Below are 51252 nucleotides of genomic sequence, written 5' to 3' on the forward strand. Positions count from 1 at the left end.
CGTCTCAATTAAAAAAAGCTCTTAAAGAAAATAGATTAGAAACAAGATTAAAACATTTTTCGAAATACAAAGTATTAATAATAGACGAAATAGGATATTTGCCAATTGATACAGATGCTTCAAACTTATTTTTTCAATTAATATCAAAAAGATATGAAAAGCACAGTACAATAATAACAACAAATATGTCATTTTCAAGTTGGGGTGAAATATTTGGTTCTCCAGTTTTAGCTCAAGCTATATTAGACAGATTATTACATCATTCTCATGTTATTTCAATTAAAGGTGAATCTTACAGACTAAAAGAAAAAATGGATTTTTTTGCTAATTCTGTTTCTAATTCTTAATCCCTTTTTTGTACATTTTTATTTTCCCTTTTTTTAACATTCTTGTAGTTGTTTTTACACTTTGAGAAGGGTATTGAGAAAGGTATTGAAAAAGGAAATTTTGAAGGCGAAAAAACAATCGCAAAAAGTCTTTTATTCAAAAAATTTGGAGATAATATTGTTCCATACTTAAATAACCTTGATTATTTGGATATAAAAACAATTGAAGATTTAACTAACAATATCTTTGATATTACTCTTGAAGAGGCTATTAACCTTCTTAAAAATTCATCTAATTAAATTAATAGATATTTTCAATTAAATAGACAACGCCAGGAATAACTCCTGGCGTTGTTGTATATGCTTGGATATCGTAATAAAAATAAAAAAAACATGGGAGCTACTATAAATTATAAATGTTTTCTATATCTTTTGGGCTAAATAAATATAAATTACTGCCTTTTAATTTGAGAAGTTCATTTGAAAATCCACTTTTTGAAAAAATAGCATATATTATATTTTTGTTTTTTACATTCAAAAATTCACTTCTTAATCTTAATTTATCATATACATCGATATCTACTTTTTTATTTGTCCATTTACATTCAGTAAAAACAATATTATTTTTATCATACGCGACTATATCTATATCATATGATTCATTTTTCTTGTATGGAACTCTTCCCCAAATTTTTCCAATCTTCTCTGGTGTAAACCCAAATAAATCGGGATTTTCCATAATGAATCTTTTACTAATTTCTTCAAATTGAAACCCCATAAATGTATTAAAAGTATCTTTAATTTTTTCAATTGCTTTTTGAGGTGCAAACTCCATTAATGAATAATTTTTATATATGTGATAAAAATAAAAATTGTAAAAACTATCTTTTATAACATATCTAAAGTTTTTGCTATTTTTCCCAAATAATGATTTTTCTTTTACAATTATCTCGTATATATCACTTAATTCATTAAGAAATTTTGGCAAATTTGTTTGTGGAATGCCTGAAATATCTGAAATTTCAGAACTTGTTCGCATTCCACCTGATAGAGATTCTAATATGGAAAAATAGGATCTATGTTCTGAACCAAATTCAGTAATTAATATATTTTTTGCTTCTTCCTTTAAAGGGGCAAAATCATCAACAAATAATTCATAGACCAAATCTTTTAAATTTTTTTTGTTTTGAAACAACCATAAATATTTAGGTATTCCACCTGTTATTCCATATATTTCTAATGATTCTATAATATTATAACCAAAGTCCTTTAACATAATTAAAGAATCCATTAAAGAAAAATCTTTGATTTTTAAAATATAATCATTTCTTCCAAACATAGGCATTTTCTCATCTGTAAATATTTTCTTTATCATTCCTACATATGATCCTAGAACAATTAATTTATTATTATTTCTATTTTCATCCCAAGCATGTTGAAGTGCATATAAAATTTCTTTGTTCACTTTAAAGAAATTTTGAAATTCATCAAAGATAATATATTTAAACTTTTTAAATAGATCAGAAAACAGGTCATACCAATTTGTATATATTCCCTTTGAAAATAATAGACTAATTTCTTTTAATAAAGTTTCTTCTTTTTTTGCTTCAACAAAAAAATAAAATGTATTTTTTTTGTTTTTATAAACCTCTTTAATGAGAGTAGTTTTTCCAATTCTTCTACGACCGTATAAAACAATAAAAACCTTTCTATTTAATTCATTTATTTTATTGAAGAAATCAATTTCCTTTTTTCTGTTATAGAATTTCATAATCTCATCCCCATTATTCTAATAATAATTATACTAATCAGAATTATTCTAAACAGTATAATTATAATACTATTAATAATGAATGTCAACTATTAATTCAATAAAAATAAATCTTTGTGCAATGACTTTTTATTAGTAAAAAAAGATAAAACAAAAAATTAACTATATTAATATATCAGGTGATATATTAATTGAGTAATTATTATTAATTTTAGAAATATAAAATTAACAGCAAATTTACCACGTTTTTGTTTACTTTTTTTTTTTTTTTTGATAAAATAATAAGTGAATAAATTAATATTTTCTGCTGGTGCCAGTTTTATTAATCAAAAAGTATTGGAGGGATGGTAGTGAAAAAGTGGTATGTTTTTATTATATCGATGATGTTATTTGTGACAAGTTTAAATGCAGCTACGATTATAGGTAGTGAAGAAAATAGAAGCTTAAATAATGTCAGCTCTAAAATCGATAAGACATTAGAAATTCAAATTGACAATAAAGTTATAAAATTTATTCCAGAAAATAATATTCCAAAAAATATAAAAGTTTTTTGGGTAAAAGATATTGCAGAATTAAAGAAAATTATTAATGAAATATATTCATTAAAATTAGTACATAGTAAGAAAAATTTTTTAGATAATAAGATTTCGAATACATTAAACATAACTAATCGTACGCATTTTAATTATCTTTTTGATACTTCGGAATATAAAAACAGATGGAACCAAACTGTATTAAAAGTAGTGTTAATTGGAAAGTACTTTTATAATAATAAAAAAGTTACAAGTATAAATGTTAATTTGGAATCTTATACATATAGACCAGGATGGGAGATTGTATCAATGAATAAAAATTATGGTGGAATAGGTTATGATTATGCCTGGGCTTCTGGAGAAGTTGTTTTTAGATTTTATTTAGGAATACACCCCATAGGTGTAACTATTATAACGAAAACATTACATGTTTATGATCAGGCTTTTATTAAATAAAGGGGTGATTAGATGAATTTAATAAATAAAATAATAAAAATAAATTTAGCTATTATATTATCAATAATATCTGTTGTGTTAATTTTTCAGGTAATTTCAATTTTCAGTATTGCAGGCGGTGAAGAAATTTCATTATCAGAAAATAAAATTATAAAAGATATAGTAGATAATTATATGAAAATCGAATTTTATATAGAAAAAGCAAAAAAAGGTGAAATTATTGATATAGAAAAAATAAATAATTTATTGAATGAAATAGAAAATTATAAAATAAGATTAAAAAGAGATATTCAAAAATATTTTCAGGAAGATATGTCATCTGCTGAATAAAAATAAGAAAAACTCATTCTTTCACAGAAATAACCATATAAAATAAAAAAAGGTAAAAAAAGAAAATAAAAAACAAAAGTCATTTTTGACTTCGTCAAAAAAATTATTATTAAAAAGATAAAAAACGAAATCAGGAGTAAGATACTTTAAAGACCTTTTGCAACTTTTCTTCGAAAAGCTGTTTAATGAAAAATAATTATTAAAATAAAAACCGAATAATTTTTGACTTTGCCAAAAAGTTAGGTAATGTTAGCTTTGAATTGAGGACCATTATCAGTTCTAATAATTAAATTTTGAGGGGTAGCATTTCTAAATTTAATAGCCTGTTAATAAATAAAATTTTTAATTTTATTTATTACGGATTTGAGAAAAAAAGTTAAGAAAAAGATGGTTAAAAAAGAGGTGCTTTAAGCACCTCTTTTTTAATAATGTTTAATATAATGAAATATTTCTACGAATTTTTCTATAGAGATATTTTCTGGTCGTATTTTTGGATCTATACCACATTTTTCTAATATATTATCAGTTTTATCATTAAATAATATTTTTAAATTATTTTTTATAGTTTTTCTTCTTTGTGAGAATGCAATATGAACAAACTTAAAAAATCTTTTTTTATTTATATCTGGAATATTTTTTTTAGGAGTTAATTTAACAACAGTTGAATCTATTTTCGGATTTGGTATAAAAGCGTGTGGAGGAATATCGAATAATTTTTCTACATTGCAAAAAAATTGAACAAATATACTTAAAGGGCTGTAATTTTTGCCGGATTTTGCCAGCATTCTTTGGCTATATTCTTTTTGTACCATGAGTATTGCAGACTGAAAATTTGGAGTTTCAAGAAATATTTTTTCCAGAATTGGTGATGTTATATAATATGGAATATTTGCTACATATTTTGGAGAAGATACTTTCGATAAATCAGCTTTTAAGAAATCCATAAATTCTATTTTTATATTATTAAAACTTTTAAATCGCTCTTCTAATAGTGGTTTTAAGCGCTCATCAATTTCAAAAGCTAGTATGGTTGCACCGCTATTAATAAGTTCTTCTGTTAATGTACCTGCCCCAGCTCCTATTTCTATAACAATATCGCCTTTTTTTATTTCTGCTTTTTCTACAATTTTTTTAGCGTATTCCTGTGTTGATAAGAAATTTTGCCCGAGGCTTTTTTTGAGGTATATGTTATATTTTTTTAGCCAATCACTTGTTTTCATAAAAAACTCCCTTCACTTGACAAATTAAAAAAAATGTTGTATAATATCGAAAAAACAAAATAATAACGATTAAATAGAAATATAAACGAATATCAACCAAAAACAACTTTTTAATTCCCCCTGTTTAACCCTTGGCAGCCAAAAAGGCTGCTTTTTTTATATTTTTTTCAAATAATTTATTATATAAATTTTCCAGATGTTCCTGAATACTATAAGCAAAGGTATTGTAATTAATACACCAACTACACCATACATTTGCCCAAAAATTAATAATGAAACTAAAATGAGAAACCAGTTTAAATTGACCTTTCCTCCAGATATCCTTGGGGATAATATCCACATTTCTAGTTGATTGGCCAGGGTAATAATTATAATCCCTTTTACAATACCCATTAATCCAAAGTTCGTAAAACCAAGGAGTAAAATAGGAATTGCAGTAATGAATATTCCGAGATAAGGGATAAAATCTGTGATTCCTGCTAATAATCCCAGAAATAAAGGGTATGGAAATCCAAATATTAATGATGTAAACCATGTTATAACGCCAACAAAAAGCGCAGTGATAATTTGTCCGGAAACAAATTTTTTTAAATCTCTAATGGTAATAATTAAAAATCTCTTTGTTTTTTTTATATCGGAATTTGGGAAAAACTTATCTATAATTTTCCATAAACGTTTATTGGCAATGGCCATGTATGCTGAAGCTACAATTAAAAGCAATCCAACTGTTATAAAATTGGAGATATTTGATGCGAGGTAACTGGCAAATTGTATGATTATATTTTTTAAATATGTTCCTGTAGTATCAAGTAATGTGTTTATTACTTCACCTGTTGTTCCCGGTATATTATTAAAGTCTATATTTTTTATAACATCAAAAGCCTTTTTTCCTTCTTCAACGGTTATTGGAATTAAACTATAAAAGGAATACACTATGGCACCGTAAAAAATGAGTGAAGCCATTGGAACTGTAACTTTTCTTGAAATTTTTAATTTTTCAAGATATGATGCTATTACATCTATTAATATTGTAAAAAACAAAGCTACAACAAGACTTCCGACTATTGTCGGAAATAATTTTAACAATATCAGGAAAAATATTAAATAAGCAACTAAAAACCAGAAAGATTTGGGCATAAAATCACCTTAAAAAAATAATTTTTTTATACTTTATTTGTATGTCAAATTCAGTAAAAATAACATCGTATTCATTTTTTAAATCTTCGAACAAAGTAGTTGAAGTTTTATTTCTTTTATAATACCACCAAAAAACATATGGATCTTTTGCGAGAATATCAGAATTGTTATATATATTGCTATTTTTAATAATAACATCATTAATTAGGATATTTGTTGAATCTAACTCTTCAATTTTATAAGGATTTTTAATATTTAAATTTATACCAATATTTGGGTTATCAAGAAACATTTGTAATATAAATAGGGCACTGTTTTGATCTTTAGCTTTTTTAGCTTTCTTAGAGTTTAAAAAATTCTTTGTTAATGAATAACTTTGTCGTGTGGTTAAACGTTCATCCATTAAAACAACATCTGTATTAAAATTATTCTTTAATTTTAAACAAAAGTCTATTGTTTCGAATGTTTGTTTTGAATATCTTCCAGACATGGATATTGGAAGTCCAACTACAAATATATCCTTATCCTTATAAATTTTATTTAATTCCTTAAATAAAAATTTTGTTTCAAATGTTCCTTTTATTGTTGCTATTTTTAAAACTGCGTCTCCTGTGGCTATACCTGTTTTGCTTAGTCCATAGTCAAGTCCAATATACTTCAAAACTTTAACATCTCCTCAATAATATCTGTTTTTGTTTTCTTTATCTCGTATTTAATATCCATATTTTTTAGAATCTGTTCAACTATTTCCTCATCTTCATTCGATATTGCAATAATAGGGAATCCCCCCAGAGGGAAGAATTTAGAAAAAATCTTATTTTTTCTCAATTTGTCTAAAACCTTTACAAGATATTTTTGTTCTACTTTTATATACATATTTAAATCTTTTGTGGTCTTTTTCATATTATTTTACCTCCGCAATTTGATTGTTTAATAATGAAATTAGGCTTCTTGATTTGAAATTTAAAAAAAATCTAATTGAGTTTTTAAGAATCCACTTATCTAAAATACTTTCTTTCGATTTGACATTTTTATGTATTAAATCAAGTCTGAAATTTTCCATAGTTTTAAGTCCGTTTGATGTATTTATTACTATACCGGAATTAATTAATTCATCTATGATGTTTTTTACCAGCTCAATATCATCATTAAAATATTGTTTTGAAATAGTGTTTATATTTATACTATCATTTTCTTTTATTATTTCATAAACCTTTTTCATAATTTCCGTAGAAGGATATGTTCTTGAATAATCATACATAAATTTTGTAGAAAAGTCTGTATTATATGCCATAACAAATATAATATTATCTTTTTTATTATGAGGCCAGGATGAAATTAGATCAAGCAGTTCTATACGCGTTTTTGGAACGTCATATAACATAATTATCGAATTCCTGTCTTTTTGTTCAAGAGACAATCCATCGTTGGCAAATTCTGAAATTAATATTCTTGAAGGTCCTTTTTTATTTAATTCTCTGATATTTATTTTTTCAAAAAATGTGTGTGTGTGTGAATAATATATAATATAATCCTCTGAATATTCATAAGTGGTTGATATATATGATTTTAAATTTATATAGGGTTTTACATTATTGACTATAATATTTAAGTTTTTTGAGTTATATAAATAATCCTTTATCAATTTAAATTTATTTGAATTTATTTCCTTTACTACCTCAAAAGATGGAACATTGGTATTTACGTTTGCTACTCTGTAACCGCTTAATTTAAAAAATTCTTTTATACTTTCATCATAAAATGTTCCTAATATATTGATATCGTAAAATCGTGTTCTTATAATTTTTCTGAATTGTATGTATTCGGGAATATTAGCTATTATTGGATGAGAAAATGAATATATTGGTTCATCTATTAATAATTTTCTGGAAAAATCATTTAATCGCTGAATATTTTGAATATATGCCGGAACAGTGATCAAAATTACTTTTTTGCTTTTCAATATAGAATTTTCAACCTTTGATTTTTTATTATAGTAAATATTTTCAGAAGATATATATTGAGTGATTATCTTATAGGTATAATCGAGTAATAAATGAGATGAACCTATAATTATTAATTTTTCACCACTTGATATCGTATTCTTAATTTTTTCGATTAATAGTGTATTTTTAATTTTTATAGGAGCAAAGATAGCATTTCTTGCTTGATTTATCATATCGAGCAATATTTTATATTTATAATTAGCAAGATGATGGACATTGTCTTTTGCATGTAATGAAATTAATAAATTACCAGAATTTCCTTTTTCTGTTAATGAATCACCTATAAATTCTATATCCTTTACATAAAATTTTAAAACCTTTTGATTATTATAAAAGGTTCTTTCTATTCTAAAATTGCCAACGATATTACATTTCATATTACCAGACAATGTTTCTTTTTTGTTGTTTAATATGCCATATCCAACAACTTCAAATATCATCCCTTTTTCTGTTCTTGCAACAGCTGCAAGATTTTCTTCCTCAGCACCAAATATTTTTACCCTTTCCAGCGAAACGTTTCGTATTAAAAATATTGGCTCTGGATTTTTATATCCATAAGGTTCTAATGCTGTGATGTCGTCAAAAAAGGTACTCCATAAATTTTCAATTTCCATATCAATATCTATTTCAGATTCAGGTTCTTTATTACCATATATGTTTGCATAAATTTTATTTATTTCATCTCTTAAATATTCGATTTTTTCAGAATCAATAGTAAAACCTGCGGCCAATTCATGCCCGCCATATTCTTTAAAAAAATCTTTATTTTTTTGAGTAAGATTTTTCATCAATTCTATCAGACTAATTCCCTGAGGACTTCTTGCAGAACCTTTTCCGGTGTTATCATTAGAAGTGGTTGAAACAAGTAAAACTGGTTTGTTAAATTTATTAGAAAGTTTTGAAGCAACTATGCCTAAAACACCCAGATGCCAATCTTTACCACTTAATACAATAACTTTTTTATCATGATAATCGGGATTAATATCCATTAAACTTAATGCGGATTTATATATTCTACGTTCATGTTTTTGTCGTTCTGAATTTAAATCGAGTAATTGTTTAACCTTTTTTTCCAAATTTTTATTTTCTTCAGTCATTAAAAGCTCAAAAGCCTTCATGGCATCAGACATTCTTCCAGCTGCGTTTATTTTTGGAGCAATTTTATACGCAACTACATATGATTTCACATCTTCGGGAACAACACCAATTTCTTTCATTAAATATTTTAATGCAGGATTAGGATTGTTTCTCAATTTATCCAGACCTTTTTTTACAAAAAATCTATTTTCGGACCTTAGCGGGACAATATCAGCAATTGTTCCAAGGGCTACCAGGTCAATCAACGAAAAAGGATCGAAATCGTCTTTATTTAGAGTTTTATGAATTGCAAATAATACCTTAAAAGCCACTCCAACACCTGATAATCCTTTAAATGGATATTCGTCATCCTTTCTTTTTGGATTGACAATCGCATCAGCATCAGGTAAAATATTTTGTGTTTCATGATGATCCGTTATTATTATTTTCATTCCTTTTTCTTTTGCGTGTGAAACTTCATTTAATGATGTTGTGCCACAATCCACAGTAATTATATTTTTATATCCTTTTTCATAAAGTTCATCTATTGCCTCTATGTTTAAACTATAACCTTCATCTATTCTATTTGGAATATAAGCTTCAATATCCCAACCAAGAGCTTTAAATCCCTGATATAAAACCGCAGCAGCTGTTACACCGTCAGCATCATAATCACCATAGACCACAAGCTTTTCTTTTTTTTCTTTTATATCAATAAGCAAATCAACAGTCTTATCCATATCTTTTAATAGAAATGGATCAATTATAGATGATTCATCTGGATATAAAAATTCCTCTATATCCTCTTTGGTTCTTATTTCTCTGGAAATAAGTAATTTTATTAAAAATTCTGATAAACCCGTTTCCGCAGCCAGTTTTCTGGCTAACTTTAAATTTTCTGTAAATAAAGGACTACCTGAGTCCCAATAGACCCTCCAATTCTTTTTCAAAATATTCTCCCCTCTCTATTTATTTTTTTTATTTTGTTATAATTATACAAAATTTTTGCTATAAATAATATTAGGAAAATATTCCATTAGCTTTAATTTAACGTTAATTCGTTTATCCTGTATGAATAAAAGGTTGTGGGATGTAACAATTTTAGAAATATCATGGTATAATAAAATAAACGAATTTTTGGGGGTGAGGTTATGCGAAAAATACCTTTTATTTTAATTGTATTGGTATTTGCAATATCTATTTTTGCAGAAGATAGTAGAAAAACACTATTAATATACTCAAAAGGCTATTCAACATTGAGTACGAAAGTTGAACACAAACTAAAAGAAAGATTACTTGATATGGGAAAATATCGATTAATCGAAAGAGATTTAAATGTATTAAGTGAAGTAGAAAGAATATTAAGTGGAATAGCCAATAAAAAAGACTTTAAAATGAATCAATTGGCGGCTGATTATATTGTGTATGTAGAAGTAATAGATGCGTCATCACGTAGAAAAGAAGATGATGATGGTAATGTATGGTATGAATTTGAAATTGAAGGAGCATATAGATTAATAGATGTAGAGACAAGCCAGATTTTAGAAGTAAGAAGTATAAATGCATATGGTTCATATAATGTAACTAAGTTTGTAAGTGAATATGAAGCAAGAGATCTTGCCAAAAATCAGGCTATAGAATATTTGGTTAATACCCTTGTTTATAGAATGAATAAATTATTTTTGATTAATGCAAGTATTATAAATATAGAGAATAATATGGTTTTAATAGATGCTGGAAGAAATGTAGGAATATATAAAGGTATGATGTTTTCCTTTTCTAAAATATTTAAAGTAAAAGATGATATATATAGAAAAAAGGATGGAAAGCTAATAGTTAGAGACGTTTCAAATAACACATCTATTCTGGAAATCCTTGTAAAACCAAAATTTGATTTAAATAATAATATTAAAGTTATAGAAAATCCAGATTTATCACCAATAAGAGGACATTTTATTTTAAGCGGTGGGTATGTATTAAACGATAATTACTTATTTAGAATGGATTTTCTTGGAGATAACTACAAAGGATTTGGATTTGGATTTTATTTAGATTTTATATTTGGTAAAGATAATCCTGTATTTTCAACTGGTATCTCATTAAATTATATGAAACAATTTAATAAATTTATGCCAATAATTGGTGTTGATTTATATATGAGTTCTTCAATGGAATATGATACAGAATATGCTACAAATATAGCCCTTGGCATAAGTCCAAATATAGGAGTAAATATATTATTAACCGATAATTTTGGAATTACACTAAATGGAGGATATAGATTTGAAACTACAATTGAAGGCAACTATAAACCTATTAATTCTCCATTTATAAGAGCAGGAATTGACATAATATTTTAATAAAAAATATTAACGATTATATAATTAAAAAAATATAACAAAATCCCCATTTATGGGGATTTTGTTATATAAATCATCTAAAATTTTTCTGTACGTTTCTTTTATTAACCTTTAAGACCTGAACTAACAAGGCTTTTAACGAATAGGTTCTGGATTGCAAAGAATATTATTAAAGTTGGAACAAGAGCGATCATAGTTCCAGCCATTATTGTTCCCCAATTATTAGAAGCTTCTGCATCAATTAGCATCTTAACTCCAATTTGAATTGTTTTCATTTTATCTTCCATAGTGACAACCAAAGGCCACAAATATAAATTCCATGCATAAACGAAATTAATCAAGGCAGCACCACCTAACATGGATTTTGATAAAGGCAAAAGTATTTTCCAGAAATATTGCATTGAAGTTGCACCATCAATTTTTGCAGCATCGCTTAATTCTTTAGGAATAGTTAAAAAATGTTGTCTCATCAAAAATGCATTTGTTGCACTTGCGGTGAAGGGGATAATTAAAGCTAAATAGGTATTTATCCACCCAAACTGTTTCATAATAAGGAATAGAGGTAAAATCATAACAGTTTCTGCCGGTAAAAATAAAGTTATAAATAATATCATGAAAGAGAGATTTTTCCCTTTAAATTGAAAGTTAGCAAATGCATATCCTGCAAGTGTTCCTGTTACTAATTTTCCAAAAGTTATAAAAAATGCAACTATTGAAGAATTTAAAAGCATTCTTCCTAAATCCACCAATTGAAGTGCCTCTACATAATTTTGCCAGTGAAATGAGCTGGGAAAAAGTTTTGGTGGGAAGGTATATACCTCAGCTGGTTTCATAAAACTCATGCTTAAGGCTAATAAAACAGGAGCCATTACTATCAAAGATATAATTATTAAAATAATTTCAGATAATATCAAATTAATTTTTTTCTTTCTTGAAATACTTGAAGCCATAATTTCACCTCACTGATAATGAACGGATTTTTCAACATTGTGGAAATAAATAAAGGTTATAACCCCCATTACTGCAAACATTACAATAGATTGAGCAGCAGCTGATCCATTATTTTGAAATGCAAAAGCATCCAAATATAACTTATATATCATAGTTGTTGTTGTTCCGAAAGGACCACCTTTTGTCATAATGTCTATTATACCAAATGAAACAAACATTGTTGTTGTGAAATTCATTATGAATAAATAAAATGTAATAGGAGATAATAATGGAAATTTTATTTTCCACATTCTTTGCCATAGATTAGCGCCATCTATCATTGAAGATTCCAGCAGTGAATCTGGAATCGATTGTAGTCCAGCTATATAAAAAATTAAATCAAAAGGAAGCATTTTCCATATAGTAGCCAACATAACAGCTATAAATGCATATGGAGTTGTTGTAAGCCAGTCGGTATTTATTCCAAAAAGTTCTATGAATAAATAATTCAAATATCCTACAGTTGGTGTTAACAAAAAAGACCATAATGTGCCTGCTATTGCTGGAGATATTGCATATGGTGTAAATATAAATAGTCTAAACAATCTCGTACCTGGAATATTTTGAACGAGTAATTGAGAAATCAAAAAAGCAATAAAAATAGTTAAAAAAACAGTTGAAAATGAATAAATAAAAGATGTAAAAACAGCCTGATAATATTCTGGATCACTAAACAAATCAATGAAATTATCCAACCCAACAAAAATACTTTTATTTCCAAAAAAAGATTCCTGATAAAAACTTAATTTAAAAGAATATGCTGCAGGCCAGTAAATAAATATAATTATTACAAGAAAAGTAGGAATAAGTAAAAGATAAGGGGTGAGTTTACTTTTCCAGGACATATGTAATTCCTCCTTTAAAAAAGGGCGGATTTCTCCGCCCGTATATTTGAATTATTATTTAAATACTCTATTATATCTTTTTAAAGCATTTGTAACTGTTTTGGCGGCATCATTAAGAGCTCTTTCAACAGTTTTTCTTCCGTTTATAACATTTTCATATTCTTTTTCTATTATTTCTCTTGTTTCAGGGAATACACCCATAACTGCACCATTTGTATTAACTGTTTGTTTTGATAATAATAATTCCATTATAGCTGTTAAATAATTTGGATGCTGTGAATAGAAACCTTCTGCTAATAATTGTTCTATAGCATCTTTTCTTACAGGGAAATATCCTGTTTCAAGGTGCCATCTAATCTGTTGTGCTGGTTCTGTCATCCATTTTACAAATTCCCATGCTGCATCAATTTCTTCTTTTGGATGATTTTTAAGAATCCATAAGGATCCGCCACCAATAACAGTTCCACCCTGAACACTTAAATCAGGTTTTGGTAAGAATGCAGTTCCAACTTCAAATCCATTTTCTTTTGCTGTTTCAACAAAGAATTTAACATCTGATGTTGAATATAATACCATACCAGCTTTTTGTGAGATGAATATCTGTCTTGCACCAGACCAATCTTCTCTTTTTGTATTTAATAATAAACCTTCATCGGTCATTTTTTTGAATAAATTAAAGATATTTTGACCAGCTTTTCCATTAAATACAGCTTCAGTTGGTCTTACGCCAGCTCTTCCATTGCCGTTATTTACTAATGGTGCGTTTTGTACAGCCATCATTTGTTCAAAGAACCATGAATGTGTTGGCCATGTTAATCCATATCTAACAACATTACCATTTGCATCTTTCTTTTGTAATTTTCTTGCATATTCGATTAATTCATCATAAGTTCTTGGAGGTTTTTCTGGGTCTAATCCAACTTCTTTGAACATAGTTTTGTTGTAGAATAATATAGCTGTTGATGAGTTGAAAGGCATGGAATACATTTTTCCATCAACTGTATAATAATTTGTAACCTGTTCTAAAAAAGCACCTTTATCGATAGTTGGGTCTTCATCAATTAAATCTCCAATAGGAACAGCAATTCCACCATCAATCATTGCTTGTGTTCCAATATCATATATTTGTACAATATGTGGAGCATTCCCTGCTTTAACACCAGCGATTGTTTTGTTGAATGTGTCTCTGTAAGAGCCCGTATACTGGACGTTAACCTTTATATCTGGATGAGTTTTCATAAAATCTTCAGCCATACTTTTTAAGAGTTCAATTCTCCATCCACTCATAGCATGCCAGAATTCTATAGTTACCTGTGCAAACATAGAAATACTTAAAACAACTACCAATAAAACGAGTAACTTTTTCATACTTTTCCCCCCTTGGAATGAGATTAAGAAAATAATACTATAAATTATTAAATGCTAAAATAAGAAATATTAAGAAATATTAAATTGTATTAATATTATACATCTTTTTTTAATAAAAATCAATATCTCTATTTAAAATTAGAAAGACCAATTATTTTTCATATTTTCATCGTACATTTTTTTAAATTCAATATGGTATTTTTTAAATATTTCTAGTATTTTGGGATTAAAATCATCGGGTTTTGTTCTGTTATCACCTTTTAGTATGATTTCTGTCGTTACTTCATGTGAAAACTCCTTTTTATAAGGTCTTTTGCTCCTTAAAGCATCGTAAATATCGGCAAGGGCTACAATTTGAGCTTCTATTGGGATTTCATCCCCTTTTAATCCGTAAGGATATCCGCTACCATCATATTTTTCATGATGGTATAAAGCAATATTTCTGGCAATTTTAAAATAAGGTTCATCTAAAATTTTAGCACCATATATTGTATGTTTTTTCATTTCCTGCCATTCTTCGTCTGTTAAATTTCCATTTTTTAATAAAATTGATTTATCTATGAGAATTTTTCCAATATCGTGTAAAGGAGCATAAAGGTATATGTTTTCAATTGATTTTTTGTCCAGATTTAATTTTTCAGCTATAAATCGAGAATATTTTGCCAATCTATGTATATGTTCTCCTGTGACTTCATCATATTCTTCAGCAATATATGCCAATTTATTTGCAAGATTAAGATATACATCTTTAATATGCTCATAAGATAATTTTTGAATCCAGAAAGCGCGTGCGAGATTGGCAAAAATTTCCATAATTTCAACAGATTCTTCAGAAAAAACTTTTTCACTATTTTTATCGATGTCAAGACAGAAATTAATCCATTCATTATTCTTTATACTTATTTCGTAAATCAAACTTTGCTTTATGGGTTTTGAAGCTTTTAACAGTATGTTATAAGATTCTTTGTCCATTTCAAGTCGTTCATTTTCAACAATATTATCAATAATTCTTATATTTTCTGTTTCTGGGATATGACCAGCAGCAAATGTGATTTTTTTCAATAGTTCAAAATTATGGCCATATGCACTTAAAAACTTCCAGCTATTATTAGAATCAATAAAAATTATACTACCATAATCTGCTTCTGGAATTAAATATATAGCAGTTCTAAGTAATTCTTCGTAAAAATCATCAAATGAATTTGTTATTTTTAGTTTTGAAATCATTTTTGTTAGTTGTAATAATTTAAAATTCAATGTTTCCATATTAGAGTAACTTTCTTCTAATTCTTCATTCATTGCAATAATTTCATTATTATATGCTTCCAATTCATCATTTTTTCTTTTTAATTTTTTGGTTGCATTTTTCAATAGTATATAAAAAGTAATGGATATAGATAAAAGGATGATAATTATAGCAATTACTAATTTTATTATTTTTTCGAAGTTTGAATTTCTTTTTTTAAAAATATATTTGTCCAATAATGAATAATATATGGAATTTTCATCTAATTTCCATTTATCAAGATAATAATTAACATTATTTATAATATTTCCAGAAATATTTTTTGAAAATCCAAAATATATTTCAATTGGTAAAAAAACTATAGGTGTTTTGTATAAATTATATGTATTACCATTATACAATCTATTAACAACACCAGCATCACATGATTTGTTCTTTACGGCTTTCAATACTTCATCATAGGAATCAAATTCGTAAAAATCAAAATTTAAATTCATTTTTTTTGACAAATTTTTAATTCCATTTTCGTGAATATAGTATATGTCATTTTTCAAAACAGCTACTTTTTTATTTTTCAAGTCTAAAACAGAATCAATAGAATTATTATTGGTATAAATAATCCCCCAATTTGTAAAAAAGGATTCTGAAGGGTAAACGATAAAATTTTCTCTCTCTTTTGTTTTTCCTAATGCAATCAATATATCTATTTCATTGTTATTTATTTTGTTCAATAAATTTTTAAAAGAATTATATTGAAATATCAATTCCCAATTTTCTTTTTCGGCAATTCTTTTTAGTAAATCAACAGCTAACCCCTTATATTCATTGTTTTCTTTGAAAACAAGAGGTGGATTTTCATATACACCAACGATTAATTTTTTTGCATATAAAAAATTAAAAATAGAAATTAAAAAGAATATTAAAATAATTTTTTTCATAAAATTCACCTAGCTATTTAAGTTTTTATAATACTTATAATATGGTTTGACGTAAAATACCTCCTGTAAATTCATTAAATATTCTATTATTTCATTAAGTTTTTTTTGATTTTCTGTATTATATATATAGTTTGAAGCTATAGGTAAGTTTTTTTCGTGTATATCTTCATCTTTTAAAATGCTTTTTAAATAAAATGCTTCTACTGCAATTTTAAACTCTTCAAAATCAGCATTTAAATAAACAGGTGTTTTCATACTTACATAGTCACTTCCATCCTTCCCTATAAATTTACCGGAAAATTTCAATGCAATTCCAAAAGAACCAACCACCTTATTGGTTAAATTTAGATCTTTTTTTGCAGAATGTATGGCTTCTATTATAGAATTTGCTTTCTTTTCCTTGAATAGATTATATACATATTCTATAAATTTATCCCTGAATTCAGGATAAGGTAGAATTTTTTCATGCTTTATTTCCCATCTCCTTGGTATAGGCACGAGTATATATCCTTTGGAATTTTTCCATAATCTTTTTTCTTCTATCATTTTTTTTATCAGTTCTTTTAATGAATATTTGGAATTTTTTGTTATCCATGGGTTTTTTTCCTGTGCTTTTTCAATGAGTTGTTCTAATTTTAATGGTATAACACTTGTTGCCAATAATCTTTCGACATATCGCATATAATTTTCTTCATATTCGCTATATTCCCCGTTTTTTGAATAAAATTCCTTCCTAATTTCTTTGATTAAATAACTGATAAAATCATTATAAGATAAAAATTTGAAATCTCTATAATCAATTTTCATACCAGCAATAATTCTTTTTATAATATTTTCATTTACATCGTTATATTGATGTTCTTCTATTATTCTGATTATTTCATCAACAACATCTTCAATTGTATCTTTGTCTTCGATTTTTTCTGATTTAACAATATCTTCATATGGAATAAAGATATCCGCCGAGAGTTCCATTTCTTTAGAAGTATTTTTGCTTCTGCTAACCACAATAACTTCTTTTCCGTATATTCTTAATTTTTTCACTAACGGGACAAAGTCTGCATCACCAGTAACTAAAACAAATACATTTATATGCGGTAATGAAAACATAGTTTCTATAGCATCTATAGCTAGTTTTATATCATTTCCTTTTTTGTTTTCAAAGCCATCTTCTGGCATCTCGATTAATTCGATACCATGCCTTGAAAACGAAAACATCGTTGCAGGATATTTTGACCAGTGTGCATAGGCCTTTCCTCCAACTATTTTTCCCAGTTCTTTTATTTTTTCTATTATTAATTCTGGATCAACAGGTTGATTCTGATAATCCATAAAGATAAAAACACTTTTGATAATTTCACCATCCCTTTTTATAAGTTTTTATTATATGTTCAGCTATTCTAATACCATCAACTGCTGAAGATGTAATTCCTCCAGCATAGCCAGCACCTTCGCCTATAGGAAATAACCCTTTTGTATTAACGCTTTCATAATGCCTGTTCCTCTCTATTCTAACAGGAGAAGAACTTCTTGTTTCTACACCTGTCAATAAAGAATCATAATACGAAAAACCTTTTAACTTTTTTCCCATTGCCAGGATTCCTTCTTTTAGGGCTGAGGAAACATAAGAAGGTAGGATTTTATTTAAATCATAAAAAATAGTTCCAGGTTTATATGTTGGTAAAATTTTACCAAATGATGTTGATTTTTTTGATTTAATAAAATCGCCGAATAATTGAACAGGTGCATAATAAGAATTTGTTATTTCAAATGCTTTTTTCTCGTATATTCTTTGAAATTCCACTCCGGCAAGCGGGTGATTAGAGGGGAAGTCAGCTGGGCTAACACTAATAAGTATGGCGCTGTTTGAGTTTATATTGTCTCGGGCAAATTTACTCATTCCATTTGTAACAACCATATATTCTTCAGAAGCAGAACCAACCACATATCCTCCTGGGCACATGCAGAAAGTATATACTGCCCGTTTATTTTTTGCTCTATAAGATAATTTATAATCAGCTGCTTTTAAATTTGGATGATTGTAGAATTTCCCGTATTGACTTTTATCAATTGTTTCTTTTAAATGTTCTATTCTAACTCCTATGGAAAAAGGCTTTGGTAATATTTTTACACCTCTATTTAATAATACTTCAAATGTATCTCTGGCACTATGTCCTATGGCAAGAATTACAATATCTGAGAGCATTTTTTCATTATTGTTTATAACTATACCTTTGATTTTACCATTTTTTATTATAAAATCGGTGACTTTTGAATTAAAGTAAAAACTTCCCCCGAGTTTTTCAATCTTCTTTCTAATATTTTTTACAGCAATTTCCAGTTTATCAGTTCCAATATGTGGTTTGTTTGTATATAAAATTTCCTCAGGTGCTCCAGCCTCAACAAATTCTTTCAACATTTTTTGTATTCTATGAAATCTATCTTTTATTTGGGTATTTAACTTACCATCAGAAAATGTACCTGCCCCACCTTCGCCAAATTGGACATTGCTTTCTGGATTTAATTTTCCAGTATTCCAGAAATAATCTACATCTTTTTTTCTTTCATCGACTTTTTTCCCTCTTTCTAAAATAATAGGTTCAAATCCAGCTTCCGCCAAGATAAGCCCGGCGAATAAACCAGCAGGTCCTGTGCCTATTATAATAGGCCTTGTTAATATAGGCTTATCTCCAGATGCAGGTAGTTTATATTCTTTTTCTGGTGTATATATAATATCTTCAGAACTATTTAAAAGTTTTTTTTCATTTTCTACACTAAAATCAATAGAATATATAAAGTATATCATTTTATTTTTTTTCCGAGCATCTATTGACTTTTTAGCAATTCTTATTTTGCCTATATTTTTTTGGGATATATGAATTTTTTTAGCAATTTCAATTTTTATATCCTCTATAGTATGGTCAATAGGTAGTCTTATATTATTTATTCTCAGCATATAATTAACCCCTTCTTTTATCTTAAATTTTTTATAAAAAATCTAAGCGTAATTAGACAGTCTTAGATATAAATAATAAAGTGTATTTAACCAATCATTTGACAGACTATTTTTAAAGTGGTAATATTATTATAACATAAAACTCCTGCAGGAAGCAGGAGTTTGCAATAAATTTATAATTTTCATGAAATTTTATTTCTAGTTTTTATATCAAATACAACAGCGGCTACTAATACAGCTCCACGTATAATATACTGATAAGAGATACCCACACCAATTAAGTTCATTCCATTAATAAGTGAAGCCATAACCAAGGCACCTACTATAGAATTTGTAACTTTACCAACGCCACCTGATGCAGAAACACCGCCAACATAAGCTGCTGCAATAGCATCAAGTTCAAATAATGTACCAGCTGTGGGAGTAGCAGATTGGAATCTTGATGTATATAGAATACCAGATAATGCCGTTAAAAATCCCATAGAACCAAAAACAAATAATGTGATTTTGTTAATGCTGATGCCGCTTAATTTTGCAGCTTCTGGGTTACCGCCAACAGCATAAATATGTCTTCCTAAAGGGGTTTTTGTTGTAATTATATGATAGATAAATGCAACAATTAAAACTATTAAAAAGGTCCAGGAAATGCCGTTATAAGTAGCCAGAGTCCAGAATACATATCCAATAACGAAAGAAATTAATGCAATTTTCAATATAAATACTTTTATAGATAATACTTCAAAATTATATTTAATTTTATTGTTTCTCTTTTTTATTTCAGACAATATATAGAAAAATATTATTATTGCACCTAAAACCAGAGAAGTCATATGAATATTTTCATTATGAAAAATATCAGGAATAAACCCATTGCCTATTTCATTAAACGTATCATTTAATATAATTATAGTTCCAGTTTTTTCTGTTGAAACAAGCAAAGCTCCTCTAAAAATCATCATTCCTGCTAGTGTCATAACAAATGACGGAATTCCTATATATGAAATAAAAAATCCATTTACTAAGCCGAAAATTATTCCAATAATAATTACAATGAATATTGTCGTCAAAACAGGAAGATTGTATTGCATCATCAGAATAGCAGCAATTGCACCAAGGAAACCAGAGCCAAAACCAACTGAAAGGTCTATATGCCTGATAACTATTACCAATGTCATACCAACCGCTAAAACAGCTATATACCCCATTTGATTAAATAAATTACTTAGGTTTCTTGAAGAGAAAAATAATCCATCTGTTAATAAAGAAAATATTGCCATAATTATTACAAGAGCAATATACATTCCATATTCTCTTATATTTTTTTTAAGTAATGTTTTTAATTCTTCAAGCATGCTCTTTCCTCCCTAATATTCTACAGCCATAGTCATTATTTTTTCTTGTGTAGCTTCTTGACTGTTTAATTCTCCAACTATTTTTCCACCGGCCATGACATAAATTCTGTCACTCATACCTAATACCTCAGGTAGTTCTGAGGATATCATAATTATACTCATACCTTCTTCAACAAGTTTATTCATTATTGTATATATTTCATGTTTAGCACCAACATCTATACCTCTTGTTGGTTCATCTAAAATCAATAATTTTGGAGATACAAATAACCATTTTGCTAATTGTACTTTTTGTTGATTTCCGCCGCTTAAGTTAAGAACTTTTTGTTCAATGCTATGAGATTTTATTTTAAGAGATTTTCTATATTTTTCAGAGATAATAATTTCTTCGTTTTCATCAACATATATGTTTTTTAATATATTTTTCAGATTTGCGATTGTTATATTTGTTTTTATATCAAAATCAAGAATCAATCCATTACCTTTTCTGTCTTCAGACACATAAGCAATACCAGCTTTTATTGCGTCTGATGTAGATCTGAATTTTTGTTTTTTACCTTCAAAGTATAATTCTCCATCGATTATATAATTATCTGGATTCCCGAAAATGCTATGTGCAAGTTCGGTTCTTCCAGCACCAATTAATCCAGCAATGCCAACAATCTCTCCTTTTTTTACATAAAAGTTGGCAGATTTTACAACATATTTTCCATCTTTTTTGTCATATGCTTTCCAATTTTTGATTTCAAATAACTTTTCTCCAATTATATGATTTCTTTTTGGATAAATATCTTCTATTTCTCTTCCAACCATATATTTAACAATATCATTTTCTGTTATATTTTTATTTTCTATTGTTGTTATAGTTAAACCGTCTCTTAATACGGTGATTGTATCAGCAACTTCTAAAACTTCTTTAAGTTTGTGTGATATTAAAATAGAAGTTATGCCGTGATTTTTTAATTCTTTCACTATTCTTAAAAGATTTTCACTATCAGTTTCATTTAATGAAGAAGTTGGTTCGTCTAAAATCAGCAGTTTAACATTTTTGCTTAAGGCTTTTCCAATTTCAACGATTTGTTGTAAACCAACACCTAATTCTTTTACCTTCTTTGAAGTATCCATATTGTATCCAAGTTTTTTTAACACTTTTTTGGATTCAGAAATAGTTTTGTTCCAATCAATTACGCCATTATTTTTTATTTCATGGCCCAAAAAAATATTTTCATAAATTGTTAATTCAGGAATTAGTGCTAATTCTTGATAAATTGTAACAATACCAACTTTTTCACTATCGTATATATTTTTAAATTTCATTTCTTTTCCTTCAAAAATAATTTGACCTGTATAACTACCATGCGTATGAAAACCGCTTAAAATTTTCATAAGTGTAGATTTTCCAGAACCATTTTCGCCAACTAAACAATGGATTTCCCCTTTTTTTACTTTGAAATTTACATTATCAAGTGCTTTAACTCCTGGAAATTCTTTTGTTATATTATTCATTTCAAGTATATAATCATTCAAAGAAATCACCTCACTTTTTTAAAAGGGTAGTGATAATCACTACCCTTTTAATAATTTACCATCTGAAATCAGATATTTTATAATAACCAGAATCGATTAAAATCTCTTTTACATTATCTTTTGTAACAACTTGAATCTCTGATTGAATTGCAGGAACCATTTTTGCTCCATTATCGTATGATTGAGGAGTAATTAACTCCACACCTTTCAAAAGGAATTGAGCTAAGTTAATAGCATCTTTAACAAGAAGTCTAACATCTTTAAATACAGTCATTGATTGCTTTCCGTTAATAATATATTGTATAGATGCTTTTTCTGCATCCTGACCGGTTACATAATATTTTTTTACAGCTCTATCTTGTCTAAATGCATCTGCTATAGCTCTTGCTGTTCCGTCATTTGGGGCTAAAATATATACAGTGCCTTTGTCTGTTTTTTTAGCTCTTGTTAAGTTATCTTCTGCTTTTCTTCTTGCTACTGTAAAGCTCCAATCTGTTGTAACCTGACCGATTATTTTTGCCATTTCTTCACGCGTTAAACTTTTTTTATCTTGCAATTTTTTGGCTTCAGAAGAATTTATAATTCTAAAAGTACCATCAGCAATTTTAGGTTGTAAAACTTCCCATGCTCCCTGGAAAAATAAGAAAGCATTATTATCAGAAAGAGCGCCAGCGTACAAATATAAAGGATTATTTTTCCCAGTTGCATGTTTTATTAAAAATCTACCTTGTGCTCTTCCTACTTCAACACTATCAAAAGTTACAAAATAATCAACCGCTTTAGTTTGTAAAATTAATCTATCATATGAAATAACTTGTACCCCAGACTTTTTTGCCATTTCTACAGTTCCAGCAGCAGCTACGGCGTCTTGAGGACATATAATAAGAACTTTTATACCTTTTGACAATAAAGCCTCAACATTTTGTCTTTCTCTTGCTGGTGAACCTTGACTAAATAATACTTCCACAGAATAGTTAGTATCTTTTAAAGCATCTCTAAAGCGCATTTCATCCTGAACCCATCTTGGTTCATCTTTTGTTGGAAGAACAATACCAACATCAACAGCATAAATGGTAATAGCCAAAACAACTAAAATACCTAATAAAAACTTTTTCATCTACTACACCTCCACCTTGAAATATTTGGATTATTATAAAGGATATTCTATCCAAAATAAATATTAGCAACACCGTGCCAATCTAAAATCTTCTGTAGAAAAATTAAAAAAATAAAGTATTTGACTTATTATTAGTTTTAAATTAATTTAATAGTTCTTAATATCTCTGCGCAAAATTTGCATAATAATATTAAAATAAGTATAATTAAATGTGCAAAATTTGCATACAGTATGCAGAAATTTGGTGGTGAATTTATGGATTTGAAAAAAAGATTTATTTTTATTATTTTAATTTTTGCTTTTTTTCCGATAATTACAATTATTTTTAATAAGGTATATATTACAAAGTATCTCTTTAATGAATTATCTGGATATACAAAATCTACCATTAATGATTTTGGATTTGAAATGGTCAACAAAATTTATCCTACTACTATAAATAACTTTTATGAACAACAGAAGATGTTAAGAAATTTTTCTAAAAGCATTTTAGAAAATCAGAGAATTATAGATTATGCCAAATTTGGATTATTAAATACTTTAAATATTTATATAACCGAATTGTTGAATTCTTCAGATGTAGATGGTGTCAGAATAGTTGTTAATAAAAATAAAATTATTAATATTGGCGATTTTATTCAATTAAAAGAAATTAATGAAGGTTTTTTTGAGGATAAAGAGTCAATATATATGATTGCAAGATATTCAAAGAATAATGTTTCAGTATATGCATCCAAAAAAATAAATCAATATTTTTTAGATTCTTTAAATTATTCCTCAATTTCCATTATTTCTTTAATAGGAAAAAATCATAAACTTTTTCAAAAAGAATCATTTTATAAAGAATTTGAAATTAAAGATAATTTTGTTATTTCAGGAAAATACAAGTATCCCTCAAAAATTCATTATCTTTCAAAAGATTTAATATTAGTTTTGTCTTTTGATATTTCTCAATTAAATGCAATTCAAAATAAAATAAAAGACATATTTTTTGAAAATATATCTTTAAATTTAAATACGACATTAATAATATGGACTATAATTTCACCATTATTAATATATTTTGCATTATTTTATTTTGGTAAAGATATAGGAACTCTTGAAATTTCTATAGAATCTATTTCTAAAATAGCAAAGGGAAATTTTGATGTAAATATAAATATAAAAAATCTAAACAATAACAGATATAAGACTCTTGTTGAGTCAATAAATTTGTTGTCAAAAAATTTAAATACTATGAGGAATGAGATAGAAAAGAATATAGAAAAAATAGAAGAAGAGAAAAATACTTTAAAATATTTAGTTGAAAATTTATTTGAAGGAATAATATTTTTTGATATGAATAACAATATAAAGGCGAAAAATGATTTTGGTGAAAAAGTTTTAAAGGAAATTGGTATTGAGGAAATAAGGGCATCTAAAAATAGAATATATTATATTCAAATTTCTAAAAAACAGAAATTAATAGAAATAACGAGAGAGGTATTTGAAAATGGATCGATGTTGATAATAATAAGAGATATTTCCCTTGAGAAAGAAATGAATGATCTTTATTCTTTAAATGAGAGATTAATTGAGAAAGAAAAATTTGGAAGAATAGCTGCACACGAAATAAGGAATCCTTTAAATTCAATGTCGCTTAATTTGCAATATTTAAAAATGGAGTTTGAAGACAATAGCAAAATAGCAAAAATATCAGATTTAATAATGGAACAGATAAAGACTATAGATACTATTGTAGGCGATTTATCTTCGAAAGCCATACTTGAATCTAATGAAAGAAATATAAATATAAATAATGTTATATCTCAAATTTTAAACTTGTTAAAATATAGATTTTTGGAAAATTCTATAGAAGTAAACTTGAAAAGTTCACATGAGGATATATTAATCAAGGCTAATCCACAAAGGTTAAATCAATTATTTTATAATATAATAAATAACTCCATAGAAGCTTTAGAAAATAAAGAAGGAGAAAAATATATTTTTATAAATGTATTAAAAAATAATAATAAAATTAAAGTTTTAATAGAAGATAATGGCGAAGGAATACCAGAAGAATTAAAAAATAACGTTTTTAAAAAACCATTTACAACTAAAAAATATGGAAATGGAATAGGTCTATTTATTGTGCATTCTATAGTTAAAGAATTAAATGGAGAAATAAAGTTTGAAAGTTCGAAATCTGGAACAAAATTCATTTTAGAATTCAAAAGTGAGGAGATACTATGAAGAATATTTTGATAATAGAAGATGATAAAAATAGCGCGAAAATTTTAAAAAAATTTTTAGAGAAGAAAAATTATAAAGTTGATGTTTATTATGATTTAAAAAGTATTCAGAATATAAATTTAAATGATTATGATATAGCGCTTGTTGATATGATATTGCCTGATGGGAAAGGAACAGAGAAAATTAAAGATTTTATTAAAATTAATCCATATTTAAAAGTTGTGATTATGACGGGGTTTGGTGATGTTCAAGATGCTGTATATTCAATGAAATCAGGTGCATTTGATTTTATAAAAAAACCAATAGATTTAAAAAGATTGTTTTTTGTAATTGAAAAGGCTTATGAAGAAATAGAATTAGAAAAAGAAAATTTAAAATTAAAATATATAGTTCAAGAAAGTATAAAAGAAGATTTTGTTATAGGGCAATCTGAAATAATGAGAAACTTAATAGAAATAGTCAATAAAGTAATAGAAACAGATGCTAACCTTTTAATAACAGGAGAAACTGGAGTTGGAAAAGAAGTTTTTACAAGATATATTCAAAGGTTTAGTAAAAGAAAAGAAAAACCATTTATTATAGTTAATTGTGCAGCAATACCTAAAGATTTAGTTGAATCTGAATTATTTGGATATGAAAAAGGAGCATTTACAGGAGCTGAAAAAAGCAAACCAGGGAAATTTGAACTTGCAGATCAGGGAACAATATTTCTTGATGAAATAGGAGAATTGTCCTTGGAAATTCAAAGTAAGCTTTTAAGAGTATTAGAAAATGGAACTATTGAAAGGATTGGGGCAAATAGAGAAATTAAAGTTGATGTTAGAGTAATAGCGGCAACTAATAGAAATCTTGAAGAAGAGGTGAAAAAAGGAAATTTTAGGATGGATTTGTTTTATAGGTTAAATGTAATAAATATAAATATACCCCCAATAAGAGAAAGGCGGGAAGATATTCCAATATTTATAGAGTTTTTTAATAAAAGATATGCTAAAAAATATAATAAATCAGAAATTAGATTTTCAAAGGATGCTATGAATATGTTATTAAATTATAATTGGCCAGGAAATATTAGAGAAATTAGAAATTTTGTCGAAAAAATATTTATCATATTTGATACAAATAAAATAATTAAGAAATCTGATATAAGTGTATTTTTTATAAATAACAATAAAAAAGAAGATTTTGAATATTCATCAATGACACTTGATGAAATAGAAAAAAAAGTAATTTTAAATACATTAAAAAAATATGAAGGAAATAAAACAAAAACAGCTAAAGCATTGGGGATTAGTTTAAGGACATTGCAATATAAGTTAAAAAAATATGAAAAACTGCAGGGGGAAATATAATGAAAAGAATCCTTGTTTTTATTCTATTCATAAGTATATATATTTTAATATTTAGCATAAATTTTTTATATATGTATCAGGCGGGATATCAACCTGAGGATTTAACAAATTATATATCTCGAGAAGCAACTAATATAGAGGTTACGTTTAAATTTTATGAAGAAATGCATGAAAATTTAAAAATATCAATAAATTCGGCTATACCATTATATGATCTTGTTTTAGTTGACTTGATATGGATACCTGAATTAGCAAGTAATAATATGTTGTATCCTTTAGATGATTTAATAAGCAAAGAATATTATAAAGATATTCCTGATTATATATTAGATCAGTTTAAATATAATGGAAAAATATGGGCTATTCCATATCTTGTAAATATACAGCATTTTTTTGTGAATAAAGAAATATTGAAAAAAGCAGGTTTTGATAATCCTCCAAAAACTTTAGAAGAGATGGTACATCAAGCAAAAATTATTAAAGAAAAGGGAATTTTAGAATATCCAATAGTAGATTCTTGGTTAAATAAGGAAGCATTAACATGTGAATTTACATGGATCTTAGGCGCTTTTGGAGGAGACTATTATAAAAATGGAAAACTAAAGATAAATACAGTTGAAGCGGTAAAGGCTCTTAATTTTATGAAACATTTGTTAGATGAAAAATTAATTAATCCCATGTCTTTAGAATTTAAAGAAGATGATGTTTTAAATATATTTTTAAATGGTGATGCAGCTTTTACTACTAATTGGACATATCAATCAAGATACATGGAAGATAAACGATATTCTAAAATTATGAAACAAGGAATGCTGGATTTAATACCTGTAGCTAAAAAAATAAGTAAATATAAAAAAACAGTTTCAGTAAGCGGATATCAAGGCCTCGCAATACTTAGAAATACAAAGAAAATTAAAGAATCTATTAATGCTATAAGAATACTTACAAAAAAAGAATTTTTTAAAAAATTTAATTATGAAATTCCACCATTTAAAAGCATGTATGATGGGTATATAAAAGAAAAAGAGTATAATTATAAAAAAATTTTAGAATTAAAAAATGCAGTAAATAGACCTTATCTAATAGAATATAATAAATTTTCTGAGATTTTAAGAAGATATATTTTAATGGTATTAAAGGGATTATTAAGCCCAGAAGAAGCATTAAATAAAGCACAAAAAGAAATGTCTAATCTAAAATGAGAAAAGGGATTTTTTAACGATGAAACATTTAATATTCAAAATTACCAAATAGGTTGTCTAAAAAGTCTCAAATGAAACGAAGGCTCGAAGATTGCCATTAAAATTATGAATGTAAGCCGTCAAAAAAACAGGACGTTTTTTTGAGTGAAGCTTTTTCATGGATGAAAAATCTGAACGACGGCTGAGAATGAATAATTTTAAGGATAAGCAATCGAGCTGCCTGAGTGAATTTGATTAGACATCGTATTACCAAAGAAACAAAAAGCGGAGAATAATAATTTCTCCGCTTTTTTGTGTATATAATAATTTGTCTAAATTTTTCTATATACAATATCTCCATTAAATATAGTTTTTATGACATTTAAATTTTTATCCATAATAACAAAATTTGCGATATATCCATCTTTTATTCTTCCTTCATTTTTTATATTTAAATTTTGTAATGCATTATAGGATGAAACTTTAGATAATTCTTTTAAAGAACAATTGGTTATAGAATAAAAATTTCTAACACCTTCATCAAAGGTTAAGGTGCTGCCAGCAATAGTTCCATTGTCTAAAGTAGCTCTTTTGTTTTTTACAGTAACTTTTAATTCGCCTAAAGAATAAATGCCATCTTTTAAGTTTGTAGCTGAAATAGAGTCAGTTATTAAGATAATATCATCTATATTTTTTATTTTATAAATCAATTTTATAAATTCTTCAGATGTATGTATATTATCAACGATTAATTCTATTTTGAAATTCTCAAGCAGCCCAGCACCGACTCCTCCAATTTCTCTATGATGTATAGTTTTTAAAGCATTAGGAAAATGCGTTATTCTATTTATTCCATGTAATATAGCTTTTTTAAATGTGATATAATCAGCGTTTGAATGTCCAAGAGATATTATGATAGATTTGTTTTTTAAATAATCAGCTATAAGAAAGAAATTTTTAGATTCTGGTGCCATTGTTATTAGTTTTACTTTCTCACTAATTATATTATCAATAATGTCTATTTCAGGTGAATGAATGAATTTTTCATTTTGAGCGCCTTTTTTTGTTTTATTTATAAAAGGTCCTTCTAAATGAATACCAGCTGCAGATAATACAGGTGAAAATTTATTTGTTATCCTTTTAAGTGTTTCTATTGATGCAGATACGGTTGTTGGAAAAAATTTTGTTATACCATGAGAAAAGTTGAGTTCAGCCCATTTTCTTATATCTGAAATTGATGAATTCATTGTATCAATACCCTTATAGCCATGTGTATGTGTGTCAACAAAACCAGGCATTAGAATATATTCATATTCTTTTTTCTCTTTTAAAACTTTCTTAATTTTATTATCAGATAGTATTATTTTACCAGTATACTCGCCGTCAATAGGATCAACGATTAATATATTATCGATAATCATATTCTAACCTCACAATTAAATATAACAGATTAATCCAAAATTACAGATTTGCTTAAATTTTTCGGTTTATCAGGATTGAGATTTTCAATTATAGCTTTTTTATATCCAAGATACTGTGGAAAAATCATTTTTAAAGGACTTTCAAATCCTGAGTCATAATCTATATTTATATCGCCGTTTTTACCTATGAATATAACCTTTGCACCTAAGAGTTTAAGTTCTTCAGCAAGTATTTTTTCTTCTCTTGTATCTTTTGAATTTATTATTACAAGAGTGTTATCTGTTAAAGTGGATTTTGGTCCATGTCTGTATTCAAGTGGCTCATGAAATTCTACATTTTGAATGGCCATTTCCTGTATTTTTAACGCACCTTCTTTTGAAATTCCGTATTGTTCATCAAATCCAAGAAAGATAAAATGATTGAAATCTTTTAAGTTTAAAGAGTCTATTAAAGTTTTAGAATTGTTAAGAACATTAAAACTTTTTTCTGATAAATTATTGTGTTGAATACCATTTAATAGGAAATTTAAAATAAATATAAAAGATCCAGTCATAACTACACTTTCTTCATTTGCAAAATCAAATATAAATGACTCATCACATATTTTTGTTAATGAAGAGTTTGGAGTGCATGTAATACCAATAGTTTTAATATTATTTTTCTTGAAATTTTGTACAGCTTTTACTGTTTCAGTTGACTCACCAGTTCTTGATATGAATATTGATATATCAGCACTTGGAACTTTATTAAAAACAATTACTTCACCTCCGGATATAGTCGAAGAACAATATCCATGGGTGTTTAAAATTTTTGAAGCTATAAATCCAAGATTATAAGAAGAACCGCACCCTACAAAAACGTATTTTTTACTTTTTGTAAATGAAAAATTAAAATTATCAGCTTTTTCTAATAATTCTGGTATTCTTTCTATTTCCCTTATAGTATATTTACCAATCATCCTTTCACCGCCCCTTGAGTTATTCCAGAAATTATATGTTTTTGAAATATTAGAAATGCTATTATTACAGGAATTCCTATTATAGAAGATGCTGCCATTAATATTGGCCAATCAACTTGGTTGAATTTCTGAAACAAAGCGAGACCAACTTGAACTGTTCTCATGTTTTTTGAAGAAGTCATTACTAAAGGATAAAAAAGCATGTTCCATGATGTAATAAAGGTATTTATCCCCATTACAGCTATAGCTGGCTTTGAAAGTGGGAATATTACATGAAAAAGGATTTGAAATGTATTAGCGCCATCAACATATGCGGCTTGTTCTAATTCAATAGGTAATTGTTCTATATACTGTTTTAATAAAAATATTCCAAATGGTGTAACTAAAAAAGGAATAATTAGGGAATAGTATGTATCTATCCATCCAAAATTTTTCATTAAAATAAATATTGGAATTATAGTTACCTGAGGAGGAATCATCATTGTAGCTAATACAATTAGAAATAAAAAATTTTTCCCAAAAAATTCTCTTCGTGCAAATGCATAAGCAACAGTTGTGGAGAATATAATATTTCCTAATACAACAAGAATAGCAATTAACAAACTATTGAACATGTATCTTCCAAAATTATTTTCTCTCCATACGATAACAAAATTCATTAGAGTTGGAAATTTATATTTAATCTTTATATCATCTATATAAATATAAGCTCTTTTTTTAGAATAAAAAGAAAATGCTATTTTTGTTATATGTTTAAGATCTATGTTCTTAACGTTAGTCAAAGAAATAAAAATTTTATCCCATTTATTTAAATCACCATTTATTTCGATTGGAAATGAGTAGGAATTTCCATCAATATCATAAAATTCTATATTGAAATCATCAATGTCTGGGAGTTTTGCATATAATTCAATCCCTTTTGATATTCTTAAATCAAGGTCGCCTGTTAATAGAGCAATTTTTTGATTTTTCTCAGGAGAAATTTCTATTTTTAAACTTTGAGTTGAAACTGGAGAATCTTTAACTATACTTATTTTTGTTCCATTATAAGTTTTAATTTTTCTTTTTATATATCTAATATATTTTGTTTCAAAATCATTTAAAAATTTTTCTGTAACAATATTATTTAGATTTCCCTGAGGTACAATAGCTGTAAAAAACATTGTTAATAAAGGGAATAAAGAAATTATAAGTAATATAAACATAAGAAATAAAAATATAAATCGTTTCATTGTATATCACTCCTGAGAAGATGTTTTTGAATTACAGTAAAAATCATAATAATAGCCATTAATATATAAGCTATAGCAGAGGCATATCCCATATCAAATTGCCTAAATGAAGTTTCATAAAGATAATGAACTACAGTTTGAGTTGAATTTGAGGGGCCTCCCTCAGTCATAGTAAAAATTTCAGCAAATATTTGAAAAGACCTAATAGTGTTTAAAGAAATTATAAAAAACATAGTTGGTTTTAATAATGGTAAAGTTATAGAAAAAAAAGTTTGAGTTTTTGTTGCACCATCTATAGAAGCAGCTTCATAAACTTCATTTGGAATACTTTGTAATCCTGCTAAGAATAATATGGTATAATATCCAATAGCTGCCCATATATCCATGATCATAATTGAAATTAGAGCAGTTTTTGTTGAGGCCAACCAACTTGTACCAAGAGATTTAAATCCTAAAAGAGTAAGCATATTATTAAAAAAGCCATTAGCACTGTACAGGTACATCCATATTGTCGATATTACAACCATTGAAATTACAGAAGGTAAAAAAAATCCAGCTTTAAATAAATTTTTTACAGGTAATAATTTGCTATTTATTAAGATAGCAAGTAAAAGTGAAAATATCGTTGTAAAAGGAATTGTTCCAACAACAAAAATAAACGTATTTTTTAAGGCTATTAAAAATATTTCATCATTAAAAGCTTTTATATAATTAGATAGTCCAATCAAATCATAGTGAGGATTTAATCCTGTATAATTTGTAAAACTCATAAAAAAAGAATAGGCAATGGGAAATATCCCAAAAATTGCAAATAGAATCAAATATGGAGATAGTAATATAAGAGTTTCAAGATTGTATTTTGTTTTCTTTTTCATTTTTTCAACTCCTTAGGAACCTGCGCAGGTGGCTCTGCGCAGGGTTTTTCTTTTAATGATTTAATACCTGTTGAATTTTTAAATTATAAAATCTTAGAGTATTGTTTATATCTTCATTTTCAAGTATAATTTTTTCAATAGCTTCTGTTAAATATTGTTGTATTTTAAACCATTGAGGGTGTGATGGTGCAGGTTTTGCATATTTATTTTGTTCATAAAAAACTTGATGCATAGGATGATCTTCAAACCATGGATCATTATCAGCACCTACAACTGATGGGAATACAGAAGGAACTAATTTTGTAACTTGCATAGCAATATCAGATCTTAATAAAAATTCAGCTAATTTCATAGCAGCATCCTTATTTTTTGATTGTTCTGTTACAGCTAAAACTTCAGCACCAGCAAATGAAGCATGATATCCACTCCATTTTGTTGGTTTTGGCAATAATGCAACATCAAAAACAACATTTGGATAATTTTTTTCTATTCCAGAAATATCCCATGCGCCACTTACATACATTCCTACCTTGCCTTCTCCAAAAGCTTTTGCAAGATCAGCTTGTTTTGTTTTTAAAGAATATTTAGATAAAGCCTTATAGAATTCAGCAGTTTCAATAACTTTTGTTGAATATAGTCTTGCTTTTTTAAAATCTTCTGAAAGAATAGAACCATTATTTCCCCAAACTGCTGGCAAGAACCATTGTTGCCATGGGCTGAAATTCTCTCCTGCACACATACCATATCCGTAAATATCATCACCAAGTTCATTAATTTTTTTTGCAGCTACGTATAATTCTTCCCAAGTTTCTGGAGGATTATTTGGATCAAGTCCGGCTTTTTCAAATAAATCTAAATTAAAAAATAATGCCCTTGTTCCCAATAACCATGGTAATGCCCAATAGTGAGTATCATATTTTACAGAATCCCAGCCAAAATACTTATCTTTAACTTTTGAATAATAGTCATCCATATTCATAATAGTTTTGTTGCTTGCGAAATTTGCAACCCATGTGTTACCTAATTCTACAAGATCAGGTGCATTATTTGCGGCAATTGCTGTGACGATTTTGTCAAAACCATTTGACCATGCAAGTTGTACGTATTCAACTTCAATATCAGGGTTCTCCTTCATAAATTGTCCGAGAATTTTAGCAGAAGATTCATCATCTAACATAAATCCCCAGAATGTAATCTTTGTTTTACCAAATGTAAAAATAACCAATACACTTAAAAGGATTACCAAAAATAACTTTTTCATAAAAATACCTCCCCTAAAGTTTTTTAATAGCCTTAATGGCGTTATATATTGATATTAATTTTGTTGAATGAGTAATTATATAAGATTCATCTTTATATAAGGTTTCATCCTGATCATTCCTTATAATTACATATATAATATCTTTATTTAAACTTTTAATTTTTTTATGCAATTTATATTGTCCGGGAAATCTAAAAGAATCAAGGACAAAAGATATAACTTTAGAATTTTTTGGTAGTTCTGAATAAGTTTCTCCATTTAAAGGGTTATATTTAAAAATATTTGCATTTTTAAATTCTAAATTTAATAAAGATTCTAATTTTTCTAAATCTTTAGCAGTGGTATCAGCCTGACTTAAATTTTTAGGTTCAGGTATCACGATAGAAACTTTATCTGTATCCAAATTTATATGAAAATCTTTTTTTATATTTATTTTTAAGGATTTTTTAGCAATATCGGTTAAAAATTTTCCTTCATAATTTTCATTAAAATATTTTTTTTGAATTTCATTTATTTTCTTTATTTTCAAATTAATGGATTCTGTGTCTATTTTTTTATTTTCAATGAGATTAATAAAAGAAGTATAAATAGGTTTAAAATTTTTTTTAGCTTCAGCAATCATCAAAATATCTCCACCATTATTAAAAAATAATTCAACACCTTTATCAGGGAAATAGTTATTATAAAATGCTTTCATCTCAATGGCATCGCTAATTATTAATCCATTATAATTTAATTTTTTTCTTAACAGGTCATTTAAAATGATTTTAGATACTGTACCCAAATCTTCATCGAGATTTTTATATATAATATGTGCTGTCATAATCATTTCAACGCCATTTTTAATAGCATTTTCAAAAGGTAATAAATCATAATCATTAAAAGAAAAGTTATCAATAACAGGAGTTTCTTCATGAGAATCATGAGTAGCTTTTCCGTGGCCGGGGAAGTGCTTTGCAGTTGAAAGAATACCAGCATCATTTAATCCTTTTATATATTGTGTTCCAAATATAGAAACCTTTTCTGGAGAATCAGAAAAAATTCTGAATCCAGTAACTGCACTTGAATCTTTATGTAAAACATCAAGAACAGGAGAAAAAACCATGTTAAAACCAAATTCTTTCAATTTTTTTCCAAGATAAAATGCATATTTATAAGTAATATTTGGTTCATTTGTTTTTCCAATAGCATAATTTCCTGGTGAAGATAAGATTCCAGGAACAGTTTCCAATTGACCACCTTCGTGATCAGATGAAATAAGTAAAGGAATATTAAGAGAATATAATTTATCCATAGAAATCTGCAACTCTTCAATACTGTTCATATTTCCTGGATATAAAATTACACCTGCAGGTTTATACTTTAAAATTATATTTAAAGCTTCATCATCAATTCCGTCTGGAAAACCAAGAAAAAACAATTTTCCATATTTATAATTCATTTAATATCGCCTCTTTTCATCAAATAAATTTTTAAAAAATTTTCAGTACCGCGTTTATTTGAAAACATTTTATGTAAAACTATAGAGACAGCACCACGAGAAGTTAGATAGTCTTCTGGAGATATATGATTTATCTGCAATTTTCGTATATTTGGAATGAAAATATTTTTTTTAATTTCTTCAATGAAAAAATTTAAAAATTTTTCATTTAAAAGAGTAATATTACCCCCGATTATGATATTATCTGGATCAAAAATACTAATATAATCACCAATTTTTTTTGAATATATGTTAATAAAATCTCTACTATTATTTATTAATGTATCTATATCTTCATTTAAAATAGATGTGAAAGAAATATTTTCATTTGTATTTATTAAAGGGATTTTAAATTCTACTTCTCCAGCACAATTATTGCTTCCATGATATAATTTGTTTTTAATAACAATACCTATACCCAGTCCAACATGGTCTGTAGCGAAATATGGAATTGAAATATGGAAATATAAAATATTATGTGATTTATCTTTATATTTCAAATTAAAAAAAATGGCTCCACAATTACTATCATTTTCTATAAATACAGGAACATCAATTTCTTTTTCTAATGCTGTTGATAAATCCAAATTTTCAATATTTAAAGCTTTAGAATATACAATTATTCCATTTGAAGAATTAATTATACCTGGAAGTGAAATACCAACACTTAAAATTTTATAATCGTAAAATTGACTGTAAATAGAGATAATTTCATTTACGATATTGTTTTTGTCTATTTTTATATTTTTTCTTTTTGAAAAAATTATAATTCCTTGTAAATCTGTTAAAACAAATTCAAGGCCATCCTGTTCTATTGAAATACCTAAAATATATCCAATAGAAAAATTGAATGAATAAATAGAAGTTTTTCTTCCACCAAGTGGAGAAGCTGAAAGTTCATCAACTTTTTTTATTAAGTTTAAATTTTTTAATTTATTCAAAGATCTGGAAACAGTTGATTTTTCAAGACCTGTTTCTTTTGAAATTTCCATTAAGTATGTTTTTTCTTTTTTCCATATAAAATTCAATACTTTTATCAATGAATCAGTGATTTTTACCATATAGATCACTCCTAATATTAGTTGTTTGTTTCAAGCAACTAATTAAAATATAACATATTCATATTAGAAAAAAAAGTATGAAAAATGAATATTATAGATTATTATACTTAAATAAATCAGATTATATGTGAATAATATAGAAAATTTTAATATTAGTATAAAAATAACCCGACATAATGTCGGGTTATAAAGTTATTTAATCTCTATCTCCAACGATACCTGCTAACATAAGCATTCTTAGTAATTGTAAAATAGCCATGGCAGCAGAAGCAACATATGTCATAGCAGCAGCACCCAATACTTTTTTCACATGTGATACTTCTGATATTGGCATACCCATTGAAGGGAGGATTTTTATAGCTCTCGCGCTGGCATTAAATTCAACTGGTAATGTTATTATAGTAAATAATACTGCAAAAGAAAATAATATAATACCAAGTTGGATTAATGTCTGACTATAAAAAAGAAATCCTATTATAAAAATAATCCATGATAAATTTGATCCAATAGAAGCAAATGGAACGGAAAAGTTTCTTAAAACTAATGGTAAATAATTTTCCTGATGTTGCATAGCATGTCCTACTTCATGGGCGACTACGCCTAAAGCAGCAACTGACCTGCTTGAATAAGTGGCAGAAGATAGTCTCAAAACTTTATTTCTCGGATCATAATGATCTGTTAAAAAACCAGAAACAGCTTCAACTCTTACATTATATAGTCCAAGATTATCAAGCATTCTTCTTGCAAAATCTGCACCGGTTTCACCTGTTGAAGAAATAACTTTAGAATATTTTGAAAAAGTTGATTGTACAGATGCCTGAGCTATTAAAGACAATATTAAACCCGGTAATAAAATAATAAATGTAGGATCAAACCAGAATGGATAAAAAAACACACGACCACCTCCAATTACAAATCTTTTTTAGTTCTTTCTAATTTTAGAAATATAAAATATCCTATCCATTAGACTATAAATATTTCAAAATGTTCAAGAGTATTATAGCATAAATATCTTAAAAAAGACTTAAATTATGTTATAATATTAAAAAAGCAAAAAGGAGTGGAATTATGAAACTTAAATAAATATATTTAGAAAATACATTTTAATATTTAGTAAAAAATTCATGTAATAAAAATTATATAATAATAAATTGAAAAAGAAATTTTATAAGTTAAAATTTCTTTTTTTTTTAGTCGATATATAAATATAAAGAAGGATTTTTAGGAGGGGCTATATGAAAAGAAAATATTATGCAATATTGTTTATAATTATATTTATATTATCATCCTGTTCTTTTAACGATTCAATTTCCCTTGATTTAAACGTTTCGTTTGAAAGTGATTATGTTTTGATAAAATGGAAAAGTTCGTCTTTTATAAAAAATTATGAAATATACAGAAAAGAAAAAGGAGAACAGAATTATACTCTTATAAAATCAGTTAATAATATTTCAGAATATAAAGATTATGAGTTTTCCCCGCATAAATCTTATGCTTATCAACTTGTTGCGTATTCTAATCAGAATAAAATAATAAAAGAAGAGAAATATATCAGTATTCCCAATAGATTACCCGATAAGGTAAATATAATATCTCCGGAATCTGGAGATATTGTAAATCCTGATATGAAAATTATATGGACAAAATCTAATGACCCAGATGGAGATGGATTAGAATATATAATTAAAATAAAAAATAACGATAATTTGATAGATTCTGCTAAAGTGTTTACCACTGAGTATAAGGTGAATTTAAAATATAATTTGGAATATTCTTTAACAGTTGATGTATCTGATGGATATGGTATTGTTAAAGGAGAGGAAATAAAATTTTATACAAAGTCACCACCGGAAAATCTGGATAAACCAGTAATAGAAATTACAAATGTGTCAACAGATACAATAACATTGAAGTGGAATAAAATTGACAAAGCTTCATATTATGAGATATATAGGAAGGATGATAAAACAGAATATAAATTATTAAAAAAAATAGAAGAAACACAATATGTAGATAAATACCTGGAAAGAAAGATGAAATATACTTATAAAATAATAGCCTGGGAAAAAGATGAGAATGACAATATAATAGCCAGATCGCCAGAATCAGATGAAGTATCAGAAACAACAATAAATAATCCTCCAGAGAAACCGGAATTAATAAGTCCGGAGGATTATTCTGAAAATATAGATTTAAAACAAAAATTAATGTGGGATTCATATGACATAGATGGCGATAAAGTTTTATATGATGTATATTTAAGTGAAAACAGAACAGAGGTTAAAGAAGAAAAATTAAATGCAAAGGTTGCATCTGATTTAGAAAATGAAGAATATAGTCCAAATTTGTATATAAAAAAGACATATTATTGGAAAGTTGTGGCAAAAGATGAATATGGGGATATAAATAAAAGTGATGTATGGAAGTTTAAAACGAAAGAAATAGAAAATAATAAACCCATTATAAATATGCCTGATCAGGAAATAACGGAAGATAGCACAATAATTCTGAATTTATCCGATTATGTGTCTGATGCTGATAATGAGGAGCTATCTTTTGTGTTAATATCTGGTGTTGGAACAATAATAACAACTAAAGAGGCTACGCAATATATCTATTATGCTGATTATGATTCTGCAGGTGAATATGAGGTAAAAATAGGTGTTACAGATGGATTAGAATTGGCTGAAGATACTTTTAAAATAACGGTTAAAAATAAAAATAGAGCTCCAGACACACCTGTTTTTGAATATCCAACAAATGGGTTGGAAGATGTTACAACAAAAAACTTAAAATTACGCTGGGAATGTTCAGATCCAGATGGTGATGTTCTTCAATTTGCTATATATATGTCGGAAAATAAAGATGACATTGAAAATAATAAAATTTCAGAAGGATTGAACATTTCAGAATATATATTAAGTAAGGAACTGAAATATAAAACAACGTATTATTTAATGATTGAAGCGAGCGATGGAGAATTAAGCTCGAAAAGTCAGGTGATCCAATTTAGAACTGAGGAAGAACCAGCAATTATAGAAATAAGTGATATGAATATTAATTTAGACGAAACAGGTTATGCAACAATATCAACGAGTAAATTATATTCTGTTAATGGTTTAAAAAATATAGAAATAGTTTTTGATTCGAATTTTCTGGAAGTTGATGAAACAAAAGAAGCCTCGGGAATAGAATTTTTAAGAGAAGATATAAATATATTTTTTCAGGATATTAAAATAAGCGATTCCAGTATAAAAATAAATATAGCTTTTGAGAAAAACTCTAATGTAACAAAATTAGAAGGAGATATTATAAAAATATATTTTAAAGGGAAATCAACAGGTGAAACAAAATTAAGTTTTAAAAATGCGGAAGGGGTGAGGTATATTGGGGATGATGAAACAAAGATTATAAAATTTGATTATTCGGATATCGGTAATGTAACTATAAACTAAGAGGAGGTGGGTTATGAATTTCAAAAAAAAGCATATATTATTAAGTATTATTCTTTTAACCATTCTTTTAATCTTAAACGGTTGTTTAACAAAACAGGAAAAAACTGAAAAAATTTCGGATGTATCCATTAACGTTTATAAAGATTTTATAAAAGTAGAATCAAATAATAATGAAATACGATTTGAAGTGGCTAAAGATTTAAATGGAGTAGAATTTGAGTTTGGTTCTATTCTTTCAAAAAAAGAAAAGGGGAATTTTGAATTTTCAAAAAACACATTACATCTTTTTTATGAGAAAAATGGTAAAACAAGATTAATGGTGGCAAAAAAGGGAAAAATAGGATTTAAGAAAGGCGAGTTTTTGTATAAATTTAAGAATATTAAAACAACGTATAGAATTTCAGATGTGGATATCAATAAAGGAAATATAATTAAAGTTTCATCTGAGAATATTGAATCAGGAATTTCAATTATAGATAGTCTCATGAATAAAGATGGATACGAGGAAATAATTGTACACGCTAAAAATATAAATAATGTAAAAATATTAGAATTTGAAATAGATTTTGATCCTGATATAATTTCAATTGATGAAAGCAGAGGAAACGACGGTATTGAATTTTTAAATAGTTTAAAAAATTCTCAGATTATAAGTATAAGTTCAGATAATGAAACTGGAAAGATTATTATCAGTGTCACCTTAACACAGGAAGTTAATTTTAATGATGAAGATATCATGAAAATTTATGTTTTAGGTAAAGGAAAAATAGGAATATCAAAATTTGAATTTGTTAATGATAATGCAACTGGAGAAGAAAAGAGTAGCGTTATAAACGAGGCGGGAGAAAAAATTAATGTTAATTTTTATGATGGTGAAATAAAATTAAAATCACCTGTATTACTCGGTGATTTTAACAGTGATGGGATAGTTGATTTAAATGATATAGTTTTATTTGCACAATATAATGGACTCGAAGAAGGAGATAAAGATTATAAAGAAATATATGATATATCTCCAGCATATAATCTATTTAATAAAGATGGATGGGAACCCATAATAGATACTGGTTATAGTGATGGCTTTATTAATTTAAAGGATTTCACAACATTGTCCTCTAATTTTGATAAATCTGTTCCGAATAATGCGCCATTATCTCCTGTATCTTTGAATCCAAAAGATGGAGAGGTAAGTGCCTCTATACAGCCAACATTGCAATGGTATTCTAATGATAAAGATGGAGATAAGTTATCTTATAGTTTATATTTTGGAGAATCATCTTCTCCAACATTAATTGCGACTATAGATTTTGCGGGAGATAAACAAACTAATTATTCATATGATTTAAGTCAAAAATATGAGAAATTAGATAATAATAAAACATATTATTGGCAGGTTTTAGCAACGGATAGCAGAGGTGCAACAACATTAAGTGATTTATTTTCCTTCACCACAGAAGGCATTTCAAATTTAAAACCAGTAGCTTCTGATATTTCCAGTCAGGAGATTTCTGAGGGGGCAACATTTACATTATACTTACCAGATTATTTCACAGACCCAGAAGGAGATACATTGACTTTTGGCGTTGGAGAAAATAGCGAAGTTGGAGAAATAACCGATGGAGCAACATTTATTTATGCACCAAATTTTGACGTAGTTACAACATCAGAAGCTTCAAAAACATTTAATGTTGTAATTGAAGCTTGGGATTCAGAACATATTAATAATCCAACGCAATTAATCTTTTCCATTAATGTTATAAACAAAAATAGAAAACCAGAAGTACAAATAGTCTCCCCATCTAATGGTCAAAAGTCTATAGATACGACAAAAATAGAATTTAAATGGGATGCAAATGATGCTGATAATGATAATTTATCCTATGTATTTTATCTTGGGGAAAATAAAAATAATTTTAATATAATAAATGAAACTAATAATAGCGGTAATTCAGATTTTAGTATAGATTCTAACATAGCAACCTATACAGGAACTTTAGCTCAGGGAACGACGTATTACTGGAAAGTTGTTGTTAATGATGGAATAGATGAGGTATCATCAGATATATATTCATTTACAACAAAAGGTTTTAGAGATGGTGGTCAGAAAGATAAAATCGATGTAAATAACCCAATTAGAAATGGATTAGCTATTTCATCCGATGGGTATTTATATTTCACATCGGATTATGAAGAAGACAAAGGAAAAATATACGTCTATAATGCTGTTGATACAACAAATAAAATTGATGAAAAAATTATAGATTCACCGATTACTACAATTCCCACACTTGATAATGATGGAACGGTATATTTTGCAACGCTTGAAGGGAAGGTTTATGCATATACGTTTAACGGAGATGTTTTAACAGAAAAGTGGCAATCTATTATTGGAGTTCCGGTTTATACTTCCCCAGCAATTGATGCTGAAGGAAGATTATATATTGGAGATAGCGACGGAATATTACATGTTTTAGATATAACAGACGGTGAAGAAATAGAAACATACGTCACTGGAAATAAAATAAAATCAAGTATATCAATAGATAATGATGGAAATATATATTTTGGTTCATATGATGGAAATTTATATAGTTTGAAGTGGAATAATAATACATTAAAACTGAGATTTTCTGTTGAATTAAATTCTCCAATTGTAGTTAGCCCAGCAATTGATAATGATAATAATAAATTATATATTGCAACATTAGAAGGTAAGATTTATTCTATAAATCTTGACGATGGAACAGAAAATGAGATAACTGATACAGGAGATTATATAAAAATATCGCCAGTTATAGGAGATAATGTATATTTTGTAACAACATCTGGAAAAATATATAAAGGATCTAATAAAATAAGGGATTTTGGAGAAGAGATTACAGGGATCCCAGCCATAGGACATGATGGATCAAATAATGAATTATTATATATACCTGTTGGTGGAAAAATATATGCTTTGGATGCTTCGGGCAATGAAAGATGGACGTTCAGCACCTCATCAGATAATGCAATAAGAGGAAATATAGGAATTTCAAAAGATGGTTCTATATATGCAGGTTCCACAAATGGAAGCTTATATGTAGTTTATGATTCTGAAAATTTAGGTATATATGCAGGTAAATGGCCGGTATTTCAAAAAAATAGTTTTCATACAGGAGGTAATAGGCCACCGATAAGACCATATGGATTATCGCCAGAAAATAATAAAAATAGTATAGATCCAGAAACAGAATTGGATCTTCAATGGAATTCAAAAGATTATGATGGAGATAATATCACTTATTATATTTACAAAGGGGAATCTGAAAACAACCTTACGTTGTTAGGATCTACTACTGCATATTCAACGACATTAAACAGCGATAAATTAAAATATACACACACGTATTATTGGAAAGTTGAAGCGGTTGATTCTAATAATGCAACAACTTCCAGTGATATACTGAAATTTAATACAAAGATGCCAATTATTGCAGGAAGCAGTTCTGATATATATAGTATAGACGTTAGTGATAAAGAAAATCCAGATAAAATTAAAAATGCGACTCTATCTTCAACAATAATAAATGCTATGACATTTGATGGAACATATGTATATCTTGCAACGAATGATGGTTTGTATACATATGACGCTTCTCCAAATAATATAAATTCAAAGTCAAGCGATACAAAATCCGCAAAAAATTTAATAGACTTAGTTAAAGAAGGAAATTATATTTATGCATTAAGTGAAGATGCCAGTAAGTTAATTGTTTATGATGTATCAGATATTAATAATATAACTGCTCAAAGTACAGCATCAACTGACTTAACTGGCGCCAAAGCAATAGATGTTGAAGGTAATTATGCTTATATTGTAGTTGATTCTACCACAGATAGTTTTGTTATTTATGATATATCGGATCCAACAAATCCTACTGTGAAATCGTCCATGACAACTAATATTTCAACTCCAACAGATATTGTAATCAATAACGATTATGCATATATTTCATGCGACAATGATGGAATTGTTGTTATAGATATATCGAATCCAGGTAATCCAATTTATATAGACACGTTCAAGTATGAAGATGAAAATACAAAAGCCGGGAAACTATATATTTCAGGAAATAGACTATATGTAATAAATAATGATGGGCAAAAGGGCATAGCGGTAATAAATTCAACATATCCAGATAATATGACAATGGAAAGATTTATAGAAGTTTCGAGTACAGGAGATTTAATAGATCTTTATGTAAATAATAATTACATTTATGTAGCTGCTGAAACTGATGGATTGAAAATAGTGGATGAGGCTGGTGAAGCAGTAAAAGGTGAATATACAGGTAATTCAATAACAGTAGTTGCCGGTATATGCGTAGAAGAATAATAACAAAAACAACTCCGGGTGTTTGCCCGGAGTTGTTTTTTATAGACAAATGGAGTTATAATTTGATATAATAATTATATAAAATAATGAATGGAGTGATACTATGAGACTTAGAATTGGAATTGCGCAATTAAATTCGCATGTTGGAAATCTGAATGAAAACTTAAATAAAGCAAAAAAAGCCTTTAAATTCGCGGAGGAAAATGAAGCTGATTTGTTGATTTTTCCTGAATTATTCTTGACCGGATATCCGCCAGAAGATCTGGTATTGAAAACAGGATTTTTAAATGATTCAAGAAATTTTTTGAAACAATATATTGATTATACATATGGTAGTGATGTAATATCAATAATTGGAAATCTTGATTTTGAGGTTGATGCATATAATACAGCATATGTAATATACAATGGAAAAGAAGAAGCAAAATACCATAAAATATATCTTCCGAATTATTCAGTGTTTGATGAAAAAAGATATTTTTCTCCTGGGAAACAACCTCTGATGATTGAGCTGAAAAATGGTTTAAAGATAGGAGTTACAATTTGTGAAGATATATGGGTTCCAAATGGACCGGCTGTTGAATTGGCTGAAATGGGTGCTCACGTAATTGTTAATTTGTCGGCATCACCATATACAAAAGAAAAGCCAAAAAGCAGGCTGGAAATGTTAAAAACAAGAGCAGCAGAACTTTCAACATGGCTGGTATATACAAATTTAATAGGAGGACAGGATGAAATTGTCTTTGATGGTGGAAGTGTTGTTATAAATCCATTTGGTGAAATTGAACATTCATTACCTCTTTTTGATGAAAAAGTTGATTTTATAGATATAGATCCCATATCATCTACAAGGGCAAATTTAAGAGAAGGAAAAAGAAGACATCTATTATATGATAATCATAATGTTGAGATTAAAATAATTGAAAAAGAACCGAATAAAAAGAGAAAAATATTAAAAGGCAATAAAAGGGTTAACTTAATGGAAAAATATGAAGAAATATATAAAGCTTTAAAATTAGGACTTGAAGATTATATTCATAAAAACGGTTTTTCAAATGTTGTTTTGGGATTAAGCGGTGGTATGGATTCCGCATTCGTTGCGGCTTTAGCAGCGGATGCTTTTGGAAGTGACAATGTTTTAGGTGTATTAATGCCGTCACAATATTCATCGAGAGGTAGTATAGAAGACTCAATATTATTAGCGAAAAATCTTGAAATGAAAACTCATACAATACCGATAAGAAGAACATTTGAAAGTTTATTAAAAGAATTAAAGGTTGCATTTGAAGATTTACCCATGAATGTAGCCGAAGAAAATATTCAGGCTAGAATTAGAGGGACAATAGTAATGGCGTTTTCAAATAAATTTGGGTATATAGCGCTTGCTACTGGTAATAAAAGTGAGGTTGCAACAGGTTATGCTACATTATATGGTGATATGGCAGGTGGGTTTTCTCCAATTAAAGATGTTTATAAAACAGAAATATATAAACTTGCGGAATATTTTAATAAAATTAAAGGCAAATGGATTATACCGGAAAATATATTTATTAAAGCACCATCTGCAGAATTGAAGCCTGATCAAACAGATCAGGATAAATTACCGCCATATGAAATACTCGATGCAATTTTAGAAAGATATATAGAGTATGAAATGAGTATAGATGAAATAGTTGAAGATGGATATGATATTGAAACAGTAAAATATGTAATAAAACTTGTCGATTTAAATGAGTATAAAAGGCGTCAGGGAGCGCCAGGAATAAAAATAACTCAAAGGGCATTTGGAAAAGACAGAAGAATGCCAATAACCAATGGATATAAAATCTGGAGGTAAGAATATGAATAATTTACTTAATAAAGAAGAGAGAAAAAAAGGTGCCAAATCATTACTAATTATTTTTGCAATTATGTTTGGTATTTATATTATTATATGGTTTATATGGTCTCAATATGAAAAGGTTTTAAATGAATTTAAAATATTACCGTCATTACAGATTGAAAAAGCAAATTGGTATAACATATATTCCAATAAAAAAATAATTGAAACAAAATATGGCGAAGTAAAAATAGAAAAAATAGATGAAACAAATTTTATTGTTAAATATAAAGATAAAGAATTCCATGAAAAGGCATTTAGATATTTTAATGTGAGGGAATTAGATGATGCATTGTTAATCTCTTTTCCATCATTTTATATAAGAGGAATAAAAAATATTTTAATAAGAAAAAATGGGGAAATATATACTTTTTATAAAGTTCCAACTGATTTGCAGGATGAATATGATGTATATTTCTCAAAATTTCTTATGGGAAATTTTGAGAAAATAAATTTTTCAGATTTACCTGAAAGATTAAAAACAGGGGATGTTGAGAAAACGATAAATATTAAAGCAAAATATACAAATTTTATATTACGTGATATGGATAAAGTATATAAATTATCAAAAAATATGTATCTATTTATGAATGAAGATTTTTCCGCTAATTATATAGAATATTATCTGGTAAATGCGGAAGAAGAGAATATAGAAGAGAAAAATTACATATTAAGAATATTTTTGGTTGAAAAACAATTAAGATAAAAATAGTCAAGATAAAATGGTTAAATAAAAAATAATTAAGAAAAACAATTAATTGGAGATAGCCTGGGGGATTTATATGTACGAAAATTTAAAAATTACAATAAAAAAAATAAAAATGCTTATAAAAAAATCTATTGATTTAAAATTGAATCAAATGGGTTTTTATGAAACAAAATATAAACCTTTTTTTAATAAGAAAGTTGTAAACAAAAATACATTTGATATGTTAAAAGAGATGTTTTTCGATGAGTATGTTGAAAAACGGAAAAAATATATTGAAAACTATACATTTAATTATTTAAATAAAATAATATCCCTAAAAATGTTGAAAGAAAAAGAAATATTAAAAGAAAAACTCAATTTTAATGAATTAAAAAAATATATACCAGAACTTTTTGATGAAATCTATGAAATTGAAATGGAAGAAAATATATTACAAAAAATATTCGAAGAGATCAATAATGTAAAGGATTGGCATAAGGAGGATATTCTTGGTTGGGCATATCAATATTATAATTTAGATGAAGAAAGATCCAGATTATTTAAACAATCACAATTTTACACACCAGAATGGGTAGTGGAATATATTGTTGATAATACTCTAACTAAATATTATTGTGAAATATATGATGATCAGGAAATAGCAGAAAAATATAAAATAAAGTATAAGAAAAGAAACAATATAAAGAAATTAGAAGAAATAAAAATTTTAGATCCAGCATGTGGAAGTGGTCATTTTTTAATAAAAGTATATGATAGACTTAAAGAATTTTATGAAAGAAAAGGGTATAGTAGATATGTATATATAAAAAATATTATAGAAAAAAACATATATGGAATAGATATAGATGAACGCTCAATAGAAATTGCCAAACTGGTATTAAAAATTAAGGCGTTGAGCGATGGTTATAAATGGGATTTAGATTTTAATCTTATTTCAACAGATTTTGAAATGATAAATTCAAATGATATTGAGGATAATATATTAAGAGATGTATATGAAAGTGTAAAAGATGAAATTGAAGGATATAAAGAATTAGGCAGTTTAATAATCTTAAGTAATAAATCTAAAGAAAAAAAAAAAAATTTACAAAAGAGAAAGATAATACCTTTATTTGAAGAAAAAACACATCTTGAAAAGTATTATGTAGATAAATTGAAGAAATTCTTCGGTATTCTTATAAAAAATTTCGACATAGTGATTTCAAACCCGCCATATACAGATTCGCATGATTATACACCTTCTTTAAGAAAATTAATTAGAGAAAAATATTTTGATTTTAGGAAAAATTTATACGCAGCTTTTATAAAAAGAAATTATGAATTTTTACTTGAGAATGGTTTAATGGGAATGATAACTCCACAAACATTTATGTTTATAAGTAGTTATGAAAAATTAAGAAAGTTTATAATAAAAAATATGCATATAGAAAGTTTGGTACATTTTGGATTAGGTGGGGTATTTGAGGATGCGCTCGTTGATACCGCTATGTTTATTTTTAGAAAGAATAATGCAAATGAAGAGAAAGGTATATATATAAATCTCAATGATGCACCATATGAGAAAAAAAAGAATGAATTAAATAAAATAACTGAAAAAATATATAAAAATGAAAAAATAAAAAGAGTTTTCAAAGAAAATCAGAAAGAATTTAAAAAAATCCCACGAATACCTTTTGTATACTGGATAAACGATGAAATAAAAAAAATATTTGAATATGATAAATTAATAAAATTTGCAGACGTAAGGCAGGGTATTGCAACAGGTGATAATAAAAGATTTTTAAGATATCATTGGCAGGTACCAAAAAATGAGATAAGCTTTAATCATAAAATTGATGGGAAAAAATGGGTACCTTATGTTAAAGGAGGCCCGTATAATAAATGGTTTGGTAATTTATGGTGGGTAATAGCTTTTGATGAGGAAAATTATAATATATTAAAGAAAATGGGAAATCACTTGCCAAATAAACAGTATTATTTTAAACCTGGAATTACATATTCTATGACAACGTCAAAAGGCCCGACATTTAGATTGCTGCCCGAAAATTTTCTTTTTGATTGTAAAGGAAGCAGTATATTTATTAAAAATGACGATTTAAAATATGCTTTATTGGGGTTTCTTAATAGCAAACTTGCTTTTTATTTATATAAATTTATTGCAGGAAGTGTAGATCTTGAAGTGGGAGATTTAAAACAAATTCCAATAGCAACAAGATTGGTAAATAAAAACAAAAAAAGAGATTTATTAATAGATATAGTTAAAATGATAATTATAATAAAAAAACAAAATACAGATTTTTCACCTTTAGAATTTCATTATAAAGGGTCGCCTTTACATCAAAACTCAAAAGGAAGTTTTGAAGAAAAAACATTAAAAAAAATATATGAAAAAGATTTACTTGATACATATATATTATTGCTTGAAGCGCTTGTAGAAAAAATAATCTTTCAAATGTATGGATTAAAGAAAAGTACAATAAGAGAGATTTTTCATAAAGAAGGATATCCAGCAGGCTGGTTAAAAAACGGAGAAATTGAGAAAATCCCTTCTATAATAAATTATTTAAAAAAAGAATATGTAGAAGATCTAGAATTACACAATGAAAAAATAAATGATATAGAGAAAGAAATATACCGCTTTTTAAAATATATATTTCCTAAACGGGATTCTATTGAATATGATAAAAATATAATGTTAAAGATATACAATAAAAAAGATAGAAATGAATATGATAATGCGATAGAAAGAATATCATTAAATACTAAGGTAAACCCCATAACGGTTTTTAACACTATAAAAGATAGAATATCTTTAGATAATTATAGAGTAAAATATTTTTTATTTTTAGCGATAAATGAAGAATATATAAAAAATAAAGGGGATATAAAAAAAATAAAAGCAGGACTTGAAAAAATAGGAATAACAGATGAAACAATAAAAAAATATTTAAGAAATAGATTGGAAAACTATATAGAAAATAAATTTTTAAAAGAACAGTTTAATTATTATAAAAAAGCTAGACCGTATATTTAGGGGGAATAATATGGAAGAATATAAAAGAATATTTAAACAAATAACCTTTTCGCTGTTAATAATAGTTATAATATTTTTTATTGGAATTATAGGATTTATGATATTAGAAGGATGGGATTTTTTTCAGTCTTTTTATATTACGGCGATAACTCTTTCAACCGTGGGGTATGGTATGCCAGAAAATATTTCTCGAGCAACCATAATATTCGATGCATTTTTAATTTTTTCCGGTATTTCTGTTGTTTTGTATTTGATTTCTTCACTAACAGCATTGTTTGTGGAAGGGGATTTTAAAAAGATAGGAGGAATATTGAAAATGATGAAACGTATAGAAAATATAACGAATCATTATATTATAGTAGGTGGGGGAAAAACTGGAAAATATATTATTGATGAATTTATAAAAACGAAAACACCTTATATAATTATAGAAAAAAATCAGGATAGAATGGATAAATTAATTGAAAAAGAAGAATATAAAAATATAAATTTTGTAATTGGAGATGCAAAAGATGAGGATGTATTAATAAAAGCAAAGATCTTTGAAGCAAAGGGGTTATTATTAACCTCTCCAAGTGATGTGGATAATCTATATATAGCCCTAACAGCCAAAACATTAAACCCATCATTATATATTGTATCAAATGCCACAAGTTCTGAAGAATTGAGAAAATTGTTATATGCAGGTGTGGATAATGTTATACTTCCGCCGGAAATAACTGGAAAAAGAATGGCGTTAATGGTTTCAAAACCAAATGTATTATCTTTTATTGAAAGTACACAAGTGGATTTTGGAGAAACGTTTGGATTTGCAGAAATAAGAATACCAGAAAATAGCTGGATGGTAGGAAAAGAATTTGGAGAATTAGAAATTTCAAAAACACTTGATATAATTGTAATGGCTATTAGAAGAAATGGAAAGGCAAAATATAATCCGAAATCTAACTTTAAAATAAAACCAAAAGATTCACTTATGGTTATAGGTGATCAAGAGGATATAGAAAAGTTAAGAAGATATGTAATAATGGCAAAAGATTAAAATATTGATTATAAAAGAAAAAGACATCAATTCACTAATGATTAACAAAAATTAACGGTATTGTAAGTTGACAAAAGAGAAGAAAGGTGGTAATATATATACTCGGACGCGGACGAAGAGCCGCGGGAAGGAAAGGAAAGCTCCTTGACAAGTGA

The 51252-nt window shown here is 26.9% G+C and carries 37 protein-coding genes; 14 read left to right on the forward strand and 23 right to left on the reverse strand.

All coding sequences use genetic code 11. The features are described 5' to 3' along the window. Both XO12_RS08030 and XO12_RS08035 read left to right on the forward strand, forming a co-directional pair. Positions 1–347, forward strand: a 347-nt coding sequence (locus XO12_RS08030) for an ATP-binding protein (protein WP_175420087.1), incomplete at its 5' end; no start/stop codon positions are given. Positions 348–395: 48 nt separating this feature from the next. Continuing rightward, a complete protein-coding gene (locus XO12_RS08035; protein WP_047266079.1) occupies positions 396–626 on the forward strand; it encodes a hypothetical protein in 231 nt (76 codons plus the stop codon). Positions 627–729: 103 nt separating this feature from the next. On the opposite strand, the gene XO12_RS08040 is transcribed toward XO12_RS08035, so the two are convergent. Then, complete coding sequence (locus tag XO12_RS08040) at positions 730–2097, reverse strand: ATP-binding protein (protein ID WP_047266080.1); 1368 nt, start codon at positions 2095–2097, stop codon at positions 730–732. A gap of 350 nt (positions 2098–2447) precedes the next feature. On the opposite strand from XO12_RS08040, the gene XO12_RS08045 reads away from it, so the two are divergent. Beyond that, positions 2448–3086 (forward strand): hypothetical protein, encoded by a 639-nt coding sequence (locus XO12_RS08045; protein WP_047266081.1) that lies wholly within the window; start codon positions 2448–2450, stop codon positions 3084–3086. 12 nt (positions 3087–3098) lie between these two features. Beyond that, complete coding sequence (locus XO12_RS08050; RefSeq protein WP_047266082.1) at positions 3099–3416, forward strand: hypothetical protein; 318 nt, start codon at positions 3099–3101, stop codon at positions 3414–3416. A gap of 422 nt (positions 3417–3838) precedes the next feature. Here the strand turns inward: XO12_RS08050 and rsmA are convergent, their stop codons facing one another. The 5 genes from rsmA to recJ form a co-directional block, all read right to left on the reverse strand. Continuing rightward, complete coding sequence (gene rsmA, locus XO12_RS08055; protein ID WP_047266083.1) at positions 3839–4636, reverse strand: 16S rRNA (adenine(1518)-N(6)/adenine(1519)-N(6))-dimethyltransferase RsmA; 798 nt, start codon at positions 4634–4636, stop codon at positions 3839–3841. A gap of 156 nt (positions 4637–4792) precedes the next feature. Next, on the reverse strand, positions 4793–5773 hold the full coding sequence (locus XO12_RS08060) for an AI-2E family transporter (RefSeq protein WP_047266084.1): 981 nt from the start codon (positions 5771–5773) through the stop codon (positions 4793–4795). A 4-nt stretch (positions 5774–5777) separates the two neighbouring features. Next, positions 5778–6434, reverse strand: coding sequence for a Holliday junction resolvase RuvX (gene ruvX, locus XO12_RS08065; protein WP_175420088.1), 657 nt, complete (start codon positions 6432–6434; stop codon positions 5778–5780). Beyond that, on the reverse strand, positions 6431–6676 hold the full coding sequence (locus XO12_RS08070) for a hypothetical protein (protein ID WP_047266085.1): 246 nt from the start codon (positions 6674–6676) through the stop codon (positions 6431–6433). The genes ruvX and XO12_RS08070 overlap by 4 nt, the downstream gene beginning before the upstream one ends. Position 6677: 1 nt before the next feature. Beyond that, on the reverse strand, positions 6678–9806 hold the full coding sequence (gene recJ, locus XO12_RS08075; RefSeq protein WP_047266086.1) for a single-stranded-DNA-specific exonuclease RecJ: 3129 nt from the start codon (positions 9804–9806) through the stop codon (positions 6678–6680). A gap of 201 nt (positions 9807–10007) precedes the next feature. On the opposite strand from recJ, the gene XO12_RS08080 reads away from it, so the two are divergent. Further along, complete coding sequence (locus tag XO12_RS08080; protein WP_175420089.1) at positions 10008–11216, forward strand: hypothetical protein; 1209 nt, start codon at positions 10008–10010, stop codon at positions 11214–11216. Positions 11217–11320: 104 nt separating this feature from the next. On the opposite strand, the gene XO12_RS08085 is transcribed toward XO12_RS08080, so the two are convergent. The 9 genes from XO12_RS08085 to XO12_RS08125 all read right to left on the reverse strand — a co-directional run bounded on the left by XO12_RS08085 (position 11321) and on the right by XO12_RS08125 (position 23555). Next, positions 11321–12166: a carbohydrate ABC transporter permease gene (locus tag XO12_RS08085; protein ID WP_047266088.1), complete on the reverse strand. Its 846-nt coding sequence runs from the start codon at positions 12164–12166 to the stop codon at positions 11321–11323. A 9-nt stretch (positions 12167–12175) separates the two neighbouring features. Further along, complete coding sequence (locus XO12_RS08090) at positions 12176–13051, reverse strand: carbohydrate ABC transporter permease (RefSeq protein ID WP_047266089.1); 876 nt, start codon at positions 13049–13051, stop codon at positions 12176–12178. A gap of 54 nt (positions 13052–13105) precedes the next feature. Continuing rightward, positions 13106–14419 (reverse strand): ABC transporter substrate-binding protein, encoded by a 1314-nt coding sequence (locus XO12_RS08095; protein WP_047268228.1) that lies wholly within the window; start codon positions 14417–14419, stop codon positions 13106–13108. Between the two features lie 138 nt (positions 14420–14557). Further along, entirely contained in the window at positions 14558–16603 is a 2046-nt protein-coding gene (locus tag XO12_RS08100) for an HD domain-containing phosphohydrolase (protein WP_175420090.1), read from the reverse strand. Between the two features lie 9 nt (positions 16604–16612). Then, complete coding sequence (locus XO12_RS08105) at positions 16613–17935, reverse strand: NYN domain-containing protein (RefSeq protein ID WP_175420091.1); 1323 nt, start codon at positions 17933–17935, stop codon at positions 16613–16615. A gap of 25 nt (positions 17936–17960) precedes the next feature. Then, complete coding sequence (locus XO12_RS08110; RefSeq protein WP_047266091.1) at positions 17961–19559, reverse strand: NAD(P)/FAD-dependent oxidoreductase; 1599 nt, start codon at positions 19557–19559, stop codon at positions 17961–17963. A gap of 182 nt (positions 19560–19741) precedes the next feature. Continuing rightward, positions 19742–20911 (reverse strand): sugar ABC transporter permease, encoded by a 1170-nt coding sequence (locus tag XO12_RS08115; protein ID WP_047266092.1) that lies wholly within the window; start codon positions 20909–20911, stop codon positions 19742–19744. A 12-nt stretch (positions 20912–20923) separates the two neighbouring features. Continuing rightward, positions 20924–22438 (reverse strand): ATP-binding cassette domain-containing protein, encoded by a 1515-nt coding sequence (locus tag XO12_RS08120; RefSeq protein WP_047266093.1) that lies wholly within the window; start codon positions 22436–22438, stop codon positions 20924–20926. 55 nt (positions 22439–22493) lie between these two features. Then, the gene (locus XO12_RS08125; protein WP_047266094.1) at positions 22494–23555 is read right to left on the reverse strand and encodes a sugar ABC transporter substrate-binding protein; all 1062 of its coding nucleotides are present in this window, start codon (positions 23553–23555) and stop codon (positions 22494–22496) included. Between the two features lie 255 nt (positions 23556–23810). Between XO12_RS08125 and XO12_RS08130 the strand changes: the two genes are divergently transcribed. The 3 genes from XO12_RS08130 to XO12_RS08140 are packed head-to-tail and all read left to right on the forward strand — an operon-like array spanning position 23811 to position 28338. Further along, positions 23811–25787 (forward strand): PAS domain-containing sensor histidine kinase, encoded by a 1977-nt coding sequence (locus XO12_RS08130; protein WP_047266095.1) that lies wholly within the window; start codon positions 23811–23813, stop codon positions 25785–25787. Next, complete coding sequence (locus XO12_RS08135) at positions 25784–27136, forward strand: sigma-54 dependent transcriptional regulator (protein WP_047266096.1); 1353 nt, start codon at positions 25784–25786, stop codon at positions 27134–27136. The genes XO12_RS08130 and XO12_RS08135 overlap by 4 nt, the downstream gene beginning before the upstream one ends. Further along, positions 27136–28338, forward strand: a complete 1203-nt coding sequence (locus XO12_RS08140) for a sugar ABC transporter substrate-binding protein (RefSeq protein ID WP_047266097.1) — start codon at positions 27136–27138, stop codon at positions 28336–28338. The genes XO12_RS08135 and XO12_RS08140 overlap by 1 nt, the downstream gene beginning before the upstream one ends. A gap of 311 nt (positions 28339–28649) precedes the next feature. Here the strand turns inward: XO12_RS08140 and nagA are convergent, their stop codons facing one another. From nagA to XO12_RS08180, 8 genes are all read right to left on the reverse strand, one after another. Then, positions 28650–29738, reverse strand: a complete 1089-nt coding sequence (gene nagA, locus XO12_RS08145) for an N-acetylglucosamine-6-phosphate deacetylase (RefSeq protein ID WP_047266098.1) — start codon at positions 29736–29738, stop codon at positions 28650–28652. A gap of 29 nt (positions 29739–29767) precedes the next feature. Continuing rightward, positions 29768–30697, reverse strand: coding sequence for an SIS domain-containing protein (locus XO12_RS08150; RefSeq protein WP_047266099.1), 930 nt, complete (start codon positions 30695–30697; stop codon positions 29768–29770). Further along, entirely contained in the window at positions 30694–31929 is a 1236-nt protein-coding gene (locus tag XO12_RS08155) for a carbohydrate ABC transporter permease (protein ID WP_175420092.1), read from the reverse strand. The genes XO12_RS08150 and XO12_RS08155 overlap by 4 nt, the downstream gene beginning before the upstream one ends. Continuing rightward, on the reverse strand, positions 31926–32804 hold the full coding sequence (locus XO12_RS08160) for a carbohydrate ABC transporter permease (protein WP_047266101.1): 879 nt from the start codon (positions 32802–32804) through the stop codon (positions 31926–31928). The genes XO12_RS08155 and XO12_RS08160 overlap by 4 nt, the downstream gene beginning before the upstream one ends. Positions 32805–32856: 52 nt before the next feature. Beyond that, a complete protein-coding gene (locus XO12_RS08165) occupies positions 32857–34065 on the reverse strand; it encodes an extracellular solute-binding protein (RefSeq protein WP_047266102.1) in 1209 nt (402 codons plus the stop codon). A gap of 13 nt (positions 34066–34078) precedes the next feature. Then, positions 34079–35506 (reverse strand): glycoside hydrolase family 3 N-terminal domain-containing protein, encoded by a 1428-nt coding sequence (locus XO12_RS08170; protein ID WP_047266103.1) that lies wholly within the window; start codon positions 35504–35506, stop codon positions 34079–34081. After that, positions 35503–36606: an ROK family transcriptional regulator gene (locus XO12_RS08175; protein ID WP_047266104.1), complete on the reverse strand. Its 1104-nt coding sequence runs from the start codon at positions 36604–36606 to the stop codon at positions 35503–35505. The genes XO12_RS08170 and XO12_RS08175 overlap by 4 nt, the downstream gene beginning before the upstream one ends. A 196-nt stretch (positions 36607–36802) precedes the next feature. Next, the gene (locus XO12_RS08180) at positions 36803–37501 is read right to left on the reverse strand and encodes a zinc metallopeptidase (RefSeq protein ID WP_047266105.1); all 699 of its coding nucleotides are present in this window, start codon (positions 37499–37501) and stop codon (positions 36803–36805) included. Positions 37502–37841: 340 nt separating this feature from the next. On the opposite strand from XO12_RS08180, the gene XO12_RS08185 reads away from it, so the two are divergent. The 6 genes from XO12_RS08185 (at position 37842) to XO12_RS08210 (ending at position 51097) form a co-directional block, all read left to right on the forward strand. After that, positions 37842–40061 carry a hypothetical protein gene (locus tag XO12_RS08185; protein WP_175420093.1) on the forward strand — a complete coding sequence of 740 codons (2220 nt, stop codon included), beginning with the start codon at positions 37842–37844 and terminating at the stop codon, positions 40059–40061. A gap of 13 nt (positions 40062–40074) precedes the next feature. Then, a complete protein-coding gene (locus XO12_RS08190) occupies positions 40075–44436 on the forward strand; it encodes a PQQ-binding-like beta-propeller repeat protein (RefSeq protein WP_175420094.1) in 4362 nt (1453 codons plus the stop codon). A 103-nt stretch (positions 44437–44539) separates the two neighbouring features. Next, the gene (locus XO12_RS08195; RefSeq protein WP_047266107.1) at positions 44540–46273 is read left to right on the forward strand and encodes an NAD+ synthase; all 1734 of its coding nucleotides are present in this window, start codon (positions 44540–44542) and stop codon (positions 46271–46273) included. A gap of 4 nt (positions 46274–46277) precedes the next feature. Further along, entirely contained in the window at positions 46278–47021 is a 744-nt protein-coding gene (locus XO12_RS08200) for a hypothetical protein (protein ID WP_047266108.1), read from the forward strand. Between the two features lie 76 nt (positions 47022–47097). Then, positions 47098–50058, forward strand: a complete 2961-nt coding sequence (locus tag XO12_RS08205) for an N-6 DNA methylase (RefSeq protein WP_175420095.1) — start codon at positions 47098–47100, stop codon at positions 50056–50058. Positions 50059–50068: 10 nt separating this feature from the next. Continuing rightward, positions 50069–51097 (forward strand): TrkA family potassium uptake protein, encoded by a 1029-nt coding sequence (locus tag XO12_RS08210; protein ID WP_047266110.1) that lies wholly within the window; start codon positions 50069–50071, stop codon positions 51095–51097. The last annotated feature ends 155 nt before the right edge of the window (positions 51098–51252 follow it).

The organism is Marinitoga sp. 1154, from assembly GCF_013363285.1.
Lineage (GTDB): Bacteria > Thermotogota > Thermotogae > Petrotogales > Petrotogaceae > Marinitoga.

Coding starts and splice junctions, on each gene's coding strand:
- XO12_RS08040 (WP_047266080.1), bottom strand. CDS start 2,097: ATGAAATTCTATAACAGAAAAAAGGAAATTGATTTCTTCAATAAAATA.
- XO12_RS08050 (WP_047266082.1), top strand. CDS start 3,099: ATGAATTTAATAAATAAAATAATAAAAATAAATTTAGCTATTATATTA.
- rsmA (WP_047266083.1), bottom strand. CDS start 4,636: ATGAAAACAAGTGATTGGCTAAAAAAATATAACATATACCTCAAAAAA.
- XO12_RS08060 (WP_047266084.1), bottom strand. CDS start 5,773: ATGCCCAAATCTTTCTGGTTTTTAGTTGCTTATTTAATATTTTTCCTG.
- XO12_RS08070 (WP_047266085.1), bottom strand. CDS start 6,676: ATGAAAAAGACCACAAAAGATTTAAATATGTATATAAAAGTAGAACAA.
- XO12_RS08080 (WP_175420089.1), top strand. CDS start 10,008: ATGCGAAAAATACCTTTTATTTTAATTGTATTGGTATTTGCAATATCT.
- XO12_RS08085 (WP_047266088.1), bottom strand. CDS start 12,166: ATGGCTTCAAGTATTTCAAGAAAGAAAAAAATTAATTTGATATTATCT.
- XO12_RS08090 (WP_047266089.1), bottom strand. CDS start 13,051: ATGTCCTGGAAAAGTAAACTCACCCCTTATCTTTTACTTATTCCTACT.
- XO12_RS08095 (WP_047268228.1), bottom strand. CDS start 14,419: ATGAAAAAGTTACTCGTTTTATTGGTAGTTGTTTTAAGTATTTCTATG.
- XO12_RS08100 (WP_175420090.1), bottom strand. CDS start 16,603: ATGAAAAAAATTATTTTAATATTCTTTTTAATTTCTATTTTTAATTTT.
- XO12_RS08105 (WP_175420091.1), bottom strand. CDS start 17,935: ATGGATTATCAGAATCAACCTGTTGATCCAGAATTAATAATAGAAAAA.
- XO12_RS08110 (WP_047266091.1), bottom strand. CDS start 19,559: ATGCTGAGAATAAATAATATAAGACTACCTATTGACCATACTATAGAG.
- XO12_RS08115 (WP_047266092.1), bottom strand. CDS start 20,911: ATGCTTGAAGAATTAAAAACATTACTTAAAAAAAATATAAGAGAATAT.
- XO12_RS08125 (WP_047266094.1), bottom strand. CDS start 23,555: ATGAAAAAGTTTTTATTAGGTATTTTAGTTGTTTTGGCTATTACCATT.
- XO12_RS08130 (WP_047266095.1), top strand. CDS start 23,811: ATGGATTTGAAAAAAAGATTTATTTTTATTATTTTAATTTTTGCTTTT.
- XO12_RS08135 (WP_047266096.1), top strand. CDS start 25,784: ATGAAGAATATTTTGATAATAGAAGATGATAAAAATAGCGCGAAAATT.
- XO12_RS08140 (WP_047266097.1), top strand. CDS start 27,136: ATGAAAAGAATCCTTGTTTTTATTCTATTCATAAGTATATATATTTTA.
- nagA (WP_047266098.1), bottom strand. CDS start 29,738: ATGATTATCGATAATATATTAATCGTTGATCCTATTGACGGCGAGTAT.
- XO12_RS08150 (WP_047266099.1), bottom strand. CDS start 30,697: ATGATTGGTAAATATACTATAAGGGAAATAGAAAGAATACCAGAATTA.
- XO12_RS08155 (WP_175420092.1), bottom strand. CDS start 31,929: ATGAAACGATTTATATTTTTATTTCTTATGTTTATATTACTTATAATT.
- XO12_RS08160 (WP_047266101.1), bottom strand. CDS start 32,804: ATGAAAAAGAAAACAAAATACAATCTTGAAACTCTTATATTACTATCT.
- XO12_RS08165 (WP_047266102.1), bottom strand. CDS start 34,065: ATGAAAAAGTTATTTTTGGTAATCCTTTTAAGTGTATTGGTTATTTTT.
- XO12_RS08170 (WP_047266103.1), bottom strand. CDS start 35,506: ATGAATTATAAATATGGAAAATTGTTTTTTCTTGGTTTTCCAGACGGA.
- XO12_RS08175 (WP_047266104.1), bottom strand. CDS start 36,606: ATGGTAAAAATCACTGATTCATTGATAAAAGTATTGAATTTTATATGG.
- XO12_RS08185 (WP_175420093.1), top strand. CDS start 37,842: ATGAAAAGAAAATATTATGCAATATTGTTTATAATTATATTTATATTA.
- XO12_RS08190 (WP_175420094.1), top strand. CDS start 40,075: ATGAATTTCAAAAAAAAGCATATATTATTAAGTATTATTCTTTTAACC.
- XO12_RS08195 (WP_047266107.1), top strand. CDS start 44,540: ATGAGACTTAGAATTGGAATTGCGCAATTAAATTCGCATGTTGGAAAT.
- XO12_RS08200 (WP_047266108.1), top strand. CDS start 46,278: ATGAATAATTTACTTAATAAAGAAGAGAGAAAAAAAGGTGCCAAATCA.
- XO12_RS08205 (WP_175420095.1), top strand. CDS start 47,098: ATGTACGAAAATTTAAAAATTACAATAAAAAAAATAAAAATGCTTATA.
- XO12_RS08210 (WP_047266110.1), top strand. CDS start 50,069: ATGGAAGAATATAAAAGAATATTTAAACAAATAACCTTTTCGCTGTTA.